A 56,049-nucleotide genomic window follows, 5' to 3' on the forward strand; every position below is an offset into this window, starting at 1 on the left:
CCAGGTCGACCGCTTTCATCTGCTGCAACGACTGCGCAACCGGCGTCTGTACTGCTATATCCGTGGGCATTGAAGCGCGCAGGTGGGCGGGGTCGGTCATCTCGCCCTGCACCACGAACACGTTCCGCCCTGCGGGAGCGTCGGCCGTCTGGGCGCTCAGCAGCACGTGATCGGCGCGTTCAAGCTGGTTGCGGCGGGCCAAGGCCATCACGCTCGCCACAAGACGCTCGCTGTTCTCATCGTGGGTACGTCCCGCGCTGGCATCGATCGCGGCCACGCCTTCGCGCACCTGCTGCAGCAATGTGTACTCACGGTGGCCAGGACCAATGTCGGCCAGACGGGTCGGCGCCTGTGAGGGATCCGGCACGTCGTCCACCGCTGCGGTCAGCGGGCTGCGGGTAATGGTCCGATATGGGTCGTCCGGGTGGAACTGGGTTCGCTTCTCCAGGCGCTCCAGACGAACCTCGCGCGCGTCGTTGAGTTCGGCGATACGTGAGGGATCGGTGATCTCGCGCAGCGACATGTGACCGCCGCCCGCACTGATGCTGGCCCATTTCCTGTCCGCCTCGAAGTACATCGCGTAGTAGCTGTTGCCACCGATGACGTTCGGATCGACCGCCGAGCGCCCTTCCAGGGCCTGGGTGGCTTCCAGCACGCTCAACCGGGTGAGGTACTGGCCGCCTTTCGTCCATCCCATCTGGCTGATGGCATCGACGCTGGTGTTGCCTACACGCGGGCCTCCGGCGTAGTCATTGTTGAGCATGTTGGTCCAGATCTGTTCCAGCTTCGCGGGGCCGCTCTTCTGCTCAGCCGCCTGCAGCAACACGCGCGGCGTCCAGCAGTTGGGATCGAGTTCATGCCGTTCAAATGCACGGTCGTGAGCCAGCATCACATCCTTGCCGGGAAGATTCAGTGCCAGGTCTGGGCGGCGCTCGTTCATCCACTGCTGCCGCAACTCAAGATCTCTTTCTAGCAGCGTCTGCCCAAAGGACTCCCATTGCCGTTCGGTCAACTGTGCATTTGGAAATCGGGATCCCTCTTCCTGCTGGCTCTTCGCGTAGTCCTGTGCATAGGTGTTCGCGACGCGTCCCGGCAGGCTGTCATTGCGTACAACACCCAGTGCCAGTGTCCCGTATCCATCGGCTCCCGGCAGTTGCGACAGGTAGTTCCAGTAAAGCTCGCGGTTACCGTCTCTGGCATAGCTGCCAAGGACGCTCAGATCTCGCTCGGTCAATCCACTCATACCCTACCCCTTCACTTCCTTGAATCACCGATCACTTGGACCGGGTGCGCGCGATGACGTCCCTGAGGGCCTCTTCCATGCGCTTCCAGTCCTTCAGAAACGCTCTTTTGTAGTCCAGGCTGACGGACAGCTTGTTGTCGATGTCCACGAAGTAATGAACGCAGCCCGCTGCCACTTCCCCGGGCTCACTGATCACCTCGCGCCCCTCCAGCCGCACGCCGTCGCGTCGGAATTCCTCGCCGTCACATTTGATGAACGAGCTGATCCGACCATCGCCCTGGCGTGCGATGTACCAGTCTCTCTCGTAGGCGGGATTGCGCACAGGCGGCTTCCCGTACCGCGCCTCATACTTCTTCGCGTACACCACCATCTTCGCTTCATCGATTGCATAGGGCGTCAGGCCCAAGGTCTGCGGATTTGCAACGCGTTGATCGAGACGGTCCCTGGGGTCCTCCCTTTCCACAGAGCCCTCCTCCGTGATGGCTTCATTTGACGACAGCCTTGAAAGCAGTGTTTCGACGGGAACGCGATCGACGTAGTTGATCCGAATGGGAATCTCCTTCCGGAAATCATTCGTACGCGGATTCGCCCGCGCACCCGGCGCCGTCGGCTTCATGTCCGGCCACTCGATGACCAGCGTCACGCCCTCGCCCGGCCACGGTGCGATCTGGCTGTCCAGGTAGTTGGCTGGAATGCGGAAGGTATTCGGCCCGAGCTTCACGTCCACGGGTGCATCGGTATAGGTGTGGCCGTTGATCGTGCGGCCGGTCTGGGTTGCGCCGGACATGGCGGGATTCCTTTCGTGTTCGTTGGACGGTGGCCGCGCACAGGCGCCGGCACTCACTGCAACGGCAAGTGCAAGCGTCAGACACCGGCTGGGGGACATCACGTGCATGGGCATTCCATTGCAGGGTTCCAGCGCCACTATAGGCAACCGGGCGTCCACGGAACAGGAACCGCATCGCAGCCCTTCATGAAATGAGGCGGCGCTCCACATACGCTGCCGGCAGTACTGCGGATGCTGCTTCGGCACTCCACTCCAGGTCTCAGCCGTCGCTGTCCGTGCCTTTATGGCCGCGATAGGTTTCACCCCACTCGCGCATGGCAAGCAGCACCGGCACCAGCGTGCGGCCGAATTCGGAAAGCTCGTACTCCACCTTCGGCGGCACTTCCGGGTACACGTGGCGGATCACCACGCCGTCAGCCTCCAGTTCCCGCAGCTGGCTGGTCAGCATGGACTGGGTGGCGTTGGGCACACGCCGCGTCAGCTCCATGAAGCGTCGCTTGCCTGTCATCAGGTGAAACAGAATGATCGGCTTCCACACGCCGCCCATCACCGACAGCGTGACTTCCACCGCGCAACCGCTCTTGCCGTCCCAACGCCTGCTACGCATGCATACTCCGGAAAACCATAGTACCTACGGAAAATCATCGTTCTTGTTGCGATAACGGTGCGAGCCTAGCATGACCCCATTCCTTGAATGTGAGGCCCAGCATGACGTTCAAAGCACTGCTCACCCGCAAGACGAACAACCAGGTTTCGACCGAGCTGGTCGATTTTGATGAAGCCGATCTGATGGACGGCGACGTTCTGGTGGACGTCGAGTACTCCACGCTGAACTACAAGGATGCGCTCGCCCTGACCGGCAAGAGTCCGGTCATCCGGACGTTCCCGCTCATTCCCGGCATCGATCTGGCAGGTGTGGTGCTGGAATCCAGTAGAGCCGACTTCCAGCCAGGCGACCGCGTTGTGCTCAATGGCTGGGACCTGAGCATGGGACATCACGGCGGGCTGGCCCAGCGCGCGCGCGTGCGGGGCGAATGGCTCAACCGGATTCCGGGCAACTTCAGCACCCGCGACGCCATGGCCATCGGTACCGCAGGCTATACCGCCATGCTGTGCGTACTGGCCCTCGAACATGCGGGGCTGACGCCCGAAAAGGGCGATGTGCTGGTGACCGGCGCCAACGGTGGCGTCGGTTCGATCGCGGTGGCGATCCTCTCAAAGCTGGGCTATCGCGTGGTGGCCGCCACCGGGCGCCCTGAACACGCCGAGTATCTGCACAGCCTGGGTGCCGCCGAGATCATCGACCGCGCGCGGCTTTCAGAACCGCGCGAGCGGCCGGTGAGCGCCGAACGCTGGGCCGGGGTGGTGGATGTGGCCGGTGGCCCTACCCTCGTCAACGCCATTGCCGAGACGAAATACCGAGGCGCCGTGGCCGCCTGCGGGCTGGCGCAGAGTGATGAGCTGCATGGCTCGGTGCTGCCCTTCATTCTCCGCAACGTGACGCTTGCCGGTGTGGATTCGGTGAATGCGCCGCAGGACATCCGACAGCGCGCGTGGGACCGGCTTGCCACCGACCTGGATCCGCAGAAGCTCGAAAGTACCGTGCAGTTGATCGGGCTTGCCGAGGTGCTGGACGTCTACGACCAGATCATCCCGGGCAAGGTGCGTGGGCGGATTGTCGTGGATGTGAATGCGTGAGGAGATAGTCTGGATCAACTGCATCTGATGCAGCTTCCATGCTGCGGCGAATGGTGAACATGCAGTGAAACGACGCGGGCGGTGGTGTCCCCAAGCCACTGCCGCTCGCATACGCTCGGGTTCCCATCGCTGCCTGGACACCCGACATGCCAATGACCGCGTTCGCACTTGCCGCTGCGCTTTCGGGCCTGCCCGACATCACCTGGGAGCGCGAGCGCGCCGAGGATGCGCACCAGCTCATGCTGTGCCAGATCCATCGCGATGCGCTGAAGCAGAACGAGGGCAAGGACGATGCCTATCCACGTGCCAAAGCGGTCTGCGACCTGCTGGCACGCGAGTACAAGGACAAGTGGGATTTCAATGCGCAGGATGCCCTGGCCGCTTCGGCGGTGGATCTGGACGAGCTGATCCGACGCGGTGATGTGGTGGAAGTACCGCCGACGAAGCAGGAGCGCGCCTACGAGTGATGGCGTGCCCGCGGGCAAGGCCGCACGCATCTTCAAGGGCCCTTATCATGTGGGCCTGGGGGCGCTGTACGCCCCACTGAGGCTTGCGGGGCAGTATCTGGATGTCTATGGAATGGCGCCCTTCGGGCTGGGGCCGACGCTTGACCCGTTCGCCCCATTGGTCGCTGCGGCTTGATGGCGAGTACGTTGAACTCAGTGTCTCCGGCCAGCAGTACCGGCTGCGCGTGGATGATGATCAGCAGGTGCAGGTCCATCGAGGGGTCTTCTGGTCACGGGTCGAACTGCAGACCGGCGATGCTGCCGGGCTGTGCGTGGACGGGCTCCCCAACGGACCAGCGTCCCGGCTTGCGGGGGCCCTGCAGCACCTGCTCTTTGCGCGAACCACGCGTGGACGCAAGGCCCTGTTCGACACGATTCTGGAGCAGATCCAGTCCTGGTTGAGCGACGCGGATGCCCTCATCGATCGTGGCGGTGCCGGCCGCCGCTGGATCACCCATGAGCAGCAGCAGGCGCTGCTGGCGAAGCGCTCAGACCTGCCCCTGCAGCCGCCTGAGCTGGAGCAGCTGTTCCGCGATGAAGACGTGCATGAAGATCTGCATGCGGACAGCCATCGCGCAGCGCTGGACGCCCTGCGCGACTGGAACCTGGATTGGCCCGCTGCCTGGGCCGAAGCCAATGAGGCCATGACCCTGCGCGAGCTGGTGTTGGCCAGGGGCTTCCTGGGCCGTGTCGAGAGCAAGCCGCTGACCGAGGAACAGGCCCGCGCCGTCATCTGCTTCGACAATCGGGTGCAGGTCGTGGCCGCGGCCGGCTCCGGCAAGACCTCCACGATGGTCGCCAAGGCCGCTTATGCCATTGACCGCGGCTTTGTCGAGCCCGAACGCATCGTGATGCTCGCCTTCAACAAGGATGCGGCCAAGGAACTGGAGGAGCGTGCGCAGCGAACCTTCGATCGACTCGGCATGGGCAACACCGTGGTTGAGGCCCGGACCTTCCACGCCCTGGGCCTGGCCATCATCGCCAGCGCCACCGGCCGCAAGCCCGACATCCCCGAATGGGCCATTGACGCCACGCTGGGCTTCAACAAGCTGGCCGAACTGGTGGACGACCTGAAGGATCGCTCGATCCACTTCCGCACCCAATGGGACATGTTCCGCCTGGTGTTCGGGCGCGACCTGCCGGCATTCGGCGCGGAAATGGAGGCCGATGGCTACGACCGCGATGGCACGCCCTACATCCGCACCCTGCAGGGTGAGCGGGTGAAGAGCCTGGAAGAATGCGTGATCGCCGACTGGCTGTTCTACAACGGCGTGACGTACGACTACGAGCGACGCTACGAGTTCGATACTGCGACAGACACCCACTGCCAGTATCGCCCCAACTTCTATTACCCGCACGCCGGGCTGTATCACGAGCACTTCTCGCTGGATGCGGATGGCCAGGCGCCAGAGCAGCTTCCCGACTACGCCGAAGGTATGCATTGGAAGCGTCAACAGCATGCGGCACGAGGCACCGCCCTTGTTGAAACCACCTCGTTTGGTCTGCGCAGTGGATACGCCCTGCGGGATATGGCGGAGAGGCTTGGCGAGTCCGGTGTCGTACTCGACCCCAACCCCGACCGCGAGCTGCCCGAGCAGGGCGCAAAGCCCATGCCGGACGCGGACCTGATCGGCTTGATGCGCACCTTCATTGCCCATGCCAAGAGCAACTGCCTGACGCTGGACGATATGGCCGAGCGCCTGCGACAGATGCCCGAAGACCAGTTCAAGGAACGGCATCGGCGCTTCCTGGAAATCGCCAGCCCTGTTTTCCAAGCCTGGGACAACGCACTGGCTGACGAGCACGGCATCGATTTCGAAGACATGCTCAACATGGCGGCCGGACTGCTGGAACAGGGCCGCTATGAATCGCCCTACGAACTGGTGATGGCCGACGAATTCCAGGATGCCTCGCGCGCCCGCGCCCGGCTCTGCCGTGCCCTGGTCAGCCGCCCCGGCCGCTATCTGTTTGCGGTGGGCGATGACTGGCAATCGATCAATCGTTTCGCCGGTGCCGACGTTTCGGTGATGACCGGATTCCGCGAGTGGATGGGCCATGGCCAGGTGCTGAAACTGGAGCAGACATTCCGCTGCCCGCAGGCGCTCTGCGATGCGTCCAGCCGCTTCATCAGCCGGAATCCAGCGCAGATTGCCAAGGCGGTTCGTTCTGCCGCACCGGCAATGGGGCCAGTGCTGCAAGCGTTCCAGATGAATCGTCGCGAGGAGCTGCAGGATGGCGTTCGCCAGTACCTTGCGAAGCTGCATCAGCAGTTGCTGTCCGGGGCGGTGCCGCAAGGGCGCAAGGGACGCGTGACGGTCTTCATCCTGGGCCGCTACCGCGCGGACCGCAGCGCGATGCCTTCGGATTGGAAGACAGTCTTCGGCAGCACGATGGACGTGGAGTTCCTCACGGCCCACCGGTCAAAGGGACGCGAGGCGGACTATGTGATCCTGCCAGGCATGGTCAACCGCAGCTTCCCGAGCCTGCGCGCCGATGACCCGGTCCTTTCCCTGGCAATGCCGGAGGGTGATACCTACCCGCTGAGCGAAGAGCGGCGGTTGTTCTATGTGGCGCTGACGCGTGCGCGACGCTCGGTGGCCATGTTCACCCTACAGGGGAAGCGTTCGCCGTTCCTGGACGAGCTGGTGAAGGACGGCGCAGTGGAAGTGACCGCGATTTCAGGCGCGGCCATCCACGAAGAGCGCTGTCCGGTGTGCAAGGTCGGCGTGTTCGTGGACCGCAATGGGCCGCATGGGGCGTTCCGGTCGTGCTCCAGTTACCCGTTGTGCCAAAACAAGCCGAAGGTTGGGCGTTAGGAATGGGCCCGTGGAATCTCTTGCAACCCGCTGTGCGGGCGTTCAAGTGGACCTTGTCCGAAATGCAAAACGCCCCTTCCGGGGCGTTCGCGTTATGGCGGAGAGAGTGGGATTCGAACCCACGGAAGGTTTAACCCTTCGCCGGTTTTCAAGACCGGTGCCTTAAACCGCTCGGCCATCTCTCCGCATCGGCCCAGCCTGCTGGCCGGGCACGCATTCTCGCACGGCCGGGCGATTTGCCCAAGACCCCTACGCCACGTCCATCTGCAACTAATCCGATAGCCTTCCCACGCCCCGGCTGGCTAGAGTGACCAATTCCCTCTAGTTCCACCCGCATGGACAACTCCAGCCTCCTGAACATACGCCCGGGCATGCCTTCAGGCGCCTTGGCCCAACTTCTGGGCGCCCGATGGAAGGAGCCGGATGAACAAGGTCATCTGACTTGCCTGAGCAAGGACGTCTTCGTTCGACTGGATAGCGATCGAGTCATTGGATACGTCATTTTCGCCTGTTCAATGCCCAAGACGGTGCTGGTCGAGGGCCTGCGTACGGGCATGGCCATCGGCGACGCTCTCGCCAACACTCCTCGTCTCGCTGTACTGCCGGAAGAGCCAGAGGACGCATGCGAGGGATGGGCGACCTACGGCTTCATCACGGATGACGGATTGCAGGTGGCCGCGAACGTGAACACGCGGGACAACACGGTAAAGAGCATTCGTCTAGAGAACCCGAACGCCACCTACTGTGAGCCTGCATCGCCCATATTCGATCCGACGTTGACCAAGGCCTTTGACATAGCGCTTGGCCCCCAGCGCGTGCTCCCCAAAGCAGGCCGGGGCAGCGAATGGGCCGGAGGCTGGACGCTGGGCCTTCCTCCAGGCATCACCGCTGAACAATGGCCTTTGAGTTCCAGCAACGGGCACCCGCTGCGGCACGCCTTTACGCTGCACCTGCCCTCGGAGTACCGAACCAAGGGAAATGAGCTGGTTGCTCTCTCCCTGTTCGTCGACGATCAGCAGGAGGAGCTCTGCACCGTCGAGGAAATCGCGAAGTACTTCGCCTCTCCCCTTTCCACAACCCCGCCAGAGGGTAGCGACCTGCTTCCCTTCTGGCAGCATCGCCAGGCCAAGCATGCGCACAGCCACAGCATGGAAGACATCCTTGGAACGCAATTCTGCGCCATCTGGCTTACCCAGCAGGAGTTTGATGGCGAGCTGAGCCTGCCGCCCAAGCTGAATTCAGCCCTGCTGGATGCCCCTCCGAGCTGGATCGGGCAGGACTACGCGAGCTATTTCTACGAGCGATGGCTGTACACCAGGAACGGAAATGCCGTCATCCCGGGCGCAGGAATCGGAGGCGTCTCCAGCGAGGCCGTTGCATTGCCGGTCAGCACAGGCATCCGCGCTGACGATCCCAACGTTGGGAGGTCACCGCGGGAGCGGGAAAGCGAATGCGCCATCAGTGGATACATCGAAGCATTCAGCGAGCGCGGTGAGGAACTGAACCTGAGTCGCTGGGATTCCATTGCTCACCTCGGCGGAACGATGCAGCCCCAGCAGGGCTACCCTGAGTTCGGCCCCTACTACCTCGAATTCGAGGAGGGTTTTGGCGGCTTCAATTTCGGTGGCGGCAACGCACAGTTGGATCTGCAGCAGATGAAGATCGACTGGGCGTGCGGATGACACCGTCGCATTGAAGCAAAAAGCCCCGGAACGTCGCCGGGGCTTTTCTTCACGGAAGCGGTGCAGCAGCCCTCAGCCCGCGTCCACCGCCAACGCGCCCAGCGCACTGGCCTTGATCCGCTCCTTGGCCTTTTCACAGGCGCCACCGCAATCCAGGCGCGAGGCCTCCAGTTGCGGCGGCAGATGTTCGGCCAGGAAGTCGATGAACACGCGCACCCCCGGCAGCAGGCCGCGGCGCGAGGCGAACACGGCATGGCACACGCCCTGCGGCAGCGACCAGTCCGGCAGCACCACTTCCAGCTCGCCGTTGCGCACGGCGTCGGCGCACACGGTTTCCGGCAGCATGGTGATGCCGAAACCGTCCTTCACCATGCTCTGCAGCAGCGGGAAGTCGAAGCCGGCCACGCGCGGCTGCAGGTCGACCCGGCGCACTTCGCCTTCCGGCCCGTGCAGCTCCCAGCGTTGGCGGGCTTCGTCTTCGCTGATGCTGAGGGTGACGTGCTGGGTCAATTCTTCCGGATCCTTCGGCCGGCCGGCGCGGTCCAGGTACTTCGGGCTGGCCACCAGCAGTTCCTGCACCTGGCCGAAGCTGCGCATCACCAGGCTGCCGTCATCGTCCAGGCGCGAACGCACGCGCAGGGCCACGTCGTAGCCTTCGTTGATGATGTCCACGCGGCGGTTGCTGATGTTCAGCTGCAGGCGCACCTTCGGGTACTGCTCAAGGAACTTGGGCAGCAGCTTGGGCAGCTGCATCTGCGCCAGCGACACCGGCACGCTGGCGCGGACCACGCCGCGCGGTTCCGCGCTGAGCCGGTCCACCACTTCGCGCGCGGCCTGGGCCTCGGCCAGCATCGTCTGCGCATGGCGGTGCACGCTGGTGCCGACGTCGGTGACCGCGAAACGGCGCGTGGAGCGCTGCAGCAGGCGCACGCCCAGGTCGGTTTCCAGCTGGCTGATGCGGCGGCTCAGTCGCGACTTAGGGATACCCAAGGCGCGCTCGGCGGCGGCGAATCCGCCGTGGTCGACCACCATCGCGAAGTAGTACAGATCATTCAGGTCATGCATGCCCGAGTTCCATATCTAGAACAATACGTGGCATTCAATCACCTTTATCCCGCCTTTGCAACAACCTATCGTTCTCTCCGTCGGCGGGGCCACCCCGCCCCTTCCCTCCAGAACATAGGTGACTGCCATGAAGCTTCTGCATCTCGACGCCAGCGTGCTTGGCGACAATTCCGTCTCGCGCCAGCTGTCGGCCGCCGTGGTCGCCCGCTTCACGGGCCAGATCGATGGCCTGCAGGTCGATTATCGCGATCTTGACGCCAATCCGGTACCGCATCTGCGCAGCAGCTCGCTGGCCAGGACCGATGCCGCCGAGGCGACCGATGCTGAACAGGTGATGCAGCAGTTCCTGGAGGCCGACATCGTGGTGATCGGCGCGCCGATGTACAACTTCAGCATTCCTTCCACGCTGAAGGCCTGGATCGACCGCGTGGCCGTGGCCGGCCGCACCTTCAAGTACACCGAGAACGGCCCGGTGGGCCTGGCCGGTGGCAAGCGGGTGATCATCGCCAGCAGCCGCGGCGGCATCTACACCGACTCGCCGGCCGACTTCCAGGAGCCGTTCCTGCGCCAGGTGTTCGCCTTCATGGGCATCAACGAGGTCGAGTTCGTGCGCGCCGAGGGCATCGCCTACTCGCCGCAGCACCGTGAAGACGCCATTGCCGGTGCACTGGCAGCCCTGCCGTCGCACGAAGTGGTCGAAGCCGTCGCTGCATAGAAGCCGTCGCTGCATAAGCGTTCCAGCGTTCGGCGCCGCTCTCTCCTCGTCGAGGCGCTGAACGCGGGCCGTGGATCCCCTCCCCCATCCCGGCCCACCCTGGCGGCCCCGCTTTGCGGGGCCGTTTTTTTGCGTCAGTAGATCCACGCCATTCGTGGATTCGGTGCCATGCAAGCATGGCACCCACCCGAGCCGCAGCAGTGCCATGCAAGCATGGCACCCGCCCGATCAGGGAATCAGGCGATGGTTTCCAGTCCGCCCATGTACGGCCGCAGGGCTTCCGGCACGGTGATGCTGCCGTCGGCGTTCTGGTAGTTCTCCATCACCGCGATCATCGCGCGGCCGACGGCCACGCCCGAGCCGTTCAGGGTATGCGCCAGTTCCGGCTTGCCGGTGGCCGGGTTGCGCCAGCGCGCCTGCATGCGGCGGGCCTGGAAATCACCACAGTTCGAGCACGAGGAGATCTCGCGGTAGGTCTCCTGCGACGGCAGCCAGACTTCCAGGTCGTAGGTCTTCACCGCAGAGAAGCCCATGTCGCCGGTGCACAGCAGCACCTTGCGGTACGGCAGGCCCAGCTTTTCCAGCACCACTTCGGCGCAGCGGGTCATGCGCTGGTGTTCGGCATCGCTGTCTTCCGGGCGGCTGATCGAGACCAGCTCGACCTTCTCGAACTGGTGCTGGCGGATCATGCCGCGCACGTCGCGACCACCGCTGCCGGCCTCGGCACGGAAGCACATCGAGTGGGCGGTCATGCGCAACGGCAGGCGTTCGGCGTCGACGATCTCGTCGCGCACGATGTTGGTCAGCGGCACTTCCGAGGTCGGGATCAGGTAGCGCGTGGAATCGCCCACGGCCGTCTTGAACAGGTCGTCCTCGAACTTCGGCAGCTGGCTGGTGCCGCGCAGCGAATCGGCGTTGACCAGCAGCGGCACGTTGGTTTCCTCATAGCCGTGCTCGCCGGTGTGCAGGTCGACCATGAACTGGGCCAGCGCACGGTGCAGGCGCGCGATCGGGCCGCGCAGCACGGTGAAGCGCGAGCCGGACAGCTTGGCCGCGGTCTCGCCGTCCAGCCAGCCGTTGCGGGCGCCCAGTTCGACGTGGTCGAGCACCTTGAAATCGAACTGGCGCGGGGTTCCCCAGCGCGACTGCTCGACGTTGTCGTTCTCGTCGGCACCGGCCGGCACGTCATCGGCCGGCAGGTTCGGGATGCCCATCGAGATCGCTTCGATCTTCTCGCGCAGCTCGTCCAGCGCCACTTCCGAGGCCTTCAGCTCGTCGGCGAAGGCTGCGACCTCGGCCATGATGGCCGAGACGTCCTCGCCCTTGGCCTTGGCCTGGCCGATGGCCTTGGAACGGCTGTTGCGCAGGCTCTGCAACTCCTGGGTCCGCACCTGGATGCGCTTGCGATCAGCCTCCAGGGACTCCAGGGCAGACACGTCGAGCTCGAAGCCGCGGCTGGTGCGCAGGCGTTCGGCGAGGTCGGCGGGCTGGTGGCGGAGCAGGGCTGGATCAAGCATGGCAGGTGTCGTGGTGGGTATCAGGGATGGGATTATCGCTTGTTATACGGATTTCTGCCGCCCGGTTCATTCCCGCCGTGGCAGAATCGAGCCATTCCGTACTGGTCCGGTCCATGTCTGCACCCCGCTCGTCGTCCGCCAAGTCGTTCACTGTGCATATCCCGCGCAACGCCCTGAAGATCGCCGGCATCGCCTTCGGCGTGGGCGTACTGCTGTTCGTGCTGGTCTGGCTGACCGGTCGCGACAAGGAGTTCTTCCGCGCCGATCCGACTGCCCAGACCCCGCAGGAAACCGCCCAGATCGAGCCCCTGCCGGAACCACTGGCCGCTGCCGCCGGTTCCAGCGACATGCCCGATGCCAAGCCGGCACCGGTGGAGGAAGAAGCGCCGAAGCTGGTGGAAACGGCCCCGCCGCCGCCCGCGCCCGTGGCTGAAGCGGCCCCGGCTGCACCGGGCCCTGCGCCGGCGGCCACCGGCAACAGCCAGCCGATGCCGATTGCCGGCCAGTCGCCGCCGCCGTCCTATCCCGCCGCCGCCCTGCGCGCCGGTGAAACCGGTACGGTGGTGGTACGCGTGGACGTGGACGCCACCGGCTATCCGAACAACGCCACGGTGATCCAGCGCAGCGGTTCACGCGAGCTCGACCGTGCCGCCACCGACGCTGTGCGCCGCTGGCGCTTCACTCCGGCGCAGAGCAACGGCCAGGCCGTACCCGGCAGCATTGAAGTGCCGTTCGACTTCAAGACGCAGTAACTGAACACTTCCCGGCAGGCAAACTGAACCCTGCCGGTGGCGTTGACGCAACGCTGACACTTCCCGTCCGTGGCTCGGGCAACACTGCCCACGTCGTCCATTGACGGAAGGAGTTTGCGATGACCGCCACCACACACGAAGACCTTCATTCGCCGCAGCTGCCGCAGGATTCAAGCGCGCAGCACAAGCCCACGTCGCCCTGGATGTGGATCGCGCTGATCGTGGCGATGTTTGCCGGCGCCCTGCTCTGGCTGCGTCATTCGAACCAGGAAGACGTGGCACCGGCGCCGGTCGGTGAGCGCATGCTGCCGGCCCCTGAGCAGCCCGCGGTGACGGATGCAGCGGCCCCTGCCGCGCGCCAGGCAACCCCGGCTACTGCTTCGCGGAAGGCCGCGCCGGTAGTGCGCAATCGTGAAGCCCGCCCGCTGGCTAGCAACCGCATGCCCACCTACCCCGCCGCCGCGCTGCGTAGCGGCGTGCAGGGCAGCGTGATCGCCAGCCTGAATGTCGATACCCGCGGCAATGTCGCCAGCGCTGCGATCGTCTCGCGCAGCGGCGAGCGCAGTCGCGATCTGGACCGCGCGGTGCTGAGCACTGTGCAGAACTGGAAGTTCCAGCCGGCGATGCACGAAGGCCGTGCCGTCGCCAGCGTGGTGCGGGTCCCGGTGGATTTCCGTACCGAGCAGCGTTGATCGCGGACGAGGGGTTCGTGATGTTTAGACGGAGGCTTCGGCCTCCGTCCTTTTATGCGGGAAAGCGTGCCAACCAAGGTTGGCACCTACCGGGAGATGTGTGCGTGCCAACCAAGGTTGGCACCTACCGGGAGATGTGAGCGTGCAACCAAGGTTGGCACCTACCGGGCATTGCGATCCGCCGGGCATGACCCGGCGGATGCAGTGACGATCAGACCAGGTTGAATCCGGCGCTGCGGGCCAGGCCGTCGAAGTCCGGGAAGGACGTGGCGACATTGGCGATGTCGTTGATGCGCACCTCGCCGTCACTGATCTGGCCGGCAATGGCGAACGCCATGGCGATGCGGTGGTCGCCGTGGCTTTCGATGGTGCCGCTGCCCAGGCGCACGCCACCATGCAGGGTGGCACCGTCTTCAGTTTCGTCCACCTGCATGCCCAGCGCGCGCAGGCCGGTCGCCATCGCTGCGAGACGATCGGATTCCTTCACCCGCAGCTCGGCTGCACCGCTCACCACGGTCTGGCCTTCTGCAGCAGCTGCCGCCACGAACAGCGCGGGGAACTCGTCGATCATGTCCGGCACCAGCGCTTCCGGAATGCGTGCACCCTTCAGCGGGGCATAGCGCACCACCAGGTCCGCCACCGGTTCACCGCCCTGCTCGGCCGGGTTCTCTTCGGTGATGTCGGCACCCATCAGGCGCAGCGCGTGCAGCAGGCCGGTGCGGCGCGGGTTCAGGCCAACCTGCTTCAGGCGCAGCTCGGAGCCCGGAATGATGCTGGCAGCCACCAGATAGAACGCCGCAGACGAGAAGTCGGCCGGCACCACGATATCCGTGGCACGAAGGCGTTGGCCGCCGCGCAGGCGCGCACTGCCCGGCGAGAATTCGATGTCCACGCCGAACGCGGACAGCATGCGTTCGGTGTAGTCGCGGGTCGGGTGCGGCTCGACAACGCTGGTTTCACCCTGTGCGTACAGGCCTGCCAGCAACACCGCCGACTTGATCTGCGCGCTGGCCACCGGCGAGGCGAAGTCGATGCCATGCAGCGTCTGGCCGCCATGCACGTGCAGCGGCGGCGTGCCGTCATCCTGGGTGTCGATCTTCGCGCCCATCTGCGACAGCGGGCCGGTGACGCGGCGCATAGGTCGACCCGACAGCGACTCGTCGCCGATCAGCGTGCAGTCGAACGCCTGGCCCGCCAGCAGGCCGGCCAGCAGGCGCATGCCGGTACCGGCGTTGCCGCAGTCCAGCGGCGCATCCGGCGCCTTCAGGCCGTCGATGCCGACGCCGTGCACGATGCGCTGCGACGCGCTGGGGGTTTCGATGCGCACGCCCAGCTGGCTGAAGATGCGCGCGGTAGCGCGGGTATCTTCGCCTTCCAGGAAACCTTCGATATGCGAGGTGCCATCGGCCAGCGCGGCGAACATCACCGAGCGGTGCGAGACCGACTTGTCGCCGGGAATGGTCAGGCTGCCCTGCAGCGGCTGGCCCTTGCGGGCGATCCAGTGTTGCGCGTTGCTCATCGTTCGATCATTCCGTAAACGCCGGCAGCGCCGGCGATGCATCAGGGAGCGGCGGCCAGGGCCGCCGCAGCAGCACTCAGGGCACGGCCACCGGATAGGAGCCCAGCACCTTGATCTGCGCCGAGTGCGCTTCCAGTTCGGCCAGGGCAGCCTGCATCGGCGCGTCGTCGATGTGGCCGGCCAGGTCGATGAAGAAGCCGTATTCCCACTTGCCGTGGTGCGACGGGCGCGACTCGATGCGGTTCATGCTGATGCCGTGGCGGGCGAACGGGCTGAGCACGTCGAACAGCGCACCGGGCTTGTCATGGATGAACACCAGCACCGAGGTGCGGTCGTGGCCGGAGGTCGGGAAGATGTTGCGGCCCACCACCAGGAAGCGGGTGGTGTTGTCGGCATCGTTCTGGATCGGCTTGGTGACCACCTTCTTCAGGCCGTACACGTGGCCGGCACTCTCGCCGCCGATGGCCGCCGCGTCGTCGGCGTTGCGCGCACGGCGCGCACCTTCGGCGTTGCTGGATACCGGAATCTTCTCGGCCTTCGGCAGGTTGGCGCGCAGCCACGCCGAGGTCTGCATGAACGACTGCGGGTGTGCGTAGATGCGCTCGATGTCCTCGATGCGGCCGCTGCGCGACATCAGGTACTGCTGCACGCGCAGTTCCACTTCGCCACAGATCTTCAGGTTGGAGGTCAGGAACATGTCCAGAGTGATCTGGATGGTGCCCTGCCCCGAATTCTCCACCGGCACCACGCCGAAATCGGCGTTGCCCGCTTCCACTTCCTGGAACACTTCCTCGATGCTGGCCATCGGCAGGCCCAGCGCGGAGCGGCCGAAGTGCTTGAGCACCGCCTGCTGGCTGAAGGTGCCTTCCGGGCCGAGGTAGCCGATCTTCAGCGGCTCCTGCTGGGCCAGGCAGGCCGACATGATCTCGCGGTAGACGTGCACCAGCAGCTCATCGCTGAGCGGGCCTTCGTTGCGATCCACCACCATCCGCAGCACCTGCGCTTCGCGCTCGGGGCGGTAGTAGTCGACGGCAGCGGCCAGCTTGCCCTTGGCCTTGCCGACCTGGTGGGCGAAACGTGCGCGCTCGGCGATCAGGCTCTGGATGTCGCGGTCGATCTGGTCGATCTTCGAGCGCACATCGGCCAGCGCCAGCGGCGCCAGGGTGGGCGCCGGGTTCGACGAAGCCTTGGACGTGCTCTTGCCCTTGGCCTTGGTGGAGGCGCTGCCCTTGGCCGGTTCGGCCTTCTTCGGCACCTTCTTGCTGGATTTGCTGCTTGCCATCGGAATTCCCTGTTGCGGGGCACGCACCCGACGGTGCGCGCCGTTCATTGCTCAGCCGTGACGCTGCTGGAAATCGGCCATGAAGGCGACCAGCGCCTCGGCCCCGGCCAGCGGCATGGCGTTGTACAGCGAAGCCCGGATGCCGCCGACCACCTTGTGGCCCTTCAGCGCCAGCAGGCCAGCGGCCCTGGCTTCGGCGACGAAGCGGGCGTCAAGCTCGGCATCGGGCAGGAAGAACGGAATGTTCATGCGCGAACGGGCCGCATGTGCGACTTCATTGCGGTAGAAGCCGCCGGAGCCGTCGATGGCACCGTACACCAGCGCGGCCTTGGCGGCGTTGCGCTTGGCGAATTCGGTCACGCCGCCCTCGGCCAGCATCCACTTGAACACCAAGCCGGCCAGATACCAGTTCCAGGTCGGCGGGGTGTTGAGCATCGAATCGCGGGCGACGTGCGAGCGGTAATCGAAGATGTCCGCGCGCGGCTGGCCACTGCGCTCGAGCAGGTCGCGGCGGATGATCATCACCGCGATGCCGACGGGCCCGAGGTTCTTCTGCGCGCCGGCGTAGATCACACCGTAGCGGCGCACGTCCAGCGGCTCGCTGGCGATGGACGAGCTGAAGTCAGCGATCAGCGGAACGTTGCCGGTGTCGGGCACATCACGGAACTCGACGCCGTGGATGGTCTCGTTGGCGGTGATGTGCACGTAGGCGGCATCGCGCGACAGCTGCCAGTCGGCACGCGCTGGCAGTTCGCGGTAGCCGTGGGCCTCGCTGCTGGCGGCGATGTTGACGTCGACGTAGACACCGGCCTGCTTGACCGCGGTCTTGCCCCAGTGGCCACTGACCACGTAATCGGCACGCTGGCCCGGGGCGGCGAAGTTGAGCGGGATCAGCGCCTGCTGGGTGGTGGCGCCACCGGACAGAAACAGCACCGCATAGTCGTCGGGGATGTCGAGCAGGCGACGCAGGTCGGCCTCGGCTTCGGCAGCCACGGACATGAATTCCGCGCCGCGATGGCTCATTTCCACGATCGAAGCGCCGGACCCGTGCCAGTCCAGCATTTCCGCCTGCGCCTGGCGCAGGACCGATTCCGGCAAGGTCGCAGGGCCGGCACTGAAGTTGAACGCGCGCGTCATGTCACACCTGTGGGGCAAGACCCCTAGTATGCCGCAGTGCACCAGCCTTGCGGCCTTGTGGCGCAAGGGAAATTTGGTTTCATTGGAATCCATTGGCGACGCGACCGGGTAGTGCCGGCCGCTGGCCGGCAACCTCATGGATTCGGGGCGGCGGTTGCCGGCCAGCGGCCGGCACTACCGTCACCGCGCGACCGTCACCGCGCGCCGAACCAGAGCAGCAGGCTGAGCATTGCCGCCAGCAACAAGGCGCTGGCCAGCAGCCACGGCCAGCGCCGGACCCTGCGCGGCGTCACCGGCAGCACCGGCGCCTGTTCCGCGTCTTCGCCGGACTCGTCCGCGGTCGGCAACGGCCGCCGACGTGGATCATGCGGCACTTCCAGCACGAAACGATGCTGGCCATCGAACACCACCTGGTCGCCGGCCTGCAGCCAGCAGTGGCGCACGGCTACGCCGTTGACCCGGGTGCCGTCGGCACTGCCGAGGTCGCGCAGCAGCACACGATCACCGTGCACTTCCACGCGGGCGTGCTGTTCGGCGAAGGCCGGATCGTCGATGGCGATGTCGGCGTCGCTGCCGCGGCCGATCAACCGTGCCCGCGACAGCGTATAGCTGCGGCCATGATGCAGGCCGCCGACACCGCGCAGCAGGCGCTGCTGCTCATCGGTGCCATCGTCGTTCTTCGGCGCGGGTGCCTGCAGCAGGCTCTCGACCTCGCCCTGCAGCACCATCTCCACGCCGTCCACATAGACCGCATCGCCTGCACGCAGCAGCGCCATGCGGCGCACCGGCCGACCATTCACGTGGATGCCACGGATACCGTTGCCGACCTGCAGCCACAGGCCGCGATCGTCCATGCAGAACTGCGCCAGCAGCAGGGCGCCGTGGCCGGCGTCGCCGAGCCGCACGCTGCCGTTGGCCTGGCGCACGATGCGTTGCACCCCGGGCCGCAGCGGCTGGTCGGGCTGTTGTTGTTGACTGAAGTGAACAAGCAGGTTCTGCACGCGGCGCAGCCTAGCAGGTTGGCCGCCAACGAAGAAGAACCTGCGATGAGTGCTTGGCGCGACGGCCCTCGATGCGCACAATGCTCGCCCTCATTGATCATCCCCGCCCGGCGCCAGGAGCCTGCATGTCCACCATCGATGTCCGTCACGCCCACGCCCTGCCCGACGCGCAGGCACGCGCCGCGATCGAACAGGTCGCCGCCAAGCTGTCCGAGCGCTTCGGCCTGAAGTCGTCCTGGACCGCCGACGTGCTCAACTTCTCTGGCAGCGGCGTGGACGGTGCGATCGAACTGCAGCCGGGCGCCGTGCGCGTCACCGCCAAGCTGGGCTTCCTGCTGTCGGCGATGAAGGGCATGGTCGAGGGCGAGATCCAGCGCGTGCTGAAGGAAAAGCTGGGCTGAATCCCGGCGACGGCCGTCACGGCCGTGCAACGCCATCGCGCGCTACTCTCGGGGCAGGCCCAACTCCCACGGGAAGTGCGATGAACCAGTACGAAAACGATGACCGCCGCAACGACGACGCCTCGTTCGGTGACCAGGCCGAGCGCTTCTCGCGCAAGCTGAGTGACTCGGCGCAGCAGGTCTGGCTGGCCGGCCTGGGCGCTCTTGGCCGTGCACAGGCCGAAGGCAGCCGCTTCTTCGACGGCCTGGTGAAGGAAGGCGAAGCCTGGGAGGCCCGCCGCCGTGAACGCCACGGCGAACAGGGCCCGGGCTGGCGCGACAACGTGGAATCGTCACTGGATGAGGCCCGCGAGAAGGCCTCTGGCACCTGGAACAAGGTCGAAAAGGCCTTCGATGACCAGGTGCAGGGCGTGCTCAAGCGCCTGCATGTCCCCACTGCGGACGAGGTGACCGCGCTGGAAGCCCGTATCGACGCCCTGCACGCGCGGCTGGCCAAGCTGGAAAACCGTGCGGCCTCAGGCACCGATGCACCCGCACCGGGCAGCCATCAGTCGCCAGGCAGCGTGCCCTGACCGGCCATTGTTGCAATGCAATAAATTTTGATTGACAATCGCGAGCAACCCGCCAATCGCTTCGGCTGCCGTTTGTTCCCTCCCCTCACGGCTTCAGGATTGGCGGGTTTTTCGTGCTCGCCGTATGCCGATCTGAGCGTTCCATCACGCTTCCTGTCAGGAACGTCCTGACCCAGCCGGATAGTGCGACCTTTACACTGTCGTCTTCCGCATTCGCCCCTTCCGCGCACCTCCTGCATGCTCCCTTGGATCCTGGCCCTGCTGTCGGCCCTGCTTACCTGTTCCCTGGCTGTTGTCTATCTGTGGTGGATCAAGCGGCGGCAGAAGGAGATGCAACTTGGCCTGCAAGCGCTGGCCGGCATGCACTGGCGCGAGTTCTCGGTACTGGTCAAGCGCATGCTGCGCGAACAGCGCGGCCTGCGTGAACTGAATGACCCGGCGGAGGAATCCCGCGAGCCGAGCAGCGACTTCCTGCTCAGCGACGGCCCCAACCAGTGGCTGGTGTCCTGCAAGCATGGCCTTGCCTACCGTATCGGCACCGCCGCAGTGAACGAGCTGGGGGCTGCTGCGCGCCTGGCCGGCGCCAAGGGCGGCGTGCTGCTGACCGAAGGCCGGATGGAACGCGACGGGCGCAGCGCTGCCGAGAAGCAGGCGGTAGAAGTACTGGACGGTCCGCGCCTGTGGCCGCTGCTCCAGCCCTACCTGCCGGCGGAAATCGAAACCCGTGTGCGTGCCAGCGCCCGCCATGAAGCCCTGCGCCGGATCGCCATTGCCGCGCTCGGCGCGGTCACGCTGGGCCTGCTGGTGGGATTGAGCCTGCAAGGCTTGCATGTGCAGGACACCGCGCCTGTTGCCGAGGTGGCGGACACCCCCGCGCCGGTTGCACCTGCGGTTGAAGCGGCGCCCGAACCGGCGCCGGCCCCCGCCACCACGCCGCCGGCCGCTGCGCCTGCACCGGCCGCGCCCTCAGCCGACGCGCGCAGCAACCCCAACCCGGATGCCGCCACGCTGGAGCGCTTCCAGGCCGATCTGTCCCGCGCCTTGGCCGGCAAGCCCGGTATCGCCAGCGGGGTCTGGCTGACCCGGCAGACGCTGGCGATCAACCGCACGGGCGAGCTGGACGCGGTCTGGCCGCAGGTCTGCGAGGAAGTGCTGCACTACCCCGCCCTGCGCAACGTGCGCATCCAGCTCAACGCCCGCCCCGGCGTGGATGAGCCGGTGCGCTGGCGGCAGTGCGCCACGTACTGATGGGGCCGCATCCACGCGTGGCGTGGATTTACTGAACCCCGATGCGCGACCCCTTGGTAGATCCACGCCACGCGTGGATGCCTTTGCAGAGTTGAGCCACACGCGAACAGCAGCCGAGCATCGGCTCGGCTCCACATGGCGCCAGCTCAGCCCAATGCCGCGAGATGGGCGATGTAACTGGAGCGCGATTCACCCGCCGCTCTGGCCTGCGCATCCAGCCTCGCCAGGATCCGGCGTGGCAGGCTGATATTGACCCGCTCGATGGTATCGTCCAGCAGAGCCGGATCAATGCAGATGTACGCAAGAATCCAACGGATGTCCTTGGATGCCTCGGCGGCGATCTTCTGTGGCGCGGAAGGTGTCGGAATCGAGCGCCCCTCATCCAGGGCCGCATCAATCCAGGCGAGTGCAGCTTCCTCGGCAGCGCTGAGCGCATCATCAAGCGTGTCGGCCGCCGAGAAGCACCCCGGCAGATCTGGAACGACCACACCCCACGCGGTGCGCTCATCGCCTGCCTCGATCAGGACTGGATATCGCATGGGCCCTCCTACGTCAGTCCTGCGAGCTTCCGCAACGCCTGCACCAGCCCTTCCCCAGATCCTTCCTTGGGTGAGGAACGGTGATGATGTGAGGGTGCTGCGGGTGCACGAATACATGATGGGATCCGCGGATCCGACGACAGATCCAACATGCCGCTTCCAGATCCCGGATGAGGTCCCTGCTCTTCATGCAGGGACGATACACATCGCACACACGCCCCGACAGAGTTCAAGGCGACAGTCGTTCCGGCCCAGTAGATCCACGCCATGCGTGGATGGAATCCCTATCGCGCGCCCGGCGCGAAGCGCGCCACCAGGTCCCAGGCATCCCCCAGGAACACCTGGCGCACGCGGGTGATCGGCTGTTCGCCACGCCAGGTCAGGCGTTCGATCACCAGGCAGGCGGTACCCGGCTTCACCTCCAGCAGCTTGGCGGTGGCGGTATCTGCCCCCCAGGCACTGATGCGGTGCTGGGCACGGGTCCACGACACGTTCTGCAGCAGCCAGCTGCCCGGTGCGGTAGTGCTGAAGTCGACCTCCAGTACCTCCGGCACCCCCACCGGGCTGATCAGGCGGTGCTCCAGCGCCAGCGGGCGACCATCGGCCAGATGCAGGCAGCGCATCGCCAGCAGGTTTTCCTGACCGGCCAGCTCGACTTCACCGGCATTGCCGGCATCGGCAAGGCGCAGGTCGCGCTGCAGCAGGCGATAGGCGTACTGGTGGCCGCGCGAGCCAACCTCCATCGCGATATCGGGGATCTCCAGCGCCACCTGCTCCAGGTGCGGGGGTTGCCGCGCCACGAACGAACCGGCACGGCGGCGACGCTCGATCATGCCGCTCTCGGCCAACGCGGTCAGCACCTTGTTCACCGTCATCCGCGAGCAGCCGTACTGCTCCATCAGCTCGTGTTCGTACGGAATCCGAAAGCCCGGCGCCCACTCTCCACTGAGGATGCGGCTTTCCAGATCGCTGCGGATACGCTGGTTGAGCGTGGCGGACTTGCTGACCTTCACGTAATGGGGTCTCGGTGGCGGGAGGCGATCAGCCCAGCACGCCACGCAGGGCGGCGGTAAAGGCGGTGGTGATCGCCTCGCGCTGCAGGTGGCGGCCCTCGGCCACGCATTGGCGGCCATGGCGCCAGACCGATCGCAGCGCGCCATTACGTGCGGCGAACACCCAGCTGTCAAGCCATGCGTCATCCTGTCGCGCCTGCAGCGCCGGGTGCCCGGCATCCAGTTCGACCAGGTCGGCACTGGCGCCGACCTGCAGGCCAGCGGGCACGCCCAGCGCCTGTGCACCACCGTGCAGTGCGCCTTCGAACAGGAAGCGGCCGGTACTGCGGGTGGCATCCGGGGCCAGCACGTTGCGACCGCGCAGGGTCAGGCGCTGGCCGTATTCGAGCAGGCGCAGTTCTTCGGCCGCATCAATCAGCACATTGGAATCGGAGCCGACACCGAAGCGCCCGCCCTCGCGCGCGAACGCCTGCATCGGGAACAGGCCGTCACCCAGGTTGGCTTCGGTGATCGGGCACAGGCCGGCCACGGCCTGGCTGGCCACGATGGCGACGCGCTCATCGTCGGTGATGTGGGTGGCGTGCACCAGGCACCAGCGCGCATCCACCGGTGCATGGTCGTACAGCCACTGCACCGGACGCTGGCCGCTCCAGGCCAGGCAGGCCTCGACTTCACGCACCTGCTCGGCGATATGGATGTGCACCGGGCCGTCGGTCAGCGGCAGCAACGCACTCAATTCCTCGCCGGTGACTGCACGCAGGCTGTGCGGCGCGATGCCGAGCACCGCATCCGGCAGCGCGGCCAGTGCCGGCTTGGCGGCGTCCAGCAACTGCGCGAAACCGTTCACGTCGTGGATCAGGCGCCGCTGCGCTGGATTCGGCGCCGCCCCGCCGAAATCGGCATGCGCATAGAACACCGGCAGCAGGGTCAGGCCGATGCCGGTCTGCTCGGCGGCGGCAGCAATCCGTGCACTCATCTCGGCGCGGTTGGCATAGGCGCGACCATCGGCGTCGTGGTGCAGGTAATGGAATTCGCCGACGCGGGTGAAGCCGCTTTCCAGCATTTCCATGTAGGCCTGGGCGGCGATGGCCTGCACCGCGTCCGGGCGCAGATGGGCCAGGAAGCGGTACATCAGCTCACGCCAGCTCCAGAAGCTGTCACCGTCGCCGCCGCCGATCTCGGTCAGCCCAGCCATGCCGCGCTGGAAGGCGTGGCTGTGCAGGTTGGGCAGGCCCGGCACCAGGATGTCGACGCGGGTGTCGCCGTGCTGGGCGCCCTGCCCCATGTGGATCGCCGTGATGCGGCCGTCCTGCACCTGCAGGCGGACATCGCGGGCCCAGCCGTCGGCCAGAAGGGCGTGGGCGGCATGGAAACAGAGCGGGGAACGCGAATCGGACATGGCTGGACAACCCGAAATGGACGCCTATATTGTATAGACATATAAGCACAGCCGCGTTGTGGATGCCATGCACGTCGATACCCTCTGGTCCAACGTCCACCTGATGACCCTCGATGGCGAGGGGCTGGGTGTCATCCGCGATGGCGTACTGGCCTGCGCTGGCGGCCGCATCGTCCATGTTGGCCCGGCCGGCAGCGACGCCCACCTGCAGCCGACCACCCGCATCGATGGCGAAGGCCGCTGGATCTCGCCCGGCCTGATCGACTGCCACACCCACCTGGTCTACGCCGGCAACCGCGCCAACGAATTCGAGCAGCGCCTGCAGGGCGTCAGCTATGCCGAGATCGCCCGTGCCGGCGGCGGCATCGTCTCCACCGTGCGCGCCACCCGTGCTGCCACCCCGGAACAGCTGGCCAGCGAAAGCCGGCCGCGCCTGCTGGCGATGCGTGCCGAAGGCGTGACCACGATCGAGATCAAGTCCGGCTACGGCCTGACCCTGCCCGACGAACGCAAGCAGCTGCAGGTAGCGCGTGCGCTGGGCGAGGAGTGCCGGGTCAACGTGGTGACCACATTCCTCGGCGCACACGCGATTCCGCCAGGCCGCGAGGCGCAGGAATACACCGACGAGGTGTGCAACGTGATGATTCCGGCCATCGCCGCCGAAGGCCTGGCCGAAGCGGTGGACGTATTCTGCGAGAACATCGCCTTCTCGCCGGCGCAGGCGCGGCAGGTCTTCGAAGCGGCGCGCGCCAACGGGCTGGCGGTGAAGATTCATGCCGAGCAGCTGAGCAACCAGCATGGCGCCGAACTGGCCGCCAGCTTCGGTGCCCTCTCGGCCGACCATATCGAACATCTGGACGATGCCGGCATCGCCGCGATGGCCGCCGCCGGCACCGTCGCCGTGCTGTTGCCCGGTGCCTTCTATTTCACCCGCGATACCACCCTGCCGCCGATCGCTGCGCTGCGTGCGGCCGGCGTGCCGCTGGCGCTGGCCACCGACAGCAATCCGGGCACTTCGCCGCTGACCAGCCCGCTGCTGGCGATGAACATGGGCGCCACCCTGTTCCGCCTGACCGTCGATGAGTGCATCGCCGGCTTCACCCGTGAAGCGGCGCGCGCGCTCGGACGCAGCGATCGCATCGGCCGCCTCGCCGTGGGCCTGGACTGCGACCTGGCGATCTGGGACATCGATGGCCCCGCCGACCTGGTCTATCGCATTGGATTCAACCCGCTGCACGCGCGCGTGGTGCGCGGACAGCCCGACCTGCCTGCCTCCTGGAGCAACACATGAGCAACACCCTGGTTCTTCGCCCCGGCCGTGTCACTCTCGCCCAGTGGCGGCAGGTCTATCGCGGTGCGCCGCTTGCACTGGACCCGGCCGCGCTGCCGGTGGTGCGCGCCAGTGCGGCGGCGGTGGCCGCCATCGTCGCCAAGGGCGCGCCGGTGTATGGCATCAATACCGGCTTCGGCAAGCTGGCCAGCGTGCGCATCGAGCGCGAAGATCTAGCCACCCTGCAGCGGAACATCGTGCTCTCGCATGCCGCTGGCGTGGGCGAGCCGATGCCGGCCAGCGTGGTGCGCCTGATGATGGCGCTGAAGCTGGTCAGCCTGGCGCAGGGGGCTTCGGGCATTCGCGAGGAAACCCTGCTACTGCTGGAAGCGATGCTGGTCAAGGGCGTGCTGCCGGTGGTGCCCGCACAGGGTTCGGTGGGTGCCTCGGGCGATCTGGCGCCGCTCTCGCACCTGGCCAGCGTGATGCTGGGCGTTGGCGAAGCCTTCATCGGTGACGAGCGCCTACCGGCAGCCGACGCACTGGCACGTGCCGGCCTGCAGCCGATCGAACTGGGCGCGAAGGAAGGCCTGGCGCTGCTCAACGGCACCCAGTTCTCCACCGCCTATGCGCTGGCGGGCCTGTTCGAGATCGAGACCGTGTTCCAGGCCGCACTGGTCACCGGCGCGCTGTCGGTGGAAGCTGCCAAGGGTTCCGACACGCCCTTCGACCCGCGCATACACGCGATCCGCGGCCAGCGCGGGCAGATCGCCACCGCCGCCACCCTGCGCGCGCTGATGCAGGGCTCGGACATCCGCGAGTCGCATCGCGACAACGACGTACGCGTGCAGGACCCGTACTGCCTGCGCTGCCAGCCGCAGGTGATGGGCGCGGCCCTGGACATCCTGCGCCAGGCCGCGACCACGCTGGAAATTGAAGCCAACGGCGTGTCCGACAATCCGCTGGTGTTCACCGACACCGGCGAAGCGCTGTCCGGTGGCAACTTCCACGCCGAGCCGGTGGCCTTCGCCGCCGACATGCTGGCGATGGCGGTGTGCGAGATCGGTTCGATCAGCGAGCGCCGCCTGGCGATGCTGGTGGACCCGGCCCTGTCCGGCCTGCCGGCGTTCCTGACCCCGCGCCCGGGCCTGAATTCCGGCTTCATGATTCCGCAGGTGACCGCCGCCGCGCTGGTCTCGGAAAACAAGCAGCGCGCCTACCCGGCCAGCGTTGATTCGATTCCGACCTCGGCCAACCAGGAAGACCATGTGTCGATGGCCGCGCATGGCGCGCGCCGGCTGATGCAGATGGCCGAGAACGCCGCCAACGTGATCGGCATCGAGCTGCTGGCCGCCGCGCAGGGCTGTGATTTCCATGCGCCGCTGCGCTCCAGCGCCGCGCTGGAAACGGTGCGCGCCACCCTGCGTGCGCAGGTGCCGACGCTGGAAGAAGACCGCTATTTCCACCCCGACATGGTGACCGCCACGAATCTTGTGCGCAGTGGCGCGCTGGCGCAGGGCCTGGGCGATCTGTTGCCGACTGTGGAACCGCAGGCATGACGACCCTTCCTGAATGGTTGACGGTGCACGAGGGCGATGCCCCCCTCATCGTCAGCTTCCCGCATACCGGCAGCGAGCTGCCGCACGACCTGATCGGCGACTACCACTCGCCGTGGCTGGCCCGCCGCGATGCCGACTGGTGGGTGCACGAGCTGTACGACTTCGTGCGCGGCATGGGCGCGACCACGGTGCGCTCGGCGATCTCGCGTTCGGTGATCGACCTCAACCGCGATCCCAGCGGCGTGTCGCTGTACCCGGGCCAGAACACCACCGGCCTGTGTCCGCTGACCACCTTCGACAACCAGCCGCTGTACCACGCCGGGCGCGAACCGGACGAAGCAGAAATCGCCCGTCGTCGCGACACGTATTTCCTGCCTTACCACGATGCGCTGGCTTCGCAGATCACGCGCCTGCGTGCACGCCACGGCACCGTGGTGGTGTACGACGCGCACTCGATCCGCTCGCATATCCCGCACCTGTTCGAGGGCGAACTGCCGCAGTTCAACCTGGGGACTGCCGGTCCGTCCGGCGCACCGGACACCTCCTGCGACAACGCCCTGAGCGACGTGGTGGAAAACCTGCTGAAGATCAGCGGCATGAGCCAGGTGCGCAACGGCCGCTTCAAGGGCGGCTGGATCACCCGCCACTACAGCAACATCGCCGGCGGCGTGCACAGCCTGCAGATGGAACTGGCCTGCCGCGGCTACATGCACGAACCCCTGCCGGACCAGGTGGACGAACACAGCTGGCCCACCCCGCTCGACCCCGACCACGCCGCACCACTGCGCCACACCCTGGCGCAGGTGCTCAACGCCTGCCTTGAATTCGCTACGAACCGGAGCGCCGCATGACCCGCAACGACCCGTCCCGCACCATCGCCGCGCCGACCGGCACCACGCTCAATGCCAAGAGCTGGCTGACCGAAGCACCGCTGCGCATGCTGATGAACAACCTGCACCCGGACGTGGCCGAGCGCCCGCAGGAACTGGTGGTGTATGGCGGCATCGGCCGCGCCGCACGCGACTGGGAAAGCTTCGACGCCATCGTCGAAACGCTCAAGCGCCTGGACGATGACCAGACCCTGCTGGTGCAATCGGGCAAGCCGGTGGGCGTGTTCCGCACCCACGCCGATGCACCGCGCGTGCTGATCGCCAATTCCAACCTGGTGCCGCGCTGGGCCAACTGGGACCACTTCAACGAGCTGGATAAGAAGGGCCTGGCCATGTACGGCCAGATGACCGCCGGCAGCTGGATCTACATCGGTGCGCAGGGCATCGTGCAGGGCACCTACGAGACCTTCGTGGAAATGGGGCGCCAGCATTTCGGCGGCGACCTGACCGGGAAGTGGCTGTTCACCGGTGGCCTCGGCGGCATGGGTGGTGCACAGCCGCTGGCTGCCGTGATGGCCGGTGCCTCCTGCCTGGCCGTCGAGTGCCGCAAGAGCAGCATCGACATGCGCCTGCGCACCGGCTACCTCGACACCTGGACCGACAATCTGGACGAAGCGCTGCGCCTGATCGATGAATCGTGCAAGGCCGGTACGCCGAAGTCGGTGGGCCTGCTCGGCAACGTTGCCGATGTGCTGGCCGAACTGCTCAAGCGCGGCGTGAAGCCGGACCTGCTGACCGACCAGACCTCCGCGCACGACCCGGTGAACGGCTACCTGCCGCAGGGCTGGACGGTCGAACAGTGGGATGAGAAGCGCGCTTCCGCCCCCAAGGAAGTGGAGAAGGCCGCGCGTGCATCGATGGCCAACCACATCCGCGCCATGCTCGGCTTCCATGCGCTGGGCGTACCGACCGTGGACTACGGCAACAACCTGCGGCAGATGGCGCTGGAAGAAGGCGTGGCCAATGCGTTCGATTTCCCGGGTTTCGTGCCGGCCTACATCCGCCCGTTGTTCTGCCGCGGCATCGGCCCGTTCCGTTGGGCGGCACTGAGTGGCGACCCGGAAGACATCGCCAAGACCGATGCCAAGGTGAAGGAACTGATTCCGGACAACCCGCACCTGCACCGCTGGCTGGACATGGCCGCCGAGAAGATTAAGTTCCAGGGCCTGCCGGCGCGCATCTGCTGGGTCGGCCTGGGTGATCGTGATCGACTTGGCCTGGCGTTCAACGAGATGGTCGCCAACGGCGAACTGAAGGCGCCGGTGGTGATCGGTCGCGACCACCTGGACAGTGGCAGCGTCGCCTCGCCGAACCGCGAAACCGAAGCGATGGCCGACGGCTCCGATGCGGTGTCCGACTGGCCGCTGCTGAACGCCCTGCTCAACACCGCCAGCGGCGCGACCTGGGTGTCGCTGCATCACGGTGGTGGCGTCGGCATGGGCTTCTCGCAGCACGCCGGCATGGTGATCGTCTGCGACGGCACCGAGGCAGCGGCCAAGCGGATTGGCCGCGTGCTGTGGAACGACCCGGCCACCGGCGTGATGCGCCATGCCGATGCGGGGTACGACATCGCGATCGACTGCGCGAAGGAAAAGGGGCTGGATCTGCCAGGGATTCTCGGCTGATCGCAGGGGTGCCGGCCAGCGGCCGGCACTACCGGAAACGTGTGGTAGTGCCGGCCGCTGGCCGGCTCTCCCTGATGCGGGAATCGGTGCCCTTGACCCGCTCTTCCGACGTGACCAACATGCGCCATCACCGCTGATGGATCACCGCGATGTACCGCACCCTGGCCGTTGCATTGCTCTGCACGCTGTTTGCGATCCCACCCGTTTCGGCGCTTGAAACTGCCGGCGATCTTTCCAAGCAGCTCAGCACCCAGCTGCAGACCAACCGCGAACGCTACGGCATCGCCGGCCAGGCGGTACTGGTCGCCCACAACGGTCAGGTGCTGTACCAGGGCGCCAGCGGTGAACGTGATCCCGCTACCCATGCGCCCGCCACCGTCGAGACCATCTTCGCCGCGCAGTCGATGGCCAAGCTGCTGACCAGCACGCTGGTGATGCAGTTGGTCGACCAGGGCAAGGTGGATCTGGATGCACCGGCCAGCCGCTATGTGCCGGACCTGCCTGCAGCATGGCAGGCGATCCACGTGCGCGATTTCCTCAACCACAGCTCGGGTATCGGCGAGTACTACGATCGTGTCGACAACCGTTGGGTCAGCAAGGGCTACCCCGGTGTAGCCCCTGACCTTGGCGCTGCACTGAAGGTAGCCGGCGCGACACCGATGCAGTTCGCCACCGGCAGCCGCGTACAGTACACCCAGGCCAACTACCTGGTGCTGACCGCCTTGCTGGAAGCGCATTACCGCAAGCCCTACCCAGCCATCGCGCGCGAACGCATCCTGCAGCCATTGAAGATGGCCAGCACGTCATGGGCCATCGCCAGCGTGCCAGCCAAGCGCGCGGCGGTGCCTTACATCGGCAAGGACGGCCAGCTGCAGCCGGCCAATGAAGATGCCTGGCCGGATTACGGCTGGGGCCATGCCGATCTGCAGACCAGCGTGGGCGACATGAACCGTTTCCTGCAGGCGCTGGCGAGCGGAAAGCTGGTGCGCACGGCGACCCTGGAAAAGCTCTGGCAGCCGCAGAAACTGAGCGGTGGCGGTAGCAATTTCTTCTCCACCGGTTGGGACACCACCCGAAGCGACGGCTACACCCAGGTCGGCCACGATGGTGGCACCCGTGTACGTGCGCGATTGGCCTACAAGGGCACGCTGGCCAGCGGCTACTGGGTGTTCGTGTACCTGACCAACGGCAGCGCCCGCAATGTCTGGTCCAGCACGCTGGTGGAGAGCATGATGGGGGTGGCCGCGCCCGGGGAGTTTCCGCATGCGGTGTTGTCCGAGCGGTTGATCGGCTATGCGCGGGATGACAGCACCGATGCGAAACCGCAGATGCGTAGCTGGCTGCGCGACAGCAATGGCGTTCCCACAGGTGAACTGGAACGTGCGATCAACGGTGATGGCTATGCCATCCGCGAGAGTCTGGGTGCCAGCAAGGCGCTGAAAGTGTTCGCGCTCAACGCCGAGTTGTATCCGGATTCGGCCAACGCGTGGGACAGCCTGGCCGAGTGCCATGCGGCATTGGGCGATAGGGAAGCGGCTGATCGGCTGTACGCGAAGGCCAAGGCGCTGGCGAAGCCCTCGCCCTAAACCCTGCTGCAGAGCCGAGCCCATGCTCGGCTGCTCTTCGTTGCGATCTCAGGAGACCCCCGCTGCGCGCGATAGCCGAGCATGGACTCGGCTCTACATGGATGTTGCGGGCGGCCATACGCCGCCGGTGGGTGACGTGACGCCGCCGAACTGTTAACTTGCGCGCCACTTTTGTGGTTTACAGCATTCCCGCATGTCGCTCTCGTCGTACCGCCCCACCCCCTCGCTGCTGTTCCTGGCCGTTTCCCTCGGCCTCTCTTCCACCGCCGCTGCGGCCCCACAGGCCACCACGCTGGATGCCGTGCAGGTCACCGCTGCCGCCGATGCCAGTGCCCAGGCGCGCGTGGCACTGAAGCGTGTACCCGGCGCCGGCAACGTCATCGACGTGGCCAAGGCCGACAGCCGCCTTTCCAGCAGCGCCGATGTGCTGGCCTACCAGCCGGGTATCAGCGCGCAGTCGCCGGGCAACGAAGGCACCAAGATCTCGATCCGTGGCTCGGGCATCAACCGGGGCCCGGGCGCGCACGCCTCGGGCATTGCAGTGTCGATCGACGGTCTGCCACTGACCGGCCCGGGCGGCACGCCCTACGAGCTGCTGGAACCGCTGTGGCTGTCGCGCGTCGAAGTCCTGCGCGGCGCCAACGGCTTCGAGCGCGGGGCGCTGGCGCTGGGCGGTGCCATCGACTACGTCAGCCGCAGCGGTCGTGATTCGGCGGGCGTGCAGCTGCACTACGAAGCCGGCAGCCGTGGCTACCAGAAGCGCGGCATCAGCTGGGGCGGCGTCAGTGGTGATGTCGACTACTTCCTGGCCTACACCGATACCGAATTCGACGGTTACCAGCGTCATGCGCGCGGCGACGGCAAGGGTGCGATGGCGAATGTGGGATGGCAGATCACGCCCGACCTGCAGACGCGCTTCTTTGTGCGCTATCGCGAAACCAATCATGAAACGCCCGGCCGCCTGACCCGCGATCAGATCCGCAACGATCCGCGTGCCGCGAATGCGGCCAACCTGGCCATCGATGCGCGTCGCCCGCAGCCGGGCAGCACCTGGGTGGGCAACGTCACCACGCTGCAGATCGATGAGGACTCCTCGTTGCAGGCCGGGCTGGTCTATCACAAGTACCCGATGGACTTGAACGAGAGCCTGTACCGGCAGCAGCTGGACTACGCCAACCTCAACGCCACGCTGGACTACCGCAGCCGCCACCGGCTGTTCGGCCTGGACAGCGAGACCACGGTCGGCCTGCGCGTCACCCACGATCTGGACGCCGATGTGCGCGAGTCGCTGCGCTTTGCCAGCAACGGCTATGCCGCCGGTACGCGCACGCGTGACTTCCGCCACCACGGCACCGACAGCACGCTGCACGTCAGCAATACCCTCACCTTCAATGACCGCCTGCGCATGCAGACCGGGCTGGCACTGATCAACACCCGCCGCGATGTGCAGGTGACCTGGCCAAGCAGCGGCGGCCGCCTGCGCGACCACGACTGGGACTATGCGCCGCGACTGGGCTTCACCTGGCAGCACAGCGCCCAGACCCAGTGGTTCGGCAACCTCAGCCGCTCGGTGGAGGCGCCGCACCCCTGGTCGATGATCTGGGGCTCGAACCAGTACTTCGGGCCGGGCAATGGCCCGTCTACCGGCCGCCAGCGCGCGCCGGTGCCGATGCAGAATCAGACCGCCACCACGCTGGAACTGGGTGCGCGCGGTGACGCGGCGCTGGGTCGCTGGGAACTGACCGGCTACTACGCGCACGTAAACCACGAACTGCTCAGCGTCGAACTGCAACCGGTGCCGAACCTGTTCATCGCCGAGAACAACGCCAGCCCCACCGTTCACCGCGGCATCGAGGCCGGATTGGACAGCACGCTGTGGCAGGCTGCACCGGGCCGCCTGTCGCTGCGCCAGGCGTATACCTTCAGCGATTTCCGCTATCGCCACGACGCGCGTTTCGGCAGCAACCGCCTGCCCGGCCTGCCGCGCCACGCCTACCAGGCCGAGCTGCGCTTCGATCATGCATCCGGCCTGTACGCCGCGCTCAATACCGAATACGTCTCGCGCATCGCCGTGGACTACGCCAACAGCTACTGGGCCGACAGCCACGTGATCTTCGGCAGCCGCATCGGCTACGACGCACCCGGTGGCCGCTGGCAGGCCTGGGCGGAGATGCGCAACCTCGGCAACCGCCACTACGCCGCCACGGTCACGCCGGGCTACGACGACGCCGGCAAGGATGTCGCGCGCTCGACCCCGGGCGATGGGCGTGGCGTCTATGCGGGCGTGCGCTGGCGCTTTGACTGATGACCGCAGGCGGCGCCGGGTGTGATCCGGCGCCGTCGTTCCAGGATCAGCCGATACGCCAGGCCGGCAGGCGCTCGCTGCGCTTCCAGATGGAAGGTGCGAAACCAATCAACGCCAGCGCCGCCAGCCACTTCGGTGAGGTGTTGAGCAGTGTCGAGGTAAGCGAACCATCGACAGGGGCGGCCATTTCCTGCCACGGGTTGTAGCCCAGGTAGACGACGCTGCCAGCCCACCACAGCAATGCCACACCGACACCCACCAGCAACAGAGCCAGCGTGCGGCAGGTCCAGCGCTGCGAGGTGGTGCCCCACTCGCGGGACGCCGCTACCAGCAGGCCCACCACCAGCAGCGACACCAGTGCAACCAGCCCGATATCGATCTTGTGCCCGATACGCTCGTAGGTGCAGGCGCGGCATCGCGCCTCTTCCGCGGCAGTGGCGGCTTCGGCGCCATCGGCCTCCCCGGCTGCGGGCTGCGCCAGTGCTGCAAACGGCATCAGTACCGCCAGCAGCGTCACCATGATCCAACGAAACAACGTCCTGTTCCTGCGTGCAGCGACATCCATGCGCTCTTCCTCGTCAGTGGTTGTACGTCCAGGGCCGCAGTATGCGGCCGTCCCATACGCCGCCCAGACCCCGTTCCGGGGGTTCGGCCATCCAGCGTCCTTGTTCCCGATGCAGCACGACAAGCTCCCGGTAGGCGAAATCGTCGGAACACGAATCCCAGGCGACCGCAATCATAGCCCACTGCCCATCGACGCTGAAAACAGGCCGGGTCAGATAGGCGACGTGGTCGTATGTCCGAGTCGGCCCATGCACCGTTGCCCCGCACCCTTGCTCCCGCAGTGCTCGAAGCCCCGCGCCGTCCATCCGCTGCGCACCGGCCAATGCGCCCGCAGGTACTGGCGTGGGACGGCGATTGGTGGGAACCAGGTCCGCCTGCAGCTGCAATCGCAGCGCATGGATGTCCGGCGGCCACCGGTCGTCCAGCGGCAGGACCAGGTCGTCCACCTCCTGGCAGATGGAGGCACTGCTGCCCGGCCAGCAATAGGGCAAGGTCTGCTCCATCACGTAGATGTCCTCCCCCACCGGGTCGGTCAACTGCGGCTGTTCCTGCGGGCGCCATTGATCAACGCGCGTGGACGGTGTCTGCGGTGCGCTGGGCACCTCGCTCAGCGACGATGGCAGAACTGGCGTTGGCTGCGGCACTGGCGGGGGTGGAGGGGGGAATGGGGGGCTCTGCCGGATCGCCAGCGCCATCGCCTCCGCCTGCATCTGCGCTGTTCCCAGGTTGATCGGTAGCCGACCGATCTCCTGCTGCCACCTCGGGCGCAGGCTGCAGATCCCGGCCATGAGCGCCAAGGCCGACAGCGCCGCCGCCAGCGATGCAATGCGTCGCCAGGCGATCCGTTGTTGGCAGTCACGGTTTGGCTTGAACGAGGTATCTATCATCACGACTCCGGCAACGCGGGCCACAGGCCCTGTCCAAAGCTCATATGGCGGACAGGCTCCACTCGAACACGCTCCCAGCCGCCCTTCCTGCGATGCAGAAGGTAGAGGACACGCATCGCCGTTCCTCCACTGCACAGATCCGAGGCGACCGATGCCATTGCCCAGTTCCCATCCAGGCTGAACACAGGACGCTGCAGATAGACAACGCCCAGATCCGGATTGCCCGGGCCACCCGTGCATCCCTCGATACCGCGCGCGCGCCGTTGCTGAAGCTCGTCCCACGTCATCCGTTGCGCCCGCACGTGTGCAAGCTCGAACGCGAGACCGGGTACCCGTGAAGCCCGGCGGTTCGCAACCTGCAGCATCGACTCCAGATGCTGCTGCAGTTGAAAGGACGCCGCACTGTCATCATCGCGCCACTCGACGACGCTGTGACGAACCTGGCAGACCGGGGCGGGATACCCTTCACCGCAGGAAGGCGCAGTCCATTCCATCACAGCGAATGGAATGTCGGGCTCCCAGCCGCGCGGCTCGAAGTGTGCTGGCGCGACGTCTTCCAACCGCACCGCTGCGGTCGCGAACCCACTGTTACCGGCCAGCATCGGGGAGGAGACTCCTCTCATTGGAATCGGTGGAACCGGCGGCTTTCCTGGCGGTGTCGGTCGCAGGTCGATGAGCTCTGCCATCACTTCGGCCTGCATCCGTGCCGTTCCCAGATTGATCGGAGGCGGGCCGACTTCCCGCCGCCACTGCGGGCGCACGCTGACCATCAGCGCTACGACTGCAACCATCGATAGAACGACCGTTGTGGCCAGGACGCGTTTCCTTGCAATGCGCTGTCGCATGAAGATCCTGGAAAAAGTGAAGCACAGAGGAAATTGCCCGGAATTGCAGTACTACCCGGCCAGCACTACCGCCATCGGGTAGCGCAGCGGCATTGCATCGACAGCGGCCGCCCACTGCAGACCCGAGGCATGGAAAACGGTGTCGCCGGTCAACGCGACGATCATGGCCACCGCGTGCGCGGCCAGCCGCACGCACGACTTCACTGCCGCGGCTCCTGGGCAACTTCAATGCACTGATTGAAAAATGGCGCGAGTTCTTCATGCCGCCGCCAGCGGGCGCGTGGCATTGCGGCCAGGGACCTCAGAAACCTGATACTGCATGCGGACATCCTTGCCGGGCACGCGTAGGCGGTGGTGGACGGATTCTAGCGCGATGGGGCCGTGGGTCCATCACCCACAGGCCGCACTGGCGCCGGCCTTGTACCCGCGCGCCGGCGGCTGGATTATGATTTTCCACCAGAAGAGCTATGCGCCACGGCATGCACGCCTCCCAGTTCACCCGCGCCACCGCGCTCGTGATGTTCGTTCCAATGATCGGCCTCGCCGGTTGGGGTTCGTGGTTTGGTAGCCGCTGCTTCAGCGATGGCTGCCTCGGCGTCCTGGTGGCATGGCTTGCCGCCGTGGCCACCTTTGCGGTGCAGGCGTTGCTGGTGCTCCCGACGCATGCCTGGGCCCTCAAGCGGCAGGGATGCCCCGCCTCCCGCAGCTACCTGCGTTGGCTTGGCGCGTCGGCCATCGCTGCCTTCCTGCCCATCGTGCTCGGCTGGGGCTACCTGATGATCTTCCGATGACCTGCTGCGCGTCTTCCGCACACGTATAGCCGGATCAAGGAGGCGCGGCCGCCTTCAGCAACTGCGCTGCTACCCGATCAAACGGAGCGATGTCCTGCAGTGCGCGGCACATCGCCACGGCGCCTTCCACGCTGGCGATCACCAGGCTGGCCAGTCCATCCGCCGCCGCAGGTTCGTGGCCGTCGGCAATGAAGGCTGCGGCCAGATGCCCCTGCCAGCGCACGAACACCTCTGCGGCGGCCACGCGCGGTTGGCTGGTAACCGCCTCGACCGGCTCTTCGACGGCAACGGCCAGCACCGGACAACCCGCGCGGAACCCGGACCGCAGCAGGCGCTCGCGCCACATCGCCAGGAACTGCTGCAGGCCCTGCACGGCCCCGCCCTTCAACAACTCAACGAGGAGCGCCTCCACCTTGTCACCAGCCATGTGGGTGGCGCGCGCCAGCAGCTCCTGCTTGCCGCCGGGAAAGTGGTGATAGGTGGAACCCAGCGGCGCCTCGGCCAGCTTGGTCACCTCACGGATGCTGGTGGCATTGAGACCCACGCGCGCCAGCATCTGTGCCGCAGCATCAATCACGCGTTGTGGCGCATCAGAGGGGCGCGGGCTCACGGCAGGCTCCTTGCCAGGACAGTCGTCATAAATTAGCGTATCGGCGATTCTATAACAGTCGTCATAACCATGAATCTCTGGTTCCGCCTGCTCCACCTGCTGCTGTGCAGCCTGTTCCGGCCGAAGCTGGAGGCGCCGTTCGGGGTCTCGCGGCTGCAGTTCCGGGTACTGCCCAACGACCTGGACAGCAACCTGCACATGACCAACGGCCGCTACTGGAACATCTTCGATCTGGGCCGGCTGGACCTGATACTGCGGATGGGCCTGGGCCGGGTGGCGCTGCGCGAGAAGTGGGCACCGATCGTCGGCGCTGGCACCATCCAGTTCCGCCGTGAACTGAAGCCGTTCCAGCGCTTCACCCTGGAAACACGCCTGGTCGGCTGGATCGGCTCGCGCGGCATCATGGAGCAGCGCGTGCTGATCGGGCCCGAGCAGAAGATCGCCACCCGTGCGCTGCTGGTCACCGGCATCTACGACCGTCGCGCGCGCCAGTTCCTGGGCATGCCGAAGATGATGGAAGCGATCGGTGTGGTTGCCCCGCCGTCGCCGCCGCTCAGTGCAGCCGCCGAGGCGCTGCTGGCGGCCGATGCGGCGTTGAAGCAGGACGACGCCTGAGGCACCTCAGCCTACCTTCGGCATGTTCTTGGTCAAGCAATGGATGCCGCCACCGCCACCGGCGATCGCATCGATGTCCACCTGTTCGATCACACGACCGGGATACATGTCTTCCAGTAGTTCACGGCAGTAGCCATCGGCTGCGTCGTCACCGAACTGCGGCGCGACCACCGCGCCGTTGATCGGCAGGTAGTTGATGTAGCCCATCGCCAGATCATCGTTGTCGCGGGTATGCACGTTGTCGCGCCCGTCCAGCGGCGGCGGCAGCGTGTGCACCTGCAGGCGGCGACCATCGGCATCGATGGCGCCGCGCAGAATGTCCAGATGCTCGCGGGTCAGATCGTAGTCGTAGGACTCCGGATCGTTGTCCAGGTTGGCGATCACTACGCCGGGGCGCACGAAGCGCGCATAGAAATCCACATGCGCGTCGGTGATGTCTTCGCCGGCAATGCCGGGCAGCCAGATCACCTTGCGCAGGCCGAGGTGGTGCATCAGCTCGGCCTCGATATCCGCGCGCGACCAGCCGGGATTGCGATTGCGGTTCACCCAGCAGCTTTCGGTGAGGATGGCCGTGCCATGGCCATCGACTTCGATGCCGCCACCCTCGCCCACCAGATCGCTTTCCAGCAGCGTGGCACCGGTCACCTGCGCCAGCCACGGCGCCACCGCACCATCGTTCCGTGCGCTCTGCTTGCCGCCCCAGCCGTTGAAGTTGAAATCAACCAGGCCCAGCCCGCCCTTGCCATCGGTGACGAAACATCCGCCGTAGTCGCGCACCCAGATGTCATCCAGCGGCACCTCGAGGAACTCGATGTTGTCGCGGCCGCAGCGATCCTGCGCCAGCTTCCGCTGCGCCGGGCGGCACAGCACACTAACGGGCTGGTGGCGGGCGATGGTGCGGGCCAGGCGTGCCACGGCGGTGTTCACCGCATCGGCCTGCGCGCCCCACACCCGCGGTTGCGCGGCGAAGGCCAGGAAAACGCGTTCCTGCGGCCCGTGCTCGTCCGGCATGCGCCAGATACCCGCACCCGGCCCCGCTGCGGATACGCGCGTCGGCAGCCCTGTCAGGCCGAGGGCGGCCAGGCCGCCAAGGCCAGCGGCGCCCGCCAGCTGGGTGAGGAAGTGACGACGGCTGCTCATGACGGGCTCCAGGGCCGGTGTGGGATGGACCTATGCTGCGCTTGCGTATCGATAAGAACAAACGATAGATTCAGCCATCAATTGAACAGTTTTACTTATCTGAAATGCTGAGGCATTGGCCACCGCTGAACGCGTTGCGTGGTTTCGAGGCCGCCGCCCGCCTGGGTAGTTTCCACAGGGCCGCCGAGGAACTGCATCTGACCCAGTCGGCCATCAGCCAGCAGATCCGGGGCCTGGAAGCCTCGCTGCAGCAGCCGTTGTTCTTCCGGCAGGGCCGCAGCGTCACCCTCACCGACGCCGGCATCGACCTGCTGGAAACCACCCAGTCCCTGCTGCGGCAGCTGGCCAGCGGCATCCGCCGGCTCGATCAGTACCGCAAGCCGAATCAACTGATCGTCAACACCAGTCCAGCCTTTGCCCGGCATTGGCTGGTGCCGCGCCTGGCCAGCTTCCACCGCCTGCATCCCGACGCCGACCTGTGGCTGCTGACCAGCGAGGAGGCACCGGATATGACCACGCAGACGCTGGACGTGGCGGTACGCGATGACCTCGACTCACAGGCGCAGTGCCAGCATCGCGTGCTGCTGCAGGATCGCCTCTTTCCGGCCTGCCATCCGGCCCTGCTCGCCACGCCGGTGCACGAACGCCTCACCCTGCATGGCGAGCGCGAAATGGACTGGAGCCAGTGGCAGGTACAGGGGGGCGCCGATGTCGGCCAGCGCCGCGAAGGCATGAACTTCTCCGAACCCGGGCAGCTGCTGGATGCTGCCTGCCAAGGGCTGGGTATCGCCCTGGTCAGCGAGCTGCTGGCGGCACGCGCCTGCGATCAGGGGCTGCTGCAGCCGCTGGATGAGGCACGCGTGCGCGGCCCACGCTGGAGCTGGCTGGTGCATGAGGACAGCGCGGCCGATCCGCTGGTGATCAGTTTCTGTGAGTGGTTGCTGGCGAGTCTGCCCGCAGAAGCTACTTCTGCTGCAGCGCGCGCTTGACCGCCGCCTCGGCCAACGGCGCCATCACCGCATAGCCCTTCGCCGTGGGATGCACGCCATCCTCGGCCAACTGCGGATCGAGTCCTCCGGCGGCATTGGCCATCGGCGTGTAGTAGTCCAGATAGACCAGATGCTGCGCATCGGCATAGCGCTTCAATGCCGTGTTCAATGCACGCACCTTCGGCGCTGGCGCTGTTCCCGGCAGCCACGGGTAATCGCTGACCGGCAGCACCGATGCCAGCACCACGGCGATGCCATGTGCACGCGCCAGGTCCACCATCGCGTGCAGGTTGTCCTCGATCATCGCCTGCGTGGACGGGCCGGTGTTGCCGGCAATGTCGTTGGTGCCGGCCAGGATCACCACCACCTGTGGCTTCAGTGCCAGCACGTCCTGCGGGAAGCGCACCAGCATCTGCGCCGTGGTCTGGCCGCTGATGCCGCGGTTGAGCCAGCCCTTGCCGGGGAAGAATCCGGCGCTGCCTTCCGCACCCCAGCCTTCGGTGATCGAGTCGCCGAAGAACACCACGCGCGGCTGGCCCGGCACGGCCGCAGGCAGTCGCGCGTTGGCATCACGATAACGCTGCAACTCCGGAAAATCGGCCAGGCGCTGCTGCATGAAACGAACCTCGTCGGGGCGCAACTGGTCGATGGGCGTCTGCAGCATCGGATTGACTGCGACGGCTTCGGCGGCACCCAGCGGAGAAGCCAACGCGAGGCCCAACGTCACGACGGTTGCAGCGGCAAGCTCAACAGGTCCACGCATGCGGGTACTCCTGAAATCATCCTGCGCAGTCTAACGCCCTGCCCTGTGCTCAGCGTGCAGCCGTACGCGCCGCTACACCCGTGACTTTCGCCGGCATCCACATGCCCGGCGTCCAGCCGCTGGCGGCCAGGATCGTTTTCGGGTTGTCCTGCTGGATCAGCGCACGCACCGCATCACGCTTGTCCTTGGCCTGCAGGTAATAGGCCTTGGCGATGCGGTAACCCACCCAGTACCCCAGGTCGTAGGGTTCCTGCGAGCCAGGCTTGTAGTTGTACAGCCACGGCGACAGATCGGTGCTGTCCAGATCCAGCGCGAACGCGCTTTCGATATGCACTTCCCGGCCACGGGTCCAGGCCGCGTGACGCCCATTGCCGACGTTGCCGGAAATCAGCTCGGCGATGAACTCGGCGATGCCCTCGCCCAGCGAAACACGCAGCACCGTGGCACGCGGGTCACCCGGCTCGAAGTCGATCAGGCCGGTCTGCTGGATGTGCACGTATTCGTGTGCGATCACATGCACGAAGCGATCCTGCACATTGGCATTCATGAAGTCGGCCGCGCACAGCGCTTCCAGGCCAATGATCACGCCGCTTTTCGAGGTCAGCCCGACCGGCCGGCCGCGGCCCACCGCGATGGTCACCGGCGGGAACCGGGTCTGCGGGTAGATCGCCTGCAGGTTGGAAAACACCTGCGTCAGGCGTTGCTTCACCGCGGGCAGTTCGGCCAGGCAGTTTCGTCCCTGTGCATACAGCTCGGGCTGGCTGGCGATGGACTCGGCAATGCGTTCGGGAGTGACCCGGCGCGCCTTGGCCAGTTCGGCCAGGCCGGCCGAACCCTCGGCCAGGTATCCACGCAGCTGCGCAACGCTGGGCTTGCCGCCAGCGCTGTCATAAAGTGCATAGAAACGGCTGACATCCTCGGTGAGGATCTGCGGCCCTGCCGGTACCGCTGCGGTGGCCACGCCTACCGCCCCGGCACAGGCCAGGGCCAACAGGCCGCGCAGGATCATGAACATCGCTCCGTCCTTGGTGGAGTGCATGCGAAGCGCGCAATCTATCACTCCGCCCGGCCCACTGCAGCAGGCGGATGCGGGCGCACCGGCGCTGTGCCAGACTCGCTTCGGCACCTGCCATGGAAGATGGAGCACCGCACGATGATGATCGTTCCCGCGTACTGGGCCGAAGCCCGCCTGCAGGCCCGTTTCCGTGGCCGGCCGGTGGTCGTGCGCCGCTTCGGCTGGTCCGACGAAGGCCCTGCCGAGGCGCAGGTGCACGCCGATCGCCGCGCCAACGAAGCCCTCAATGCCATCCTCGCCGGGCAGGCGCTTCCGCGACGCGAAGTGCGCAGCAACTACGGCGTGGAGGGCGTGCCGATCCGCGAGCAGATCGTGCAGCGCGACGGCGACGTCATCATTACACGCAACAGCTACGGTGCGCTGTGCCTGAACACCCCGGACGTGCTGTTCGCCGACATCGATCATGCGCAGCCACCTGCCGGTTGCGTGATGCCTGCAATCATCGCCGCAGTGCTGCTGTTCGCTGGCGCCGTCATCGGCACTCTGATCTGGCACTGGCTGGTGGGACTGGTGCTGGGGGTGGCAGCGGTGCTGCTGGTCAACACGGCGATGCTGATGCAGCGCAAGCGGCGCCTGGCCGCGGCCGGTGGCGCCGAAGGCGTAGCCCTGCAGCGGGTCGCGGCCTTCAGCGAACAGCATCCGGACTGGCATCTGCGTACGTACCGCACGCCGGCTGGATTGCGCGTGCTGGCCATGCACGCCACGTTCCTGCCCGAAGACGAGCAGCTTCAGGCGTTCTTCAGAACGCTGGGCGCCGACACCCTGTACGCGCGCATGTGCCGGCTGCAGCACTGCTTCCGTGCGCGCCTGACACCAAAGCCGTGGCGCGTTGGCCTGAGGTACCGCATCCGTCCGCCGGTGGCCGCGTGGTCAGCCGAGCAGGCCAACAACCCGGATCGCCTGGCCTGGATTGCCGAGTACGAAAAGAAGAGTGCCGGCTTCGCCGCGTGCGCCTACCTGCGCAGTTTCGGTGATACCACGCGCATCCATGCCAAGGCCGAGCACGTGCGCGAACTGCACGACCGGTTGGCGCATGCGCAGGACCGCCTGCCGTTGGCGTGAGCTCGGGTGCTCAATCAGCGCTCTGCACGAACGGCTGCCCTGCCAGGGTAGTGCCCAGCCGCACCGCAATCTGCTGTTCACCCTTCTCGAAGGTCGTCGCGCACTGCTTCCCGCCCTTCTGGCACCCCACTTCCGGAAAGCCCTCCAGCGATTCCGGCGCGCCCTGCGCCGGCTTCACCTGCCATCCCGCAGCATCCAGCAGGCGCTTGGCCTTGGCGTAGGGCATGCCGGCGATGATCCCCAGCTGCGCCAGCTCGGTGGGCAGCGACTGGGCATGGGCGTTTGAAACCAGGACCAACGACAACGTTGCAGCAAGAACGATGGCTTTCATTGCACCGACCCGGGACGAACTCACAGGGCCAGCCTAGCCCATCTGCGTGGCACGCGAATGTGCCGGTAACACGTCGTTACCGAGTCTCCACAGTTGATTGCAGAGCACGTGCGGCTGGTTACAGCCGAGCGTGGGCTCGGCGCTACAGCAGGATGCAGGAAGGCCACCCGGAGGTGGCCTTCCTGTTCCTTCACTTGGCGTTCTTCACGTAGGTGTCGAACCAGTTCAGCATTTCCGACACCAGCTGCTCGTTCGACTCCAGCGCGGTGTACCAGTGCGGTTCGTTCGGCAGCATCACCAGGCGGGTGGTGCCGCCGTTGCCACGAATGGCCTGGTACAGCTTGCGCGACTGGAACGGCTCGGTGCCCGGGTTGGCGTCGTCCTCGCCGTGGACCAGCAGCAGCGGCAGCTTGATCTTGTCGGCATAGAAGAACGGCGAGGCCTTCAGGTACACGTCCTGCGCCTGCCAGACCGAGCGGCGTTCGTTCTGGAAGCCGAACGGGGTGAAGGTCTTGTTGTACGAACCACTGGTCGCCACGCCGGCCTTGAACAGCTTGGTGTGCGCGATCAGGTTGGCGGTCATCAGGCCACCGTGGCTGTGACCGGTCACGCCGATGCGGTTGCGGTCGACCACGCCCATGTCCACGGCCTTGTCCACCGCCGCCTTGGCGTCGGCTTCCAGCTGCTCCAGATAAGTGTCGTACGCGTTCTTCGGGTCCCCGACGATCGGGAACGAGGCGTTGTCGATGATCGCGTAGCCGGCCAGCAGCATCAGGCGGTACGGCTGCAGACGGGTGAAGGTCTGCTGCGAACCGGACACCTGGCCGGCCTGCGCGGCATTGGCGAAGTCGGCCGGGTACGCATACAGGATCGCCGGCACGCGCTGGCCTTCCTTGTAGCCCGGCGGCGTGTACAGGGTGAACGACAGGTCCACGCCGTCGGCACGCTTGTAGGTCACCAGCTGCTTCTTGATCTGGCGCACCTCCGGGGTCGGGTCGACCAGCTTGGTCAGCGCGGTCGCGGTGGACGCGAACTGCGCCTCGCCGGTCTTCGCATCAGCCACTGCCTCACCCTGCTGGCGGATGAAGGCGTTCGGAGGATCGATCACCGACTGGTGCCAGGTCAGGTAGCGCCCCGGCGTGCTGCTGAAACCGAGGAACTGTTCGTAGGCGTCGGCACTGCTGCGGAACAGGCGCTCGCTCTTCAGGGTGCCCAGGTCCAGGCGGTCCAGGAACGGACGGTCGCCCTGCGGCGACGCGCCACGGCCGCTGAGGAACACATGGTTGCCCTCACGGCGCACCACCTGCGCGCCATTCGGCAAGCGGGTAAAGACCAGGTTGCCGGGGTTGCCATACAGCTCGTCGCTGGACATGTCCCACAGCAGGCGGCCTTCCTTCTTCGGCTGGTCCACATCGACGATGCGGGTCTGCATCCAGTGGCGGTTCTCGTCGTTCTCGTACTGGAACGCCACGGCCGGATCGGCGGTCCACGCGAAGCCCTCAAATCGCTGCGCGGTACGGGTGATTTCGGTCGGCTTGCCGTTGAACGGGGCCTTCAGCATCAGCACGCGGTCGCGGTGCGGCACGTTGACCTTCCAGTCGCCCTTGTCCAGTGCCTCGGCATAGACCAGGGTGGCCGGATCGGTGGCACGCCAGTCGAAGCCACGCGGGCCTTCCGGCACGCCATGCACCGGTACGCGGTCGGCCAGCGGCAGGCTGGCAATCGGCGTGGATTTGCCGCTGGCGATGTCCAGCACGGCCACGTCGTTGGCGAAGCGCTGGTAGGTCACCGCATGCGAGTACGGCGCCTTGATCGATTCGGTCAGCACGTGCACGCCATCGGGTGCGGCGCTGACTTCGTTGAACAGCGCCGGCTGCCCGACCGGACGCACGCTGTTGGCGGCGGTATCGACCACGGCCAGCTGCGAGGCACCGTAATAAGCGAACAGCTTCTCGTCATGCACGCTGGTCAGCGTGTCGCGGGCTTCGTAGGTGCTGCTCTCGCCACTGCTGCCCAGCGACTCCTGTGCATCCGGGCCGGTCGGTACGCCGCCGTTGGAAGGTGCCGGGCCCTGGTTGGCCGGTACGAGTTTCACCAGCAGGTTCTGGCTGCCGCCCAGCCACTGCACGGTGTAGCCGAAGATCGGGTTCAGCTGCACATTCGGCACCTGCTTCACCTGCCCGGTGGCCGCATCGCCCACCCACAGCTGCACGCTGGTATCAACCGCATTCTGGAAGGCGAAATGGCTGCCATCGGCCGACCACAGCGCGCCGGTGGCGCAGCCCTGCGGCAGGTTGACCTTGGTTTCCTTGCCGCTGCCGATGTCGACCAGGGTGAAGTCGGCCACGCAGGCCGGAATGCCGTAGCCACCGGGCGTGTCATGGCGGCTGCGGTTCTTCGGCTCCAGGCGCACGCCGGCCAGCTTCAGGTACGGCTGGGCGACGCGGCTGATCGACGGGTAGGTCTGCGCGGTGGTCAGCAGCAGGCGCTGGCCGCCCGGGGCCACGTTCGGCGCCGGCGGCGGCGGTGCCTTCAACACCTTGAGCAGGTGTTCCGGCGGCTTCGCGTAATCGGCAAGCGCCGGGCCAGCGGCCAGCAGGCCGACGGTGGCAACGGCAACCGCCGCTGCCAGAGAGGTTCGACGGATGAGCATCCTTATCCCCTGAGGTGTGAATGGGCGCCCGGAATCGGGCATGGACCCGAATCTAGCACCGCAGGGGTTGTCGTGAATGGGCCGGAAGGGCTAGTGGCCGGATGGGGCAAAGTGCGGCTCCGGGAGGTGCCGGGGAACTGCCGGCACCTGCCAGGCATGGCCTGGCACTACTGCTGCGCGTGCAGGTCCCAGGTGGCCAGGTAGTCAGGATCGACCACGATCATGCCGCTGGTGCGCATGCGGTACTCGCCGGGTTCGGCCGGTTGGTACTGGTCCAGCATCGGCGGCAGATAGCGCTCGTGGCCATCATTCTCGTCGGCCAGCACCACGCCCTCGTCGGCGCTGATGCGCAACACCGTGCCGGCGTACTGCTCCAGCCCCTTCACCTGGCCGTCGCCACCATAGCGGGTGACCCCGACCAGTACGACCTTGCCGATCATTTCTTCCGCCTTGGCATCGTCCAAGGTCGGCAGAATGGGAGTGAATTCGTCGCTCATCGGTGCACCTCCGTAGCCTGCAGGACATCGTGGATGAGGTTTCCGCTTCGCAGTGCGCGTCGCTGGCAGCCGAGCAGGTACCCAGCCTGGAGCCTCTGCATCGAGAGTGCCAGTACGCCCATGAACCCAAGGGTTCCTGTAGCAGGATGCTGCCATCGCAGGCGGAAGGGACAGGTGAAGGCCGAAATCGGTCCTCGCCGGTCAGAGGGTTGCGCCTGCACCCACGCTAGAATGCACGCATGCGCACCGTACATGCCCTCCGCTACATCACGCCCTTGCGGGAAGGTGGCTCCCTGCCGGCCGTGGTCGAGACCGACGACGACGGCATGGCCGTGCTGAAGTTTCGTGGCGCCGGCCAGGGCCCGAAAGCGTTGATCGCCGAGCTGATCGCCGGCGAGATGGCACGCACGCTGGGCCTGCCGATTCCGGAAATCCTGTTCGTCGAGCTGGACCGCGAGTTCGCCCGCACCGAGCCCGACCCGGAAATCCAGGAGCTGATCCGCGCCAGCGAAGGCCTGAACCTGGGCCTGGACTACCTGCCCGGTGCGATCAATTACGATCCGGCGGCAATGCCGGTGGATGCAGACCTCGCCTCGCGCATCGTCTGGTTCGATGCGTTCACCAGCAATGTCGATCGCACCACGCGCAACCCGAACCTGATGGTGTGGCATCGAAAGCTGTACCTGATCGATCACGGTGCGGCCATGTACTTCCATCACGACTGGGCCAACACCGGCGATGCGTGCGAAAAGCCGTTCGTGCTGATCCGCGACCATGTGCTGCTGTCGTTCGCCAGCCGCATCGCCGAGGTGGATGCCGAGCTGGCCGCGCGCCTGACCGATGCCGAGATCGAGCGCATCGTCGGCCTGGTGCCGGACAGCTGGCTGGTGGACGAACCGGCGTTCGACAGCCCGCAGGCCTACCGGCAGGGCTATATCAATTACCTCAAGCACCGCGTGAAGGTGCGTGCGGTGTTCGTGCAGGAGGCCATCCGTGCCCACGCTGCACACGTATGACTATGCGGTCATCCGCGTGGTACCGCGGGTGGAACGCGAGGAATTCATCAACGTCGGGGTGATCGTCTCCTGCCCTGGCGCGCGCCATCTGGAAGCGGCCATCGAGATCGATCCTGCGCGCCTGCGGGCGTTCGCGCCGGCGCTGGACCAGGAGGCGCTGCAACCGTGGCTGAATGCGATCGTGGCCATCTGCCGCGGTGACGCCAGCGCCGGACCCATCGCGCAGCTGCCCGCACGTGCCCGCTTCCACTTCCTCACCGCCAAGCGCAGCTCGATCGTGCAGATGTCGAGCACGCATGTGGGCCGCACGGCCGACCCTGCGGGTGTGGTGGAACACTTGATGACGAAGATGGTGCGGGTGCCGGAATGACCGGCACCTTCCGCGTTCACAGCGGCACTCTACGCGCGATGTAGTTGACCACGTTGCCGATCGCATCCGGATCGACATTTGCCAGGCCAACGATCACATAGCCCTGTGCGGGCATCACCACGATGGCACTGTTCGATCCGGGCGCACCGCCTTCATGGCCATACTGGTGTTCCCTGCCCTCGCCCTGCACCACGAAGCCGAATCCATACCAGCCCTTGTGGTTCTGCGCGGTGGTGGCCTGCTTCAGCAATGCGGGCGAGACCAGCTTTCCGCTTTGCAGTGCCCCGGCGAATTTCACCATGTCGGCCACCGTGCTGTAGCCACCACCGGCTGACATGCCGCGCCAGGGCAGCGACTTCGTTTCACGGACCCATTGCCCATCCTTCTTCGTGTAGGCGACGGCTCGCTGCGGGACGTTCACTGTTTCCGGCTCGAAGCCGGTGCCGGTCATGCCCGCCGGGCGCAGGATGTGCTCGTCCACATAGGCGTAGTACGACTGCCCCGAAACCGCTTCGATGATGCGCCCCAATACGATGAAGCCATAGTTGGAGTAGCTGTCCTGGCTGCCCGGCGTGAACTGCGGCGCATCCTTGGCAAAGCGCTGCACGTAGTCATCCAGCGTCTTCAACGACGCGGAATACTGCTCGAAATCGTCGCCGAAGAAATCACCCAGACCGCTGGTATGTGACAGCAGATGGCGTACGGTCACGCTGCTGGCTACCACCCTGTTCGGATAGTCCGGCAGGAACTTCCCTATCGTGTCATCAAGGCTGAGCTTGCCCTCCTGCATCAGCTGCAGGATGGCCACTGCAGTGAACATCTTGTTGGAGGACGCAAGGCGGAACTGCGTATCCACGCCCACTGGAATGCCAGCGGTACGATCAGCCTCGCCACCGCGCCAGTCCAGCAGCACCTTGCCGTTCCGTGCCACCTGCAATGCACCCGACAGCGCGTCCTGCGCCCGCAGCGCCTCCAGTTTTGCTGTGGCATCGGCCATCAGCGCGGGCAAAGCAACCCGTTCCGGCTTGTACTTGTCCGGCGTATCAGTGCCCTCGATCTGGAACTGCTTCACGTGCGACGGGTTGGCCGGGTCCATGACCGCCGTCACCCACATCGCACGTTCGCTCAGCTGGCCCATTACCAGCAGCTTCGCCTGGCTGGGCGCGCGCTCGAGTGTTTCCAGCACGTTCAGCGGGCCGGTGCTCTCGCGGAACTCGAGATAGTCCTTGGGAGTGCTGCCCTCCTGCTTCGCATATCTGTCGGCAAATGCCTGCAACCCCTCGAGGCTGCCTGCATTGAAGGCCGCAAGCCAGTCATCGATGGCATCCTGCGCACGTGGATGTTCGCGCTCGGAAGATGCTGCGCCAACTGCCGGAAACGCCGACGTGGCAACCAGGATCAAACAGGCCAACGCATTGCAGAGAAACAGGCGTCCAACAGCCTTCATGGCAATTCCTTTGCGGGTATCCCTGGGCGCATCCTAGACGATGGATCGGCCCGCCGCATCCACGCTAGGGACTCTGCCTCAACACCTCGACGGTGACGTTGAATGCCTCGATGCGCGGCCATTCGTCCCGTTCGTACGGCAGCGACTCCACCCCCATGCCGATCTGATACCGCACCGTATCCGGGCCGTCGCGCCAGTAGTACGGCGCGCCATTGCTCCAGCCGCAACAGACGTAGCGCAATGCAGGCATGCCAAATGTCTCGCGCAGATAGGCTTCCACCTGCGCCGCCTGGGCACCTGAAACACGATAGTGGGCTTCCATGGGTTTGATGTAGGACGCGTCATCCTGGCTGCAACCTACATACTGCAGTCCCGGAGGCTTCCGGCCCATCGCCTGCAGGAAATCCTGGCATTCGATATCAGGTCGCGCCAGGCCGTCCGTGCGCCCTTGCACCCCCCCACTCGGCCAACGCCTGCGCAGGTATCTGCTGCGCAAGCACGCTGGCGCTGGAAAAGGACGCCAGCAGCAGGAAGCGGGTGGCATGCTGCGGCAACGGGAGAGAGATCACGGGGCGAGTCCTTCGCATGGGAACACGGGAATACTGATCGATGCCACGCTATCGCCGTGCCATCGACTGCTCAGTGAAACGCGCCACGCAGAAGTCCAGGAAGCTGCGCAGCTTGGGGGTCAGCTGGCGGTCGCGCGGATACACCAGGTTGATCCAGGTCGATACCGGCACATGGTCCGGCAGCACTTCCACCAGTTCACCACGTGCCAGCGCAGCGGCGAGCATTTCGTAGGGCTGCAGGATCAACCCCAGACCACCCACGGCCGCTGTCAGCAGCGGCTCGGCCTGGTTGACCATGAAGCGGCTGGACACCGGGACGGTAAGCACGCTGCCATCGGCATCGCGGAAACTCCAGCGCGTGCGGATGATCGAATGCGCGAAGCCCAGGCACTCGTGCCGGCTCAGATCATTGGGATGGGTGATGGCCGGGCGCGAAGCCAAATAGTCCGGCGAGGCACACAGGACCAGCGGATACGGCCCCAGCCGCCGTGCCACCAGCCCGCTGTCGGCCAGGTCACCGGTACGGAACACCAGGTCGTAGCCGTCCTCGACGATGTCCACCAGGCTGTTGGACAGGTTCAGATCGACCTGCACATCCGGGTACTGCTGCATGTAAGCCACCACCGCCGGGCCGAGCGCGTGCACGCCGAAGGTGACCGGCGCGCTGATGCGCAGGCGCCCCATCGGCCGTCCACGCGCCACTTCCGCCAATTCCTCGGCGCCCTCCACTTCCTCCAGGATCACCCGCGCCCGCGCCAAGTAGGCCTGGCCGAAGTCGGTCAGGCTCTGCTTTCGCGTGGTGCGGTTGAGCAGGCGCACGCCCAGATGCTGCTCCAGCGCTTGGATGTGCTTGCCGACCAGCTGCGGCGACAGGTCCAATGCCTCGGCAGCGGCGGCGAAGGAGCCGACCTCGGCCACCCTGGCGAAGGTCCGCAGGGGAACGATCAGGTCCATTGCAAAAAATTGTTTTTCAATGAAACGCCAGATTACCCCTTACTCTGGTTGCAGACTACGCGCACAGTAGCGCTCACCCTTTCGCCGGCGCCCTCGTCGGCCCTTTCTCGGAGCCCCCCATGAGCCAGGTTGTCCGCATCCACGAATATGGCACCGCCGATGTGCTGCGCATCGACGATATCGACGTTCCCGCCCCCTCCGCCGACGAAGTCCAGATCCGGGTCAAGGCGATCGGCCTGAACCGCGCCGAGGTGATGTTCCGCAACGGCGCCTATCTGCAGGAAGCGCAGTTCCCCAGCCGGCTGGGCTACGAAGCGGCCGGCGTGGTCGAAGCCATCGGCAGTGCGGTGAGCGGCTTCGCTGCAGGCGATGCGGTCAGCGTGATACCGCCGCTGGACATCGCGCGCTGGGGCACCTATGGCGAGCTGGCCAACGTGCCCGCGCAACTGGTGGTCAAGCATCCGCAGGCACTGGGCTTCGAAACGGCGGCCGCGGTGTGGATGCAGTACGTCACCGCCTGGGGCGCGCTGCTGCAACAGGCACATCTGGCCGCCGGGGATTTCGTCATCATCACCGCTGCCAGCAGCAGCGTCGGCCTAGCCGCGATCCAGATCGCCAACGCGGTGGGCGCCACGCCGATCGCGGTCACCCGTGGCCCGGGCAAGCGCCAGGCGTTGCTCGATGCCGGCGCCGCCCACGTCATCGCCACCCAGGAGCAGGATCTGGTGGCCGAAGTGGCACGCATCACCAGCGGTGCCGGTGCCCGCGTGGTGTTCGATCCAATCGGTGGCCCGCAGTTCGTGCCGCTGACCGAGGCGATGGCCCGTGGCGGCATCCTGCTGGAGTACGGTGCGCTGAGCAGCGAGCCCACCCCGTTCCCGTTGTTCAATGTGCTGGGCAAGTCGCTGACGCTGAAGGGCTATCTGTACTCGGAAATCGTCTCCGACGATGCCGCGTTGGCCCGTGCCAAGGCATTCATCGTCGATGGCCTGGACAAGGGCACGCTGGCGCCGAAAATTGCCAAGGTGTTCCCGTTTGCGCAGATCCAGGAAGCACACCGTTACCTGGAATCGAACGAGCAGATCGGCAAGGTGGTGGTCACGGTGTAATCCCGTGTCGTGCAATGGGGACGGCCCACCGCCCCCATTGCGGTTACCTCGGCAACGCAAACGCAATCACGTAATCGCCGTTCGGGGTTTCCATGAAATGGTGGCCGCCGGCCATGATCACCACGTACTGGCGCCCGCCCTGCTCGTACACCATCGGGTTGGCCTGGCCGCCGGCAGGCAGCTTGGCATGCCAAAGCTCCTTGCCGGTCTTCAGATCGATGGCACGCAGCAGATCATCGGTGGCGGCGGCGATGAAGATCAGGCCGCTGGCGGTCACTACCGAACCGCCGTTGTTCGGCGTCCCGATCTCGATCGGCAGGCCGGAACGGATGCCGAACGGTCCGTTGCCGCGCGCACTGCCAAACGGTCGGTCCCACAGCAGCTTGCCGGTGCGCAGGTCGATGGCACGGATACCGCCATAGGGCGGCTGCTTGCACAGCAGGCCGGTGAACGGCAGCCGCCAGCCGGCGTTGACCTGGATGGCGTAGGGCGTACCCACCTGCGGGTCGCCCGCGCCTTCGGCACCGCCCTTGTCGAACCGGACCTTCTCGCGCGGCAGCCAGCCCAGCCGGTCGGCCTCCGCGCGTGGCACCAGCCGGTTGTAGTTGGGCATGTCGTTGTAGTTGGCCACGATCACGCCGCGGCGCGTATCGATGGACACGCTGCCCCAGTCCGAGCCGCCGTTGTAGCCGGGGTACTCGATGGAATGTCGCTCGCTGCTCGGCGGCGTGTAGAACCCTTCGTAGTACGCCTTGCGGAACTGGATGCGGCAGACCAGCTGGTCAATCGGGGTGATGCCCCACATGTCACGCTCGGTCAGGTCATGTTCGCGGCGCAGCGTGTGGTACAGCGAAAACAGCTGGGTGGGAGAACGCTGCTCGGGTTCGACGCCGCCGACCGGCACCTTGCGCTCTTCGGCGGCAGTCAGGAGCTGGCCGTTGCGGCGATCGAGGATGTACATGTCACCCTGCTTGGTCGGCAGCAGGATCGCCGGCACCTTGCCCGCCGCCGTCGGGTAGTCGATCAGGCTGGCCTGCGAACCCAGGTCGTAGTCCCACACATCCTTGCGCACCGCCTGGAAATGCCAGACCGGCTTGCCGGTGGCCACGTCGATCGCCACCAGCGAGGTGGAATAGCGGTTCTGGTTTTCCGTGCGCGAGCCGCTCCAGTAGTCGCCCGCGGCATTGCCCAGCGGCAGGTAGACCAGGCCCAGCGCTTCATCACCGGTGGCGGTGGTCCACATGTTGGGCGTGCCGCGCGTGTAGGTCTGCTCGCGCGGCGGCAGGCCGCTGCGCTCGGGCTGGTCCATGTCCCACGCCCAGCGCAGCTTGCCGGTGATGGCGTCGTACGCCTGGATCACGCCCGACGGCGCATCGCGGCGCTGCCCGTCCAGCACCTGGTGGCCGGTCACGATCACGCCGCGCACGATGGCCGGCGGCGAGTTGATCGACACGTAACCCGGTGGCACCTCGCCCATGCCCAGGGTGATGTCGACCTGCCCGTTGTTGCCGAAATTCGCGCAGGGGCGGCCGCTGTCCGCGTCCACCGCGATGATGCGACCGTCCAGCGTGCCTTCAATGATGCGCGCCCAGCACGCCGGTCGACTGCCCGGTGCAGCGCTGCGGGTGACGCTGGGAGGAGGTTCCGGCAACGCCAGATCAGCGGCAACATCGGCCAATGCTGCATCGGCAAGGGTCGGCGTGCTGGGCTGCTCGTAATAGCTCACACCACGACAGGCAGCGGTATAGGGAATCGAGGCATCCTTCACCTTTGGATCGAACCGCCACAGTTCCTTGCCGCTGGCAGCATCAAGCGCGATCAGGCGGTTGCGTGCGGTGCACAGGTACAGGCGGTCGCCGATCTTCAGCGGCGTGGTTTCGGCACCCCAGCGCTTCTTCGGCATATCCCCGGTACGGAACTGCCAGGCCGGTTGCAACGTGGCCACATTGGCCGGGGTGATCTGCTGCAGCGGCGAATAGCGGGTGCCCGCATTGCTGCGGCCCCACGCCGGCCAGTCGCCCTCGGCGGGCTGGTCAGCCGGCTGCAGGCCCGTGGTATCGCGCGTAGGTTCCAGTCCGGCGCTGACTGCGCCTTCCGGGAACGGCAGGTGCCCGTCCACTTCCCCATGCGGGGCAAAGGCCAGGCCGAAGGCGGCCACGAACACCAGCATCAGCACGCCCGCCACGCTGCGCGACAGGCGTTTTGAAACCGGCTCGCGAAGCGTCGGCGCCAGCAGCGCCAGCACGATGCCCAGCGCCGTCACCAGCCCGAGCCGCGGTACCCAGCGCCAGTAGTCGCTGCCCGATTCCCACCAGGTCCACAGCAGCGTGCCGATGAACACCAGCGCATACAGCAGCGCGCCGCTGCGGCGGTTGCCGAACAACAGGATTCCGCTGGCCAGCAGGCCGAGCCCGGCGATGGCGTAGTACGCCGAGCCGCCAAGGCTGAGCAGCCACCCACCGAGGCCACCGATGACCAGGCCGAACACGACCAGCAGCAGCGACAGCACGGTGACGAGGGGATGCCGGGAGGCGCGGACGGGAGCAGGAGCGGACTGCGGCGTGGCGGACATCGTCGATCTCCGGGGGCAGCATGCGCCGTTATCCCACCGCCTGCGTGAAGCGCGCGCGTATGTGTGGCATCCGGATACGACGACGCCGGCACAGGGCCGGCGTCGTCGGGTACCTCAGGCTCGCGGCAGGATCACTCCTGCGCGGCGTCCTCGCTGCTGGCAGCAGCCGGTGCGCCGTCGGTCGTGGCCGGGGCGGCGGCAGCCACCTCGTCCTCGTCCTCGTCCTCGTCGATCGAGGCATCCATGCGCTCCACCGCCTGCAGCTTCTCGTCCTTGGAGAGGCGGATCAGGGTCACGCCCTGGGTGTTGCGGCCGACGCGGCTGATTTCCGAGCCACGCGTACGCACCAGGGTGCCACCATCGGAGATCAGCAGGACTTCGTCGCTGGAGCCCATCAGCACCGCGGCGACCAGCTTGCCATTGCGCTCGGTGGTCTGGATGCCGATCACGCCTTGCGTGCCACGGCCCTTGCGCGGATAGTCCGGCAGCGGGGTGCGCTTGCCATAGCCGTTCTCGGTCGCGGTCAGGATGTACTGAACGCTGGCGTCGTCGGCGCCTTCGATCACCGCATCGCCATTGGCGGCGGCTTCCTCGACACCGCTGTCGTCCTCGTTCTCGTCCTCGATGCCACCGGCACTTTCGGCCACGATCAGGCTGACCACTTCCTCGCCGGCCGGCATCTTGATGCCCCGCACGCCGGTGGCGGTACGGCCCATCGAGCGGACCTTGTCCTCGCCGAAGCGCACGGTCTTGCCGTTGGAGGCGAACAGCAGGATGTCGCGCTGGCCGTCGGTCAGGCCGACGCCGACCAGCGCGTCGCCCTCATCGAGGTTGATCGCGATCTTGCCGCGCGCCAGACGGAAGGCGAACTCACCCAGCGGGGTCTTCTTGACCGTACCGTTCTTGGTGGCGAAGAACACGAACTGGCCATCGGCGTAATCGCGCACCGGCAGTACGGCCTGCACGCGTTCACCCGGTTCCAGCGGGATCCAGTTGATGATCGGACGGCCGCGGGCGTTGGAGCCCGCTTCCGGCAGCTGGTAGACCGGCAGCCAGAACACCTTGCCCGAACTGGTGAAGGTCAGCAGCGTGTCATGCGTGTTGACCAGCCACAGCTGTTCGATGAAATCCTCTTCCTTGGTCGCCGCCGCACTACGGCCACGACCACCACGGCGCTGCGCGCGGTACACGCTCACCGGCTGGCGCTTCACGTAACCGGCATGCGACACGGTGACCACCACGTCTTCCGGCGCGATCAGGTCGAGGATGTCCAGGTCTTCTTCGCTGTGGCGGATCTCGGTACGACGCTCGTCGCCGAATTCGGCCTTCACACTGACCAGCTCTTCGCGGATCACCTGCAGCAGGCGGTCGGGATCTTCCAGGATGTGGATCAGCCCGGCGATCACTTCCAGCAGCTGCTTGTACTCATCGGTCAGGCGGTCCTGCTCCAGCCCGGTCAGGCGGTGCAGGCGCATTTCCAGGATCTGGGTGGCCTGGATCTCGGTCAGCTGGTAGCCGCCCTCGATCAGGCCCACGCCCTTGGGCAGGTCTTCCGGGCGCGAGGCTTCGGCGCCGGCGGCACCCAGCATCGCACCGACCAGGCCCGGCTCCCACACGCGGGCCAGCATGCGCTCGCGTGCTTCGTTCGGGTTCGGCGAGGTCTTGATCAGTTCGATCATCTCGTCGATGTTGGCCAGCGCGACGGTCAGGCCTTCCAGCACGTGGGCACGGGCGCGCGCCTTGCGCAGCTCGAACACGGTACGGCGGGTGACCACTTCGCGACGGTGGCGGACGAACGCCTCCAGCATCTGCTTGAGGTTCATCAACTGCGGGCGGCCATCGACCAGCGCCACCATGTTGATGCCGAACACCGATTCCATCTGCGTCTGCTGGTACAGGTTGTTCAGCACAACCTCGGCAGATTCACCGCGCTTGATCTCGATGTAGATGCGCATGCCGTCCTTGTCGGACTCATCGCGCAGCTCGCTGATGCCTTCGATCTTCTTTTCCTTGACCAGCTCGGCGATCTTCTCGATCAGACGCGCCTTGTTCACCTGGTAAGGAATTTCAGTGACGATGATCGATTCGCGGCCGTTGTCGGCCACTTCGATATCGGCCTTGGCACGGATGCGCACGCGGCCACGGCCGGTGCGGTAGCCGGCGACGATGCCGGCGGTGCCGTTGATGATGCCGGCGGTCGGGAAATCCGGGCCCGGGATGTACTCCATCAGGCCGTCGACGTCGATTTCCGGGTTGTCGATCAGCGCGATGCAGGCGTTGATCGATTCGCTCAGGTTGTGCGGCGGGATGTTGGTCGCCATGCCCACCGCGATACCGGCCGAACCGTTGACCAGCAGGTTCGGGAACCGGG

At 66.1% G+C, this 56,049-nt stretch carries 52 protein-coding genes and 1 tRNA gene (2 of these 53 cut by a window edge); 23 read left to right on the forward strand and 30 right to left on the reverse strand.

Annotated elements, in window-relative coordinates; genetic code table 11:
• From AC5P6S_RS04825 to AC5P6S_RS04835, 3 genes are all read right to left on the reverse strand, one after another.
• Positions 1-1,243 carry the 5' portion of a Smlt3024 family type IV secretion system effector gene (locus AC5P6S_RS04825; protein ID WP_495204492.1) on the reverse strand. The gene continues 80 nt to the left of window position 1, outside the view, so the window shows 1,243 of its 1,323 coding nt (coding positions 1-1,243); the start codon lies at positions 1,241-1,243; its stop codon lies off the left edge, out of view.
• A gap of 31 nt (positions 1,244-1,274) precedes the next feature.
• Positions 1,275-2,138, reverse strand: a complete 864-nt coding sequence (locus AC5P6S_RS04830) for a Smlt3025 familytype IV secretion system inhibitor (protein WP_495204493.1) — start codon at positions 2,136-2,138, stop codon at positions 1,275-1,277.
• Between the two features lie 151 nt (positions 2,139-2,289).
• Positions 2,290-2,637, reverse strand: coding sequence for a winged helix-turn-helix transcriptional regulator (locus AC5P6S_RS04835; RefSeq protein ID WP_049449066.1), 348 nt, complete (start codon positions 2,635-2,637; stop codon positions 2,290-2,292).
• Positions 2,638-2,738: 101 nt separating this feature from the next.
• Here AC5P6S_RS04835 and acuI point away from each other — a divergent pair, with 101 nt between their 5' ends.
• The 3 genes from acuI (at position 2,739) to AC5P6S_RS04850 (ending at position 7,050) form a co-directional block, all read left to right on the forward strand.
• A complete protein-coding gene (gene acuI, locus AC5P6S_RS04840; protein WP_495204494.1) occupies positions 2,739-3,728 on the forward strand; it encodes an acrylyl-CoA reductase (NADPH) in 990 nt (329 codons plus the stop codon).
• 146 nt (positions 3,729-3,874) lie between these two features.
• Positions 3,875-4,195, forward strand: a complete 321-nt coding sequence (locus tag AC5P6S_RS04845) for a hypothetical protein (RefSeq protein WP_043034634.1) — start codon at positions 3,875-3,877, stop codon at positions 4,193-4,195.
• Positions 4,196-4,302: 107 nt separating this feature from the next.
• Positions 4,303-7,050 (forward strand): UvrD-helicase domain-containing protein, encoded by a 2,748-nt coding sequence (locus AC5P6S_RS04850; protein ID WP_495204495.1) that lies wholly within the window; start codon positions 4,303-4,305, stop codon positions 7,048-7,050.
• 95 nt (positions 7,051-7,145) lie between these two features.
• Here AC5P6S_RS04850 and AC5P6S_RS04855 read toward each other — a convergent pair.
• Positions 7,146-7,235 (reverse strand) — tRNA-Ser (locus AC5P6S_RS04855).
• Positions 7,236-7,385: 150 nt separating this feature from the next.
• Between AC5P6S_RS04855 and AC5P6S_RS04860 the strand changes: the two genes are divergently transcribed.
• A complete protein-coding gene (locus AC5P6S_RS04860) occupies positions 7,386-8,732 on the forward strand; it encodes a DUF7256 domain-containing protein (RefSeq protein WP_099527314.1) in 1,347 nt (448 codons plus the stop codon).
• 72 nt (positions 8,733-8,804) lie between these two features.
• On the opposite strand, the gene AC5P6S_RS04865 is transcribed toward AC5P6S_RS04860, so the two are convergent.
• Positions 8,805-9,797 (reverse strand): LysR family transcriptional regulator, encoded by a 993-nt coding sequence (locus AC5P6S_RS04865; protein WP_495204496.1) that lies wholly within the window; start codon positions 9,795-9,797, stop codon positions 8,805-8,807.
• A gap of 127 nt (positions 9,798-9,924) precedes the next feature.
• Between AC5P6S_RS04865 and AC5P6S_RS04870 the strand changes: the two genes are divergently transcribed.
• On the forward strand, positions 9,925-10,512 hold the full coding sequence (locus tag AC5P6S_RS04870; protein ID WP_005413862.1) for an FMN-dependent NADH-azoreductase: 588 nt from the start codon (positions 9,925-9,927) through the stop codon (positions 10,510-10,512).
• Between the two features lie 236 nt (positions 10,513-10,748).
• On the opposite strand, the gene serS is transcribed toward AC5P6S_RS04870, so the two are convergent.
• Positions 10,749-12,029, reverse strand: coding sequence for a serine--tRNA ligase (gene serS / locus AC5P6S_RS04875; protein ID WP_005410178.1), 1,281 nt, complete (start codon positions 12,027-12,029; stop codon positions 10,749-10,751).
• Positions 12,030-12,142: 113 nt separating this feature from the next.
• Between serS and AC5P6S_RS04880 the strand changes: the two genes are divergently transcribed.
• Both AC5P6S_RS04880 and AC5P6S_RS04885 read left to right on the forward strand, forming a co-directional pair.
• Positions 12,143-12,781 carry an energy transducer TonB gene (locus AC5P6S_RS04880; protein WP_495204497.1) on the forward strand — a complete coding sequence of 213 codons (639 nt, stop codon included), beginning with the start codon at positions 12,143-12,145 and terminating at the stop codon, positions 12,779-12,781.
• Positions 12,782-12,900: 119 nt separating this feature from the next.
• A complete protein-coding gene (locus tag AC5P6S_RS04885; protein WP_495204498.1) occupies positions 12,901-13,473 on the forward strand; it encodes an energy transducer TonB in 573 nt (190 codons plus the stop codon).
• A 211-nt stretch (positions 13,474-13,684) separates the two neighbouring features.
• Here AC5P6S_RS04885 and aroA read toward each other — a convergent pair whose 3' ends face one another.
• From aroA to AC5P6S_RS04905, 4 genes are all read right to left on the reverse strand, one after another.
• Complete coding sequence (gene aroA / locus AC5P6S_RS04890) at positions 13,685-14,992, reverse strand: 3-phosphoshikimate 1-carboxyvinyltransferase (protein WP_495204499.1); 1,308 nt, start codon at positions 14,990-14,992, stop codon at positions 13,685-13,687.
• A 76-nt stretch (positions 14,993-15,068) separates the two neighbouring features.
• Positions 15,069-16,274, reverse strand: coding sequence for a prephenate dehydratase (gene pheA, locus AC5P6S_RS04895; protein ID WP_099527311.1), 1,206 nt, complete (start codon positions 16,272-16,274; stop codon positions 15,069-15,071).
• Between the two features lie 51 nt (positions 16,275-16,325).
• Positions 16,326-17,411: a 3-phosphoserine/phosphohydroxythreonine transaminase gene (serC, locus tag AC5P6S_RS04900; protein ID WP_099527310.1), complete on the reverse strand. Its 1,086-nt coding sequence runs from the start codon at positions 17,409-17,411 to the stop codon at positions 16,326-16,328.
• 194 nt (positions 17,412-17,605) lie between these two features.
• Entirely contained in the window at positions 17,606-18,412 is an 807-nt protein-coding gene (locus AC5P6S_RS04905) for an FHA domain-containing protein (protein WP_099527309.1), read from the reverse strand.
• Between the two features lie 125 nt (positions 18,413-18,537).
• On the opposite strand from AC5P6S_RS04905, the gene AC5P6S_RS04910 reads away from it, so the two are divergent.
• The 3 genes from AC5P6S_RS04910 to AC5P6S_RS04920 all read left to right on the forward strand — a co-directional run bounded on the left by AC5P6S_RS04910 (position 18,538) and on the right by AC5P6S_RS04920 (position 20,633).
• Positions 18,538-18,813, forward strand: coding sequence for a polyhydroxyalkanoic acid system family protein (locus AC5P6S_RS04910; RefSeq protein ID WP_005417302.1), 276 nt, complete (start codon positions 18,538-18,540; stop codon positions 18,811-18,813).
• An 80-nt stretch (positions 18,814-18,893) separates the two neighbouring features.
• Positions 18,894-19,385: a phasin family protein gene (locus tag AC5P6S_RS04915; protein ID WP_012480721.1), complete on the forward strand. Its 492-nt coding sequence runs from the start codon at positions 18,894-18,896 to the stop codon at positions 19,383-19,385.
• A 237-nt stretch (positions 19,386-19,622) separates the two neighbouring features.
• Entirely contained in the window at positions 19,623-20,633 is a 1,011-nt protein-coding gene (locus tag AC5P6S_RS04920) for a restriction endonuclease (RefSeq protein ID WP_012480722.1), read from the forward strand.
• Between the two features lie 146 nt (positions 20,634-20,779).
• Here the strand turns inward: AC5P6S_RS04920 and AC5P6S_RS04925 are convergent, their stop codons facing one another.
• The 4 genes from AC5P6S_RS04925 to AC5P6S_RS04940 all read right to left on the reverse strand — a co-directional run bounded on the left by AC5P6S_RS04925 (position 20,780) and on the right by AC5P6S_RS04940 (position 23,584).
• On the reverse strand, positions 20,780-21,172 hold the full coding sequence (locus AC5P6S_RS04925) for a type II toxin-antitoxin system HicB family antitoxin (protein WP_005410188.1): 393 nt from the start codon (positions 21,170-21,172) through the stop codon (positions 20,780-20,782).
• A gap of 13 nt (positions 21,173-21,185) precedes the next feature.
• Positions 21,186-21,362 (reverse strand): type II toxin-antitoxin system HicA family toxin, encoded by a 177-nt coding sequence (locus AC5P6S_RS04930; protein WP_076738546.1) that lies wholly within the window; start codon positions 21,360-21,362, stop codon positions 21,186-21,188.
• Between the two features lie 94 nt (positions 21,363-21,456).
• Positions 21,457-22,185 carry a histidine utilization transcriptional repressor HutC gene (hutC, locus tag AC5P6S_RS04935; protein ID WP_005413872.1) on the reverse strand — a complete coding sequence of 243 codons (729 nt, stop codon included), beginning with the start codon at positions 22,183-22,185 and terminating at the stop codon, positions 21,457-21,459.
• 28 nt (positions 22,186-22,213) lie between these two features.
• Positions 22,214-23,584, reverse strand: a complete 1,371-nt coding sequence (locus tag AC5P6S_RS04940) for a formimidoylglutamate deiminase (protein ID WP_005413873.1) — start codon at positions 23,582-23,584, stop codon at positions 22,214-22,216.
• A 67-nt stretch (positions 23,585-23,651) separates the two neighbouring features.
• Between AC5P6S_RS04940 and hutI the strand changes: the two genes are divergently transcribed.
• The 6 genes from hutI to AC5P6S_RS04970 all read left to right on the forward strand — a co-directional run bounded on the left by hutI (position 23,652) and on the right by AC5P6S_RS04970 (position 32,819).
• Positions 23,652-24,875 carry an imidazolonepropionase gene (gene hutI, locus AC5P6S_RS04945; protein WP_044571424.1) on the forward strand — a complete coding sequence of 408 codons (1,224 nt, stop codon included), beginning with the start codon at positions 23,652-23,654 and terminating at the stop codon, positions 24,873-24,875.
• Positions 24,872-26,413 carry a histidine ammonia-lyase gene (gene hutH / locus AC5P6S_RS04950; RefSeq protein ID WP_012480726.1) on the forward strand — a complete coding sequence of 514 codons (1,542 nt, stop codon included), beginning with the start codon at positions 24,872-24,874 and terminating at the stop codon, positions 26,411-26,413. Before hutI ends, hutH begins: the two co-directional genes overlap by 4 nt.
• A complete protein-coding gene (gene hutG / locus AC5P6S_RS04955) occupies positions 26,410-27,264 on the forward strand; it encodes an N-formylglutamate deformylase (RefSeq protein ID WP_012480727.1) in 855 nt (284 codons plus the stop codon). Before hutH ends, hutG begins: the two co-directional genes overlap by 4 nt.
• On the forward strand, positions 27,261-28,928 hold the full coding sequence (gene hutU / locus AC5P6S_RS04960; protein WP_043034618.1) for a urocanate hydratase: 1,668 nt from the start codon (positions 27,261-27,263) through the stop codon (positions 28,926-28,928). Before hutG ends, hutU begins: the two co-directional genes overlap by 4 nt.
• A 149-nt stretch (positions 28,929-29,077) precedes the next feature.
• Positions 29,078-30,514 (forward strand): serine hydrolase domain-containing protein, encoded by a 1,437-nt coding sequence (locus tag AC5P6S_RS04965; protein ID WP_049459705.1) that lies wholly within the window; start codon positions 29,078-29,080, stop codon positions 30,512-30,514.
• A 193-nt stretch (positions 30,515-30,707) separates the two neighbouring features.
• Entirely contained in the window at positions 30,708-32,819 is a 2,112-nt protein-coding gene (locus tag AC5P6S_RS04970; RefSeq protein ID WP_241876015.1) for a TonB-dependent receptor family protein, read from the forward strand.
• Between the two features lie 46 nt (positions 32,820-32,865).
• Here AC5P6S_RS04970 and AC5P6S_RS04975 read toward each other — a convergent pair whose 3' ends face one another.
• The 4 genes from AC5P6S_RS04975 to AC5P6S_RS04990 are packed head-to-tail and all read right to left on the reverse strand — an operon-like array spanning position 32,866 to position 35,319.
• Positions 32,866-33,384 (reverse strand): hypothetical protein, encoded by a 519-nt coding sequence (locus AC5P6S_RS04975; protein ID WP_329762080.1) that lies wholly within the window; start codon positions 33,382-33,384, stop codon positions 32,866-32,868.
• A gap of 13 nt (positions 33,385-33,397) precedes the next feature.
• On the reverse strand, positions 33,398-34,270 hold the full coding sequence (locus AC5P6S_RS04980) for a hypothetical protein (protein ID WP_329762081.1): 873 nt from the start codon (positions 34,268-34,270) through the stop codon (positions 33,398-33,400).
• A complete protein-coding gene (locus tag AC5P6S_RS04985; protein ID WP_024957211.1) occupies positions 34,270-35,115 on the reverse strand; it encodes a hypothetical protein in 846 nt (281 codons plus the stop codon). Before AC5P6S_RS04985 ends, AC5P6S_RS04980 begins: the two co-directional genes overlap by 1 nt.
• Positions 35,116-35,166: 51 nt before the next feature.
• On the reverse strand, positions 35,167-35,319 hold the full coding sequence (locus tag AC5P6S_RS04990) for a hypothetical protein (protein WP_158230227.1): 153 nt from the start codon (positions 35,317-35,319) through the stop codon (positions 35,167-35,169).
• 275 nt (positions 35,320-35,594) lie between these two features.
• Here AC5P6S_RS04990 and AC5P6S_RS04995 point away from each other — a divergent pair, with 275 nt between their 5' ends.
• Entirely contained in the window at positions 35,595-35,906 is a 312-nt protein-coding gene (locus AC5P6S_RS04995; protein WP_225792049.1) for a hypothetical protein, read from the forward strand.
• Between the two features lie 34 nt (positions 35,907-35,940).
• Here the strand turns inward: AC5P6S_RS04995 and AC5P6S_RS05000 are convergent, their stop codons facing one another.
• Positions 35,941-36,516: a TetR/AcrR family transcriptional regulator gene (locus AC5P6S_RS05000; RefSeq protein ID WP_024957212.1), complete on the reverse strand. Its 576-nt coding sequence runs from the start codon at positions 36,514-36,516 to the stop codon at positions 35,941-35,943.
• Positions 36,517-36,585: 69 nt separating this feature from the next.
• Between AC5P6S_RS05000 and AC5P6S_RS05005 the strand changes: the two genes are divergently transcribed.
• Positions 36,586-37,131, forward strand: a complete 546-nt coding sequence (locus AC5P6S_RS05005) for a thioesterase family protein (RefSeq protein WP_005410204.1) — start codon at positions 36,586-36,588, stop codon at positions 37,129-37,131.
• Between the two features lie 6 nt (positions 37,132-37,137).
• Here the strand turns inward: AC5P6S_RS05005 and AC5P6S_RS05010 are convergent, their stop codons facing one another.
• On the reverse strand, positions 37,138-38,271 hold the full coding sequence (locus AC5P6S_RS05010) for an agmatine deiminase family protein (RefSeq protein WP_099527306.1): 1,134 nt from the start codon (positions 38,269-38,271) through the stop codon (positions 37,138-37,140).
• Between the two features lie 104 nt (positions 38,272-38,375).
• Here AC5P6S_RS05010 and AC5P6S_RS05015 point away from each other — a divergent pair, with 104 nt between their 5' ends.
• Positions 38,376-39,260, forward strand: coding sequence for a LysR family transcriptional regulator (locus tag AC5P6S_RS05015; RefSeq protein ID WP_033835282.1), 885 nt, complete (start codon positions 38,376-38,378; stop codon positions 39,258-39,260).
• Here the strand turns inward: AC5P6S_RS05015 and AC5P6S_RS05020 are convergent.
• Together AC5P6S_RS05020 and AC5P6S_RS05025 are read right to left on the reverse strand one after the other, a co-directional pair.
• Positions 39,235-40,023: an SGNH/GDSL hydrolase family protein gene (locus AC5P6S_RS05020; RefSeq protein ID WP_099473759.1), complete on the reverse strand. Its 789-nt coding sequence runs from the start codon at positions 40,021-40,023 to the stop codon at positions 39,235-39,237. The two genes, AC5P6S_RS05015 and AC5P6S_RS05020, sit on opposite strands and share 26 nt — an antisense overlap.
• A gap of 49 nt (positions 40,024-40,072) precedes the next feature.
• Entirely contained in the window at positions 40,073-41,038 is a 966-nt protein-coding gene (locus AC5P6S_RS05025; protein WP_032966912.1) for a DUF2268 domain-containing putative Zn-dependent protease, read from the reverse strand.
• A 138-nt stretch (positions 41,039-41,176) separates the two neighbouring features.
• Here AC5P6S_RS05025 and AC5P6S_RS05030 point away from each other — a divergent pair, with 138 nt between their 5' ends.
• Positions 41,177-42,160, forward strand: coding sequence for a hypothetical protein (locus AC5P6S_RS05030; RefSeq protein ID WP_043034683.1), 984 nt, complete (start codon positions 41,177-41,179; stop codon positions 42,158-42,160).
• 10 nt (positions 42,161-42,170) lie between these two features.
• On the opposite strand, the gene AC5P6S_RS05035 is transcribed toward AC5P6S_RS05030, so the two are convergent.
• From AC5P6S_RS05035 to AC5P6S_RS05045, 3 genes are all read right to left on the reverse strand, one after another.
• Positions 42,171-42,491, reverse strand: a complete 321-nt coding sequence (locus AC5P6S_RS05035; RefSeq protein ID WP_005410210.1) for a hypothetical protein — start codon at positions 42,489-42,491, stop codon at positions 42,171-42,173.
• Between the two features lie 190 nt (positions 42,492-42,681).
• Entirely contained in the window at positions 42,682-45,144 is a 2,463-nt protein-coding gene (locus AC5P6S_RS05040; protein ID WP_012480743.1) for a S9 family peptidase, read from the reverse strand.
• Positions 45,145-45,311: 167 nt separating this feature from the next.
• The gene (locus AC5P6S_RS05045) at positions 45,312-45,641 is read right to left on the reverse strand and encodes a hypothetical protein (protein ID WP_005413891.1); all 330 of its coding nucleotides are present in this window, start codon (positions 45,639-45,641) and stop codon (positions 45,312-45,314) included.
• A 239-nt stretch (positions 45,642-45,880) separates the two neighbouring features.
• Between AC5P6S_RS05045 and AC5P6S_RS05050 the strand changes: the two genes are divergently transcribed.
• Positions 45,881-46,657, forward strand: a complete 777-nt coding sequence (locus tag AC5P6S_RS05050) for a HipA family kinase (protein WP_049459698.1) — start codon at positions 45,881-45,883, stop codon at positions 46,655-46,657.
• Complete coding sequence (locus tag AC5P6S_RS05055) at positions 46,635-47,027, forward strand: DUF3037 domain-containing protein (RefSeq protein ID WP_049459697.1); 393 nt, start codon at positions 46,635-46,637, stop codon at positions 47,025-47,027. The genes AC5P6S_RS05050 and AC5P6S_RS05055 overlap by 23 nt, the downstream gene beginning before the upstream one ends.
• A 16-nt stretch (positions 47,028-47,043) precedes the next feature.
• On the opposite strand, the gene AC5P6S_RS05060 is transcribed toward AC5P6S_RS05055, so the two are convergent.
• The 3 genes from AC5P6S_RS05060 to AC5P6S_RS05070 form a co-directional block, all read right to left on the reverse strand.
• Positions 47,044-48,474: a serine hydrolase domain-containing protein gene (locus AC5P6S_RS05060; protein WP_495204500.1), complete on the reverse strand. Its 1,431-nt coding sequence runs from the start codon at positions 48,472-48,474 to the stop codon at positions 47,044-47,046.
• A 64-nt stretch (positions 48,475-48,538) separates the two neighbouring features.
• Positions 48,539-48,928 carry a DUF4952 domain-containing protein gene (locus AC5P6S_RS05065; protein WP_044570563.1) on the reverse strand — a complete coding sequence of 130 codons (390 nt, stop codon included), beginning with the start codon at positions 48,926-48,928 and terminating at the stop codon, positions 48,539-48,541.
• A gap of 163 nt (positions 48,929-49,091) precedes the next feature.
• Positions 49,092-49,997, reverse strand: coding sequence for a LysR family transcriptional regulator (locus AC5P6S_RS05070; protein ID WP_049460286.1), 906 nt, complete (start codon positions 49,995-49,997; stop codon positions 49,092-49,094).
• 119 nt (positions 49,998-50,116) lie between these two features.
• On the opposite strand from AC5P6S_RS05070, the gene AC5P6S_RS05075 reads away from it, so the two are divergent.
• Positions 50,117-51,106 carry a zinc-dependent alcohol dehydrogenase family protein gene (locus AC5P6S_RS05075; protein WP_005413898.1) on the forward strand — a complete coding sequence of 330 codons (990 nt, stop codon included), beginning with the start codon at positions 50,117-50,119 and terminating at the stop codon, positions 51,104-51,106.
• 43 nt (positions 51,107-51,149) lie between these two features.
• Here the strand turns inward: AC5P6S_RS05075 and AC5P6S_RS05080 are convergent, their stop codons facing one another.
• Positions 51,150-53,678 (reverse strand): membrane-bound PQQ-dependent dehydrogenase, glucose/quinate/shikimate family, encoded by a 2,529-nt coding sequence (locus AC5P6S_RS05080; protein ID WP_495204501.1) that lies wholly within the window; start codon positions 53,676-53,678, stop codon positions 51,150-51,152.
• Positions 53,679-53,809: 131 nt separating this feature from the next.
• Positions 53,810-56,049, reverse strand: partial view of a DNA gyrase subunit A gene (gene gyrA / locus AC5P6S_RS05085; RefSeq protein ID WP_005410218.1) — the 3' portion only. It continues 481 nt past the right edge of the window; only the last 2,240 of its 2,721 coding nucleotides appear in the window; its start codon lies off the right edge, out of view; the stop codon is at positions 53,810-53,812.

The sequence above is a fragment of the Stenotrophomonas sp. YJH_SMC_119 genome (genome assembly GCF_059368315.1).

Excerpts from the sequence above, each read along its gene's own strand:
- AC5P6S_RS04830 (WP_495204493.1), bottom strand. The coding sequence starts at position 2,138 with ATGCACGTGATGTCCCCCAGCCGGTGTCTGACGCTTGCACTTGCCGTT.
- AC5P6S_RS04835 (WP_049449066.1), bottom strand. The coding sequence starts at position 2,637 with ATGCGTAGCAGGCGTTGGGACGGCAAGAGCGGTTGCGCGGTGGAAGTC.
- acuI (WP_495204494.1), top strand. The coding sequence starts at position 2,739 with ATGACGTTCAAAGCACTGCTCACCCGCAAGACGAACAACCAGGTTTCG.
- AC5P6S_RS04845 (WP_043034634.1), top strand. The coding sequence starts at position 3,875 with ATGCCAATGACCGCGTTCGCACTTGCCGCTGCGCTTTCGGGCCTGCCC.
- AC5P6S_RS04850 (WP_495204495.1), top strand. The coding sequence starts at position 4,303 with ATGGAATGGCGCCCTTCGGGCTGGGGCCGACGCTTGACCCGTTCGCCC.
- AC5P6S_RS04860 (WP_099527314.1), top strand. The coding sequence starts at position 7,386 with ATGGACAACTCCAGCCTCCTGAACATACGCCCGGGCATGCCTTCAGGC.
- AC5P6S_RS04865 (WP_495204496.1), bottom strand. The coding sequence starts at position 9,797 with ATGCATGACCTGAATGATCTGTACTACTTCGCGATGGTGGTCGACCAC.
- AC5P6S_RS04870 (WP_005413862.1), top strand. The coding sequence starts at position 9,925 with ATGAAGCTTCTGCATCTCGACGCCAGCGTGCTTGGCGACAATTCCGTC.
- serS (WP_005410178.1), bottom strand. The coding sequence starts at position 12,029 with ATGCTTGATCCAGCCCTGCTCCGCCACCAGCCCGCCGACCTCGCCGAA.
- AC5P6S_RS04880 (WP_495204497.1), top strand. The coding sequence starts at position 12,143 with ATGTCTGCACCCCGCTCGTCGTCCGCCAAGTCGTTCACTGTGCATATC.
- AC5P6S_RS04885 (WP_495204498.1), top strand. The coding sequence starts at position 12,901 with ATGACCGCCACCACACACGAAGACCTTCATTCGCCGCAGCTGCCGCAG.
- aroA (WP_495204499.1), bottom strand. The coding sequence starts at position 14,992 with ATGAGCAACGCGCAACACTGGATCGCCCGCAAGGGCCAGCCGCTGCAG.
- pheA (WP_099527311.1), bottom strand. The coding sequence starts at position 16,274 with ATGGCAAGCAGCAAATCCAGCAAGAAGGTGCCGAAGAAGGCCGAACCG.
- serC (WP_099527310.1), bottom strand. The coding sequence starts at position 17,411 with ATGACGCGCGCGTTCAACTTCAGTGCCGGCCCTGCGACCTTGCCGGAA.
- AC5P6S_RS04910 (WP_005417302.1), top strand. The coding sequence starts at position 18,538 with ATGTCCACCATCGATGTCCGTCACGCCCACGCCCTGCCCGACGCGCAG.
- AC5P6S_RS04915 (WP_012480721.1), top strand. The coding sequence starts at position 18,894 with ATGAACCAGTACGAAAACGATGACCGCCGCAACGACGACGCCTCGTTC.
- AC5P6S_RS04920 (WP_012480722.1), top strand. The coding sequence starts at position 19,623 with ATGCTCCCTTGGATCCTGGCCCTGCTGTCGGCCCTGCTTACCTGTTCC.
- AC5P6S_RS04925 (WP_005410188.1), bottom strand. The coding sequence starts at position 21,172 with ATGCGATATCCAGTCCTGATCGAGGCAGGCGATGAGCGCACCGCGTGG.
- AC5P6S_RS04930 (WP_076738546.1), bottom strand. The coding sequence starts at position 21,362 with ATGAAGAGCAGGGACCTCATCCGGGATCTGGAAGCGGCATGTTGGATC.
- AC5P6S_RS04940 (WP_005413873.1), bottom strand. The coding sequence starts at position 23,584 with ATGTCCGATTCGCGTTCCCCGCTCTGTTTCCATGCCGCCCACGCCCTT.
- hutI (WP_044571424.1), top strand. The coding sequence starts at position 23,652 with ATGCACGTCGATACCCTCTGGTCCAACGTCCACCTGATGACCCTCGAT.
- hutH (WP_012480726.1), top strand. The coding sequence starts at position 24,872 with ATGAGCAACACCCTGGTTCTTCGCCCCGGCCGTGTCACTCTCGCCCAG.
- hutG (WP_012480727.1), top strand. The coding sequence starts at position 26,410 with ATGACGACCCTTCCTGAATGGTTGACGGTGCACGAGGGCGATGCCCCC.
- hutU (WP_043034618.1), top strand. The coding sequence starts at position 27,261 with ATGACCCGCAACGACCCGTCCCGCACCATCGCCGCGCCGACCGGCACC.
- AC5P6S_RS04965 (WP_049459705.1), top strand. The coding sequence starts at position 29,078 with ATGTACCGCACCCTGGCCGTTGCATTGCTCTGCACGCTGTTTGCGATC.
- AC5P6S_RS04970 (WP_241876015.1), top strand. The coding sequence starts at position 30,708 with ATGTCGCTCTCGTCGTACCGCCCCACCCCCTCGCTGCTGTTCCTGGCC.
- AC5P6S_RS04975 (WP_329762080.1), bottom strand. The coding sequence starts at position 33,384 with ATGGATGTCGCTGCACGCAGGAACAGGACGTTGTTTCGTTGGATCATG.
- AC5P6S_RS04980 (WP_329762081.1), bottom strand. The coding sequence starts at position 34,270 with ATGATAGATACCTCGTTCAAGCCAAACCGTGACTGCCAACAACGGATC.
- AC5P6S_RS04985 (WP_024957211.1), bottom strand. The coding sequence starts at position 35,115 with ATGCGACAGCGCATTGCAAGGAAACGCGTCCTGGCCACAACGGTCGTT.
- AC5P6S_RS04995 (WP_225792049.1), top strand. The coding sequence starts at position 35,595 with ATGCACGCCTCCCAGTTCACCCGCGCCACCGCGCTCGTGATGTTCGTT.
- AC5P6S_RS05005 (WP_005410204.1), top strand. The coding sequence starts at position 36,586 with ATGAATCTCTGGTTCCGCCTGCTCCACCTGCTGCTGTGCAGCCTGTTC.
- AC5P6S_RS05010 (WP_099527306.1), bottom strand. The coding sequence starts at position 38,271 with ATGAGCAGCCGTCGTCACTTCCTCACCCAGCTGGCGGGCGCCGCTGGC.
- AC5P6S_RS05015 (WP_033835282.1), top strand. The coding sequence starts at position 38,376 with ATGCTGAGGCATTGGCCACCGCTGAACGCGTTGCGTGGTTTCGAGGCC.
- AC5P6S_RS05020 (WP_099473759.1), bottom strand. The coding sequence starts at position 40,023 with ATGCGTGGACCTGTTGAGCTTGCCGCTGCAACCGTCGTGACGTTGGGC.
- AC5P6S_RS05025 (WP_032966912.1), bottom strand. The coding sequence starts at position 41,038 with ATGTTCATGATCCTGCGCGGCCTGTTGGCCCTGGCCTGTGCCGGGGCG.
- AC5P6S_RS05030 (WP_043034683.1), top strand. The coding sequence starts at position 41,177 with ATGATGATCGTTCCCGCGTACTGGGCCGAAGCCCGCCTGCAGGCCCGT.
- AC5P6S_RS05035 (WP_005410210.1), bottom strand. The coding sequence starts at position 42,491 with ATGAAAGCCATCGTTCTTGCTGCAACGTTGTCGTTGGTCCTGGTTTCA.
- AC5P6S_RS05040 (WP_012480743.1), bottom strand. The coding sequence starts at position 45,144 with ATGCTCATCCGTCGAACCTCTCTGGCAGCGGCGGTTGCCGTTGCCACC.
- AC5P6S_RS05045 (WP_005413891.1), bottom strand. The coding sequence starts at position 45,641 with ATGAGCGACGAATTCACTCCCATTCTGCCGACCTTGGACGATGCCAAG.
- AC5P6S_RS05050 (WP_049459698.1), top strand. The coding sequence starts at position 45,881 with ATGCGCACCGTACATGCCCTCCGCTACATCACGCCCTTGCGGGAAGGT.
- AC5P6S_RS05060 (WP_495204500.1), bottom strand. The coding sequence starts at position 48,474 with ATGAAGGCTGTTGGACGCCTGTTTCTCTGCAATGCGTTGGCCTGTTTG.
- AC5P6S_RS05070 (WP_049460286.1), bottom strand. The coding sequence starts at position 49,997 with ATGGACCTGATCGTTCCCCTGCGGACCTTCGCCAGGGTGGCCGAGGTC.
- AC5P6S_RS05075 (WP_005413898.1), top strand. The coding sequence starts at position 50,117 with ATGAGCCAGGTTGTCCGCATCCACGAATATGGCACCGCCGATGTGCTG.
- AC5P6S_RS05080 (WP_495204501.1), bottom strand. The coding sequence starts at position 53,678 with ATGTCCGCCACGCCGCAGTCCGCTCCTGCTCCCGTCCGCGCCTCCCGG.